This is a genomic window from Nocardia sp. NPDC051990 (genome assembly GCF_040680755.1).
GTDB lineage: Bacteria > Actinomycetota > Actinomycetes > Mycobacteriales > Mycobacteriaceae > Nocardia.
The window spans coordinates 115,344-171,048 of the sequence record NZ_JBFAXH010000003.1 but is presented as its reverse complement, the minus strand read 5'-3'; the positions used below and the strand labels follow the sequence as shown (position 1 = coordinate 171,048).

The 55,705-nt window shown below is 64.8% G+C and carries 61 protein-coding genes and 3 pseudogenes (2 of these 64 only partly in view); 40 read left to right on the top strand and 24 right to left on the bottom strand.

Translation table 11 applies throughout. From position 1 onward, the window contains the following. On the bottom strand, positions 1-398 hold the 5' portion of the coding sequence (locus AB0L63_RS07445; RefSeq protein ID WP_364496060.1) for an SDR family oxidoreductase. Its footprint begins 628 nt before the window's first position; only the first 398 of its 1,026 coding nucleotides appear in the window; its start codon is at positions 396-398; its stop codon lies off the left edge, out of view. Between the two features lie 69 nt (positions 399-467). Continuing rightward, complete coding sequence (locus AB0L63_RS07440) at positions 468-1,271, bottom strand: enoyl-CoA hydratase (RefSeq protein WP_364496058.1); 804 nt, start codon at positions 1,269-1,271, stop codon at positions 468-470. Between the two features lie 130 nt (positions 1,272-1,401). Here AB0L63_RS07440 and AB0L63_RS07435 point away from each other — a divergent pair, with 130 nt between their 5' ends. Further along, on the top strand, positions 1,402-2,679 hold the full coding sequence (locus AB0L63_RS07435) for a TetR family transcriptional regulator (RefSeq protein ID WP_364496055.1): 1,278 nt from the start codon (positions 1,402-1,404) through the stop codon (positions 2,677-2,679). 516 nt (positions 2,680-3,195) lie between these two features. Here the strand turns inward: AB0L63_RS07435 and AB0L63_RS07430 are convergent. Continuing rightward, complete coding sequence (locus AB0L63_RS07430) at positions 3,196-4,722, bottom strand: aldehyde dehydrogenase family protein (RefSeq protein WP_364496052.1); 1,527 nt, start codon at positions 4,720-4,722, stop codon at positions 3,196-3,198. Positions 4,723-5,120: 398 nt separating this feature from the next. On the opposite strand from AB0L63_RS07430, the gene AB0L63_RS07425 reads away from it, so the two are divergent. The 3 genes from AB0L63_RS07425 (at position 5,121) to AB0L63_RS07415 (ending at position 7,931) form a co-directional block, all read left to right on the top strand. Further along, entirely contained in the window at positions 5,121-6,128 is a 1,008-nt protein-coding gene (locus tag AB0L63_RS07425) for an ATP-binding cassette domain-containing protein (protein ID WP_364496049.1), read from the top strand. A 184-nt stretch (positions 6,129-6,312) separates the two neighbouring features. Then, positions 6,313-7,080, top strand: a complete 768-nt coding sequence (locus AB0L63_RS07420) for an ABC transporter permease (RefSeq protein ID WP_364496863.1) — start codon at positions 6,313-6,315, stop codon at positions 7,078-7,080. Continuing rightward, the gene (locus AB0L63_RS07415) at positions 7,077-7,931 is read left to right on the top strand and encodes an ABC transporter permease (protein WP_364496047.1); all 855 of its coding nucleotides are present in this window, start codon (positions 7,077-7,079) and stop codon (positions 7,929-7,931) included. The genes AB0L63_RS07420 and AB0L63_RS07415 overlap by 4 nt, the downstream gene beginning before the upstream one ends. 4 nt (positions 7,932-7,935) lie before the next feature. On the opposite strand, the gene AB0L63_RS07410 is transcribed toward AB0L63_RS07415, so the two are convergent. Together AB0L63_RS07410 and AB0L63_RS07405 are read right to left on the bottom strand one after the other, a co-directional pair. Beyond that, on the bottom strand, positions 7,936-9,138 hold the full coding sequence (locus tag AB0L63_RS07410) for a lycopene cyclase family protein (RefSeq protein WP_364496044.1): 1,203 nt from the start codon (positions 9,136-9,138) through the stop codon (positions 7,936-7,938). A gap of 39 nt (positions 9,139-9,177) precedes the next feature. Next, entirely contained in the window at positions 9,178-9,654 is a 477-nt protein-coding gene (locus tag AB0L63_RS07405) for a hotdog fold domain-containing protein (RefSeq protein WP_364496042.1), read from the bottom strand. A gap of 647 nt (positions 9,655-10,301) precedes the next feature. On the opposite strand from AB0L63_RS07405, the gene rpsJ reads away from it, so the two are divergent. The 13 genes from rpsJ to AB0L63_RS07340 all read left to right on the top strand — a co-directional run bounded on the left by rpsJ (position 10,302) and on the right by AB0L63_RS07340 (position 17,415). After that, complete coding sequence (gene rpsJ, locus AB0L63_RS07400) at positions 10,302-10,607, top strand: 30S ribosomal protein S10 (protein WP_003938093.1); 306 nt, start codon at positions 10,302-10,304, stop codon at positions 10,605-10,607. 14 nt (positions 10,608-10,621) lie between these two features. Further along, entirely contained in the window at positions 10,622-11,287 is a 666-nt protein-coding gene (rplC, locus tag AB0L63_RS07395; RefSeq protein ID WP_364496039.1) for a 50S ribosomal protein L3, read from the top strand. Continuing rightward, positions 11,284-11,973, top strand: a complete 690-nt coding sequence (gene rplD, locus AB0L63_RS07390; RefSeq protein ID WP_364496036.1) for a 50S ribosomal protein L4 — start codon at positions 11,284-11,286, stop codon at positions 11,971-11,973. The genes rplC and rplD overlap by 4 nt, the downstream gene beginning before the upstream one ends. After that, a complete protein-coding gene (gene rplW, locus AB0L63_RS07385; RefSeq protein ID WP_040686547.1) occupies positions 11,970-12,275 on the top strand; it encodes a 50S ribosomal protein L23 in 306 nt (101 codons plus the stop codon). Before rplD ends, rplW begins: the two co-directional genes overlap by 4 nt. Before the next feature lie 33 nt (positions 12,276-12,308). Beyond that, positions 12,309-13,145, top strand: a complete 837-nt coding sequence (gene rplB, locus AB0L63_RS07380; protein ID WP_364496033.1) for a 50S ribosomal protein L2 — start codon at positions 12,309-12,311, stop codon at positions 13,143-13,145. A 15-nt stretch (positions 13,146-13,160) separates the two neighbouring features. Beyond that, positions 13,161-13,442, top strand: a complete 282-nt coding sequence (gene rpsS, locus AB0L63_RS07375; protein WP_040686549.1) for a 30S ribosomal protein S19 — start codon at positions 13,161-13,163, stop codon at positions 13,440-13,442. After that, positions 13,439-13,852, top strand: a complete 414-nt coding sequence (gene rplV / locus AB0L63_RS07370; RefSeq protein ID WP_364496030.1) for a 50S ribosomal protein L22 — start codon at positions 13,439-13,441, stop codon at positions 13,850-13,852. The genes rpsS and rplV overlap by 4 nt, the downstream gene beginning before the upstream one ends. After that, positions 13,853-14,662, top strand: a complete 810-nt coding sequence (gene rpsC, locus AB0L63_RS07365) for a 30S ribosomal protein S3 (protein WP_364496027.1) — start codon at positions 13,853-13,855, stop codon at positions 14,660-14,662. Between the two features lie 3 nt (positions 14,663-14,665). Further along, on the top strand, positions 14,666-15,082 hold the full coding sequence (gene rplP / locus AB0L63_RS07360) for a 50S ribosomal protein L16 (RefSeq protein WP_040704375.1): 417 nt from the start codon (positions 14,666-14,668) through the stop codon (positions 15,080-15,082). After that, a complete protein-coding gene (gene rpmC, locus AB0L63_RS07355) occupies positions 15,082-15,321 on the top strand; it encodes a 50S ribosomal protein L29 (RefSeq protein WP_040686552.1) in 240 nt (79 codons plus the stop codon). Before rplP ends, rpmC begins: the two co-directional genes overlap by 1 nt. Next, positions 15,318-15,599: a 30S ribosomal protein S17 gene (gene rpsQ / locus AB0L63_RS07350; protein WP_040686553.1), complete on the top strand. Its 282-nt coding sequence runs from the start codon at positions 15,318-15,320 to the stop codon at positions 15,597-15,599. Before rpmC ends, rpsQ begins: the two co-directional genes overlap by 4 nt. An 85-nt stretch (positions 15,600-15,684) precedes the next feature. Next, on the top strand, positions 15,685-15,885 hold the full coding sequence (locus AB0L63_RS07345; RefSeq protein ID WP_364496024.1) for a hypothetical protein: 201 nt from the start codon (positions 15,685-15,687) through the stop codon (positions 15,883-15,885). 348 nt (positions 15,886-16,233) lie between these two features. Next, complete coding sequence (locus AB0L63_RS07340) at positions 16,234-17,415, top strand: MFS transporter (RefSeq protein ID WP_364496021.1); 1,182 nt, start codon at positions 16,234-16,236, stop codon at positions 17,413-17,415. Positions 17,416-17,729: 314 nt separating this feature from the next. On the opposite strand, the gene AB0L63_RS07335 is transcribed toward AB0L63_RS07340, so the two are convergent. The 6 genes from AB0L63_RS07335 to AB0L63_RS07310 form a co-directional block, all read right to left on the bottom strand. After that, positions 17,730-18,161: a phosphotransferase gene (locus AB0L63_RS07335; protein WP_364496018.1), complete on the bottom strand. Its 432-nt coding sequence runs from the start codon at positions 18,159-18,161 to the stop codon at positions 17,730-17,732. Between the two features lie 304 nt (positions 18,162-18,465). Next, the gene (locus AB0L63_RS07330; protein ID WP_364496016.1) at positions 18,466-21,300 is read right to left on the bottom strand and encodes a hypothetical protein; all 2,835 of its coding nucleotides are present in this window, start codon (positions 21,298-21,300) and stop codon (positions 18,466-18,468) included. A gap of 169 nt (positions 21,301-21,469) precedes the next feature. After that, positions 21,470-22,213 (bottom strand): CPBP family intramembrane glutamic endopeptidase, encoded by a 744-nt coding sequence (locus AB0L63_RS07325; RefSeq protein WP_364496013.1) that lies wholly within the window; start codon positions 22,211-22,213, stop codon positions 21,470-21,472. A 59-nt stretch (positions 22,214-22,272) separates the two neighbouring features. Next, the gene (locus tag AB0L63_RS07320) at positions 22,273-23,241 is read right to left on the bottom strand and encodes an RluA family pseudouridine synthase (RefSeq protein ID WP_364496010.1); all 969 of its coding nucleotides are present in this window, start codon (positions 23,239-23,241) and stop codon (positions 22,273-22,275) included. Positions 23,242-23,287: 46 nt separating this feature from the next. Continuing rightward, entirely contained in the window at positions 23,288-23,740 is a 453-nt protein-coding gene (locus tag AB0L63_RS07315) for a TIGR03667 family PPOX class F420-dependent oxidoreductase (protein WP_364496007.1), read from the bottom strand. 138 nt (positions 23,741-23,878) lie between these two features. After that, positions 23,879-24,580, bottom strand: coding sequence for a siderophore-interacting protein (locus AB0L63_RS07310; RefSeq protein WP_364496005.1), 702 nt, complete (start codon positions 24,578-24,580; stop codon positions 23,879-23,881). A 113-nt stretch (positions 24,581-24,693) separates the two neighbouring features. Between AB0L63_RS07310 and AB0L63_RS07305 the strand changes: the two are divergent. Next, a pseudogene (locus AB0L63_RS07305) lies at positions 24,694-24,855 on the top strand (lysine 6-monooxygenase); the annotation flags it as partial. Positions 24,856-24,952: 97 nt separating this feature from the next. On the opposite strand, the pseudogene AB0L63_RS07300 reads toward AB0L63_RS07305, so the two are convergent. Next, positions 24,953-25,206, bottom strand: a pseudogene (locus AB0L63_RS07300) (lysine 6-monooxygenase); the annotation flags it as partial. Between the two features lie 377 nt (positions 25,207-25,583). Here AB0L63_RS07300 and AB0L63_RS07295 point away from each other — a divergent pair. Together AB0L63_RS07295 and AB0L63_RS07290 are read left to right on the top strand one after the other, a co-directional pair. Then, a complete protein-coding gene (locus tag AB0L63_RS07295) occupies positions 25,584-25,736 on the top strand; it encodes a hypothetical protein (RefSeq protein ID WP_364496002.1) in 153 nt (50 codons plus the stop codon). Positions 25,737-25,940: 204 nt separating this feature from the next. Next, positions 25,941-27,710: an MFS transporter gene (locus tag AB0L63_RS07290; protein WP_364495999.1), complete on the top strand. Its 1,770-nt coding sequence runs from the start codon at positions 25,941-25,943 to the stop codon at positions 27,708-27,710. 143 nt (positions 27,711-27,853) lie between these two features. On the opposite strand, the gene AB0L63_RS07285 is transcribed toward AB0L63_RS07290, so the two are convergent. Continuing rightward, the gene (locus tag AB0L63_RS07285) at positions 27,854-28,837 is read right to left on the bottom strand and encodes an ABC transporter substrate-binding protein (RefSeq protein ID WP_364495996.1); all 984 of its coding nucleotides are present in this window, start codon (positions 28,835-28,837) and stop codon (positions 27,854-27,856) included. A 272-nt stretch (positions 28,838-29,109) separates the two neighbouring features. Here AB0L63_RS07285 and AB0L63_RS07280 point away from each other — a divergent pair, with 272 nt between their 5' ends. Then, the gene (locus AB0L63_RS07280) at positions 29,110-29,472 is read left to right on the top strand and encodes a hypothetical protein (protein WP_364495993.1); all 363 of its coding nucleotides are present in this window, start codon (positions 29,110-29,112) and stop codon (positions 29,470-29,472) included. 176 nt (positions 29,473-29,648) lie between these two features. After that, a complete protein-coding gene (locus AB0L63_RS07275) occupies positions 29,649-30,230 on the top strand; it encodes a Uma2 family endonuclease (RefSeq protein ID WP_364495990.1) in 582 nt (193 codons plus the stop codon). A gap of 41 nt (positions 30,231-30,271) precedes the next feature. Here the strand turns inward: AB0L63_RS07275 and AB0L63_RS07270 are convergent, their stop codons facing one another. Next, a complete protein-coding gene (locus tag AB0L63_RS07270) occupies positions 30,272-32,308 on the bottom strand; it encodes a M13 family metallopeptidase (RefSeq protein ID WP_364495987.1) in 2,037 nt (678 codons plus the stop codon). A gap of 97 nt (positions 32,309-32,405) precedes the next feature. Next, complete coding sequence (locus AB0L63_RS07265; protein ID WP_364495984.1) at positions 32,406-34,451, bottom strand: M13 family metallopeptidase; 2,046 nt, start codon at positions 34,449-34,451, stop codon at positions 32,406-32,408. Between the two features lie 343 nt (positions 34,452-34,794). Between AB0L63_RS07265 and rplN the strand changes: the two genes are divergently transcribed. Genes rplN through AB0L63_RS07245 form a run of 4 tightly spaced genes read left to right on the top strand, consistent with a single transcriptional unit; the run spans position 34,795 to position 36,237 of the window. Further along, entirely contained in the window at positions 34,795-35,163 is a 369-nt protein-coding gene (gene rplN, locus AB0L63_RS07260; RefSeq protein ID WP_040686591.1) for a 50S ribosomal protein L14, read from the top strand. Between the two features lies 1 nt (position 35,164). Beyond that, on the top strand, positions 35,165-35,482 hold the full coding sequence (gene rplX, locus AB0L63_RS07255; protein WP_062983172.1) for a 50S ribosomal protein L24: 318 nt from the start codon (positions 35,165-35,167) through the stop codon (positions 35,480-35,482). Position 35,483: 1 nt separating this feature from the next. Continuing rightward, positions 35,484-36,047 (top strand): 50S ribosomal protein L5, encoded by a 564-nt coding sequence (gene rplE / locus AB0L63_RS07250; RefSeq protein WP_040731426.1) that lies wholly within the window; start codon positions 35,484-35,486, stop codon positions 36,045-36,047. A 4-nt stretch (positions 36,048-36,051) separates the two neighbouring features. Then, complete coding sequence (locus tag AB0L63_RS07245) at positions 36,052-36,237, top strand: type Z 30S ribosomal protein S14 (RefSeq protein WP_062983162.1); 186 nt, start codon at positions 36,052-36,054, stop codon at positions 36,235-36,237. A 97-nt stretch (positions 36,238-36,334) separates the two neighbouring features. Here the strand turns inward: AB0L63_RS07245 and AB0L63_RS07240 are convergent, their stop codons facing one another. Beyond that, a complete protein-coding gene (locus AB0L63_RS07240; RefSeq protein WP_364495980.1) occupies positions 36,335-36,988 on the bottom strand; it encodes a Uma2 family endonuclease in 654 nt (217 codons plus the stop codon). Between the two features lie 510 nt (positions 36,989-37,498). On the opposite strand from AB0L63_RS07240, the gene rpsH reads away from it, so the two are divergent. The 9 genes from rpsH (at position 37,499) to map (ending at position 42,983) form a co-directional block, all read left to right on the top strand. Continuing rightward, entirely contained in the window at positions 37,499-37,897 is a 399-nt protein-coding gene (rpsH, locus tag AB0L63_RS07235) for a 30S ribosomal protein S8 (protein WP_364495977.1), read from the top strand. A gap of 14 nt (positions 37,898-37,911) precedes the next feature. After that, on the top strand, positions 37,912-38,451 hold the full coding sequence (gene rplF / locus AB0L63_RS07230) for a 50S ribosomal protein L6 (RefSeq protein ID WP_364495974.1): 540 nt from the start codon (positions 37,912-37,914) through the stop codon (positions 38,449-38,451). A 2-nt stretch (positions 38,452-38,453) separates the two neighbouring features. Beyond that, positions 38,454-38,861, top strand: coding sequence for a 50S ribosomal protein L18 (rplR, locus tag AB0L63_RS07225; protein ID WP_062983146.1), 408 nt, complete (start codon positions 38,454-38,456; stop codon positions 38,859-38,861). 31 nt (positions 38,862-38,892) lie between these two features. Next, complete coding sequence (gene rpsE, locus AB0L63_RS07220) at positions 38,893-39,555, top strand: 30S ribosomal protein S5 (RefSeq protein WP_063046902.1); 663 nt, start codon at positions 38,893-38,895, stop codon at positions 39,553-39,555. After that, positions 39,555-39,734, top strand: a complete 180-nt coding sequence (gene rpmD / locus AB0L63_RS07215; RefSeq protein WP_364495971.1) for a 50S ribosomal protein L30 — start codon at positions 39,555-39,557, stop codon at positions 39,732-39,734. The genes rpsE and rpmD overlap by 1 nt, the downstream gene beginning before the upstream one ends. A gap of 1 nt (position 39,735) precedes the next feature. Continuing rightward, positions 39,736-40,179, top strand: coding sequence for a 50S ribosomal protein L15 (rplO, locus tag AB0L63_RS07210; RefSeq protein ID WP_364495969.1), 444 nt, complete (start codon positions 39,736-39,738; stop codon positions 40,177-40,179). A gap of 135 nt (positions 40,180-40,314) precedes the next feature. Next, the gene (gene secY, locus AB0L63_RS07205; protein WP_364495966.1) at positions 40,315-41,637 is read left to right on the top strand and encodes a preprotein translocase subunit SecY; all 1,323 of its coding nucleotides are present in this window, start codon (positions 40,315-40,317) and stop codon (positions 41,635-41,637) included. Next, entirely contained in the window at positions 41,634-42,179 is a 546-nt protein-coding gene (locus AB0L63_RS07200) for an adenylate kinase (RefSeq protein WP_364495963.1), read from the top strand. The genes secY and AB0L63_RS07200 overlap by 4 nt, the downstream gene beginning before the upstream one ends. Positions 42,180-42,185: 6 nt before the next feature. Then, entirely contained in the window at positions 42,186-42,983 is a 798-nt protein-coding gene (gene map / locus AB0L63_RS07195) for a type I methionyl aminopeptidase (RefSeq protein WP_364495961.1), read from the top strand. Positions 42,984-43,413: 430 nt separating this feature from the next. Here the strand turns inward: map and AB0L63_RS07190 are convergent, their stop codons facing one another. From AB0L63_RS07190 to AB0L63_RS07180, 3 genes are all read right to left on the bottom strand, one after another. Beyond that, positions 43,414-44,916: a hypothetical protein gene (locus tag AB0L63_RS07190; RefSeq protein ID WP_364495958.1), complete on the bottom strand. Its 1,503-nt coding sequence runs from the start codon at positions 44,914-44,916 to the stop codon at positions 43,414-43,416. Positions 44,917-45,170: 254 nt separating this feature from the next. After that, positions 45,171-45,602: a D-aminoacyl-tRNA deacylase gene (gene dtd, locus AB0L63_RS07185; protein WP_364495955.1), complete on the bottom strand. Its 432-nt coding sequence runs from the start codon at positions 45,600-45,602 to the stop codon at positions 45,171-45,173. Positions 45,603-45,657: 55 nt separating this feature from the next. Further along, positions 45,658-47,304 (bottom strand): hypothetical protein, encoded by a 1,647-nt coding sequence (locus tag AB0L63_RS07180; protein ID WP_364495952.1) that lies wholly within the window; start codon positions 47,302-47,304, stop codon positions 45,658-45,660. A gap of 461 nt (positions 47,305-47,765) precedes the next feature. Between AB0L63_RS07180 and AB0L63_RS07175 the strand changes: the two are divergent. The 3 genes and pseudogenes from AB0L63_RS07175 to AB0L63_RS07165 all read left to right on the top strand — a co-directional run. Next, positions 47,766-48,077, top strand: a pseudogene (locus tag AB0L63_RS07175) (Scr1 family TA system antitoxin-like transcriptional regulator); the annotation flags it as partial. A gap of 393 nt (positions 48,078-48,470) precedes the next feature. Continuing rightward, positions 48,471-49,253 carry a cupin-like domain-containing protein gene (locus AB0L63_RS07170; RefSeq protein WP_364495949.1) on the top strand — a complete coding sequence of 261 codons (783 nt, stop codon included), beginning with the start codon at positions 48,471-48,473 and terminating at the stop codon, positions 49,251-49,253. 25 nt (positions 49,254-49,278) lie between these two features. Continuing rightward, positions 49,279-49,791, top strand: a complete 513-nt coding sequence (locus tag AB0L63_RS07165) for a hypothetical protein (RefSeq protein ID WP_364495946.1) — start codon at positions 49,279-49,281, stop codon at positions 49,789-49,791. Positions 49,792-49,833: 42 nt separating this feature from the next. Here AB0L63_RS07165 and AB0L63_RS07160 read toward each other — a convergent pair whose 3' ends face one another. From AB0L63_RS07160 to AB0L63_RS07150, 3 genes are read right to left on the bottom strand one after another with little or no spacing between them, the layout of a single operon-like run. Beyond that, on the bottom strand, positions 49,834-50,088 hold the full coding sequence (locus tag AB0L63_RS07160; RefSeq protein WP_364495943.1) for a hypothetical protein: 255 nt from the start codon (positions 50,086-50,088) through the stop codon (positions 49,834-49,836). Positions 50,089-50,106: 18 nt separating this feature from the next. Continuing rightward, entirely contained in the window at positions 50,107-50,445 is a 339-nt protein-coding gene (locus AB0L63_RS07155; protein ID WP_364495940.1) for a hypothetical protein, read from the bottom strand. After that, positions 50,445-50,831, bottom strand: coding sequence for a hypothetical protein (locus tag AB0L63_RS07150; protein ID WP_364495937.1), 387 nt, complete (start codon positions 50,829-50,831; stop codon positions 50,445-50,447). The genes AB0L63_RS07155 and AB0L63_RS07150 overlap by 1 nt, the downstream gene beginning before the upstream one ends. Before the next feature lie 236 nt (positions 50,832-51,067). On the opposite strand from AB0L63_RS07150, the gene AB0L63_RS07145 reads away from it, so the two are divergent. After that, complete coding sequence (locus AB0L63_RS07145; RefSeq protein ID WP_364495934.1) at positions 51,068-52,285, top strand: helix-turn-helix domain-containing protein; 1,218 nt, start codon at positions 51,068-51,070, stop codon at positions 52,283-52,285. On the opposite strand, the gene AB0L63_RS07140 is transcribed toward AB0L63_RS07145, so the two are convergent. Continuing rightward, positions 52,282-52,947, bottom strand: coding sequence for a response regulator transcription factor (locus AB0L63_RS07140; protein ID WP_364495931.1), 666 nt, complete (start codon positions 52,945-52,947; stop codon positions 52,282-52,284). The genes AB0L63_RS07145 and AB0L63_RS07140 overlap by 4 nt on opposite strands. Positions 52,948-53,038: 91 nt before the next feature. Continuing rightward, positions 53,039-54,355: an MFS transporter gene (locus AB0L63_RS07135; RefSeq protein ID WP_364495928.1), complete on the bottom strand. Its 1,317-nt coding sequence runs from the start codon at positions 54,353-54,355 to the stop codon at positions 53,039-53,041. Between the two features lie 341 nt (positions 54,356-54,696). Between AB0L63_RS07135 and AB0L63_RS07130 the strand changes: the two genes are divergently transcribed. Then, on the top strand, positions 54,697-55,705 hold the 5' portion of the coding sequence (locus AB0L63_RS07130; protein ID WP_364495926.1) for a hypothetical protein. Its footprint extends 302 nt past the window's final position; the window shows 1,009 of its 1,311 coding nt (coding positions 1-1,009); its start codon is at positions 54,697-54,699; its stop codon lies off the right edge, out of view.

The window sequence follows — 55,705 nt, the reverse complement described above, 5'->3', positions numbered from 1 at the left end:
TCCTCGGTGAACAGGCCCTCGAAGCCGCCCGCCACATCCACCGTCGAGACATGATGCAGCAGTTCGGCTTTCAACTCCTGCGCGGCATCGATGACATTGCGGGTGCCGCCGCCCCGCACGGTGAGGTCATAACTGGACCCCAGATGGAAGACATGGTCGATCGAGCCCCGATGCTCGGCGAGCCAGTTCCGATCGATACCTAGTTCGGGCGCGCCGAGATCCCCGTGCACCGGCCGCACCCGATCCCCGCCCATCCACTCCCGGGCACAGCAGGTGTACCGATCCGCCGAACGCACCCCCGGCCGGACCAGCACGTGAATATCCCCGTCCCGTTTCAGCAGCTCGGGAATAAGAAATCGACCGATAAACCCAGTTGCTCCGGTAACCAGGTAAGCCATAGCCGATCAACATAGTCGCTTGTGCGGGCGCGCCTGTGGTCGGGATCACGCTCCGCCCTCGCGACCCGATCAGTCCGCGAAGACCGGCTTACGCTTGGTGAGCATCGCGGTGGCGCCCTCGAAGAAATCGGGGGATTGCAGGAGTTCGCTCTGGCCCGTCTTTTCGGCGGCGAGTGCGGAATCCAGTGCCGTGAGGGTGGCGGCGTTGAGTGCCTGCTTGGTCAGTTCGAGGGCGCGGCGCGGGCCCGCGGCTATCTTGGTGGCCGCGGCCTCGACCTTGGCGTCGAGTTCGTCCTCCGCGACAACGGCGGTGAACAGTCCGGCCGCCTTGGCCGCGGGCGCTGGAAGTCGCTCGCCGAGCAGCGCCATTTCGGCGGCCAGCGGTCGCCCGGCCGCGGCGGCGACCATGGCAGCCGCCCCACCGTCGGGCATCAGGCCGATATTGATGAATGCGAGTAGTAGGTAGGAATCCTCGGCGGCATAGACCAGATCGGCGGCCAGTGCGATGCCGACACCAACGCCGGCGGCCGCGCCCTTGACCCGGGCGATGACCGGAATCGGCGCGTCCACAATGGCTTTCACGAGTCGGTTGGCCGCGTCCATCACCATGTCCGAGGTGATGCCGCGCTGCCCCTCGGCGGCGGATGCGGCAAGATCGGCGCCGGTGCAGAAGTCGCCGCCCTCGCCGGTCAGTACGATCACTCGCACCGAGCGATCCTCGGCGGCGGCGAGGAAGGTGTCACCGAGGGCGACCATCGTGTCGTAGTCGATGGCGTTCTTGCGCTTGGGGTTGGTGAGGGTGACCCTGAGCACCTTGCCGTCGTGGACGGCACTGAAACCCGCGGGTGTGGTCGCGGAATCGGGGTTGGCCATGTGGTGCTCCTGGTCTGGGGTTCAGCGGGGCATTCCCATGAATGATGGTTAACTTTGCGAATTGTGGTTAACTTAAGATGATTTGTCCGGCGCTGTCAACCAGAGGCGCCGTCCCAGAATGGAGAGCTACATGGTCGCGGATCGCAGCGAGGTCGGCATCGCCGGCGATCGCCTGCGGGGCGCTCGAAACGACACTGCTGCCGCGCGGTCCGACGCGGGCGGGAGCGGTACCGGAGCGGAGCCGGCCCAGTCGGTGCGGCGCCGCCCGAAGGATCGCAAGGTCCAGATCATCCGGGCCGCCGCGCGCGCGTTCAGCGAACGCGGGTATTACCCGGTCGGTGTCGACGAGATCGCCGCGGAGGTCGGTATCTCGGGACCCGCGCTGTATCGCCACTTCGCGAACAAGTACGCGCTGCTGGTCGCGGCCGCCGAAGAAGGTGCACTGCACCTGCTGAAAGTCGCGCAGGCCGCGGACAATCCGAAGCTGGAGCCGGAAGCCAGGCTCGACGCCCTGATCAAGGCGATCAGCGAACACACCATCGATATCCGGCGCGAGGCCGGGCTGTACCGCTGGGAGCGGCGCTACCTGGAAGCCGACGACCGCGCCCGGATCAGGAAGGTCTACGACGCGCTCAACGCGACGCTGGCCGAACCGATCGCGCAGCTGCGTCCCACCGCGCCACCCGCGGACGTGGCAATGCTCGCCGCCGGGGTGCTCAGCGCCATCGCCGGCATCTCCTCGCACCGCACCGCACTCGCCACCGCCCGGCTGCTGCCGCTGCTGCGCGAGATGAGCTGGTCGATCCTGCGCGCCGAACTGCCGCCCGCACCAACCGAACCCCAGCCAGGACCGGTCACCCGCGGCCTGCCGGTCACCTCCAAACGCGAACAACTGCTCACCGAGGCGATCCGGATCTTCGGTCGCAAGGGCTATCACGAGGCCAGTATCGAGGAAATCGGCGCGGCCGTCGGCATCAATGCCTCCAGCGTCTACCGATACTTCACCAGCAAGGCCGACCTACTCGCCGCCGCCTTTTTCCGCACCGGCGACCGGGTGGCCATCGCGATCACCGAGGCGCTCGCCGAGGCCACCAGCCGTCCCGACGCGGTCCGGCGCATCGCCTACCGCCAGGCCCGGCTCACCTTCGCCATGCCGGAGATCATGCCGGTCTACTACGCCGAATTCAGCAATCTGCCGCAGGCCGAACAGCACAAGCTGCGCGCCATCCAGCGCCAGAACGTGCTGGAGTGGGCCAATCTGCTCGATGGTGATCCGGTGGAGGCGCGCTTCCGCGTGCACGCCGCCATCGCGCAGGTGATCGACGTGGGCCGATTGACCAAATTCGACCCCCGCCCCGAACAACTGGCCCGAGTCTGCGCCCTGATGGAGGCCGTGCTCTGTGTTTGATCGCGGCGCCTGCGGCGCCGCGCGTTCGCGGCCCCCTGCTGTCTCGCGACTGACCCTTTCGAGCGACCTGCAAGCAGTCGCCAGCGGCGCCGTCGAGACTCGCGACTACGTCGCATGCGCTTCGACGACTCGGCTGTGTTCGATGGCCGCGCCTACGGCGCGGACGCGAGACGGGCCGCGAACTCCTCGCTCGTAGGACTCGCGCAGTGGTGGTCGCTAAGGGCGGGTCGTTCGGCGCCTGATGCGCACGGGCCGAGCGGTGAGCTCGGTGCTTGTGGCGAATGTGTTTCGACGACTCGGGTGTGGGACGGCTGCGAACTCGTCGCTTGTCGGACTTGCTTCGTGGTAGTCGGTGATGGTGGGTCGTTCGGCAGTAGATGCGCGCTCGCGGGATGGTCGCGTCCCGCGCGTGTGGCGCATGCGCTTTGGCGGCTCGGACGCGAGCGGGCCCGCGAACGTCGCTCGTAAGACTCGCGCTGTTTGTGGGTGCGGATAGCGTGATCCGCGCACTGGGGGTCAGCTCAAGCGACCGTGTCGCATTCGGAAGATGGCTTTGGCGGTGCGCAGATGTCGTGGATGCCGGTCGAAGGTGGACAGATTCACCGGCGCCCGGTACCGCTTGCGCGCGATCGCCAGCGTCCGGCTGAACTCGCGCAGTCCCTGGTCGCCGTGGTGGTGTCCCTGCCCGTATTCGCCCACCCCGCCGAACGGCAGCGCCGGAATTCCGGCGTAGGTGGTCGAGGAATTGATGGTCACGACACCGACCCGCAGTTGCTCGGCGAAGGATTCGATACCGTGCACATCCCGGGTGAACACCGATACCGCGACGCCATTGCCGACCGCGTTGATCCGCTGCGCTGCCTCGTCCATATTCGCGACCCTGTTGACGATCAACAGCGGCCCGATGCCCTCGCCGGTGATCGCGAGGCTCTCCTCCGGTACCTCGGCCAAGACGATCGGTTCGATATACGGATCGCGAATCGAATCCATGCCGCCGACTACTGCGCGCCCGCCCCTGGCCAGTGCGTCGCGCACCTGCTTGCGCACCACATCGACTTGCGATTCCAGAATCATCGGACCATAGGACGCGCGCTTATCCGCGCCCGGCCGCAGCCGCCGCGCCTGATCGATCACCAGTTCCAGGAATCGGTCGTATACGGAGTTGGCGACATAGGCCCGCTGGATGCCGGTGGAGTTCTGACCCGCATTGGCCATCGCGCCGAATACCGCGGCCTCGGCGGCCTCGTCGAGTTTGGCATCGACGTGAACCACCATGGTGCCCTTGCCGTTTCGCTCAACTACCACCGGCGTCAAGGTCTGCGCGCACAGCGTGATCACCTCGCGCGAGCCCGCATCCGAACCGGCATAGGCGATTTTGTCCACCTTGGCGCGACACAGCGCAGCGGTGGTGGCGTGATCGCCGGTAACAACCTGCAGCACAGGCTGATTCGGCGCCAGCTTGTTCCAGCTGTCGGCCAGCCAGACCCCGACGCCGGTGGTGAGCTCATCGGGTTTGAACACCACGGCATTGCCCGCGGCCATCGCGTAGGCGATCGAGCCCATCGGGGTGAACACCGGGTTGTTCCACGGTCCGAGCACACCGACCACGCCGAGCGGCAGATAGCCCACGGAGGCATGCTGATTTCGGGTCAGCCAGGTGGAGCCGAGCTTGCGCCGATCCAGCACGCGCGTGGCGTTGCGGGCCGCCCAATCCAGACTCTCGACGGCGTGCATCACCTCGATTGCCGCGTCCGCCGCGGGTTTTCCGGTTTCCTCGGACAGGATTTCCGTCAATTCGCCTGCGCGCTTGGCGATGCTGTGTTTCCAGTCCAGTAGCCAGCGTTTGCGGGCGCTGAATCCCAGTTCCGCCCACCACTTTTCGGCGGAACGCGCGGCGCGCACGATGCGGTTGATTTCGCTGGAGCCCATCACGGCATAGTTGCCGACGATTTCGCCGGTGCGCGGGTCATAGGACGTGAGCACGTTCGGTCGGCCCGATCCTCCCGGATGCGTTGCCAGCCTTGGCTGCGCGGTCTCGGCCATGGTCACCTCTCGCAGGGTCGATCCGCCGCAGACCGCTGAACGCTTGGCGAAGCAGCTGCCGCAAACGAGTGAGTGCAGGTTCCCCCGTCTAGCAGACTATGGTCGCCGCGACGGCCCGACAAGGTGTCACTGTCGCCCCTACGCTGCCCTTCGAGGGTCGCCACCAGCGATGTTCTCGGGTCCGGTGGATCGGCGGAAAGAAATGTGAGTAAGGACACAGTTGGGGCGCTGGCCGGTGGGTACAGCGCGCTCGGCCCTGCCGGGATGCTCCGGCCGGTAACATCACGCCTGGCGGCAGGGATCACTAACCGGGACATATTCATGCGCGCACTTCGGCGACCCAGATCGTCGCCGTGCCAGCCCCGCGAACGCCGCCGATCAGACACAGTGGAGAGTTGATGCCGAGCTTGAACCAAGCGGATTCGCACACCAGCGAGCCGCCACCCATCGATGGTGGTGACGCCGCGGTCGTGGTTGCCGATGTCCGAAAGTCATTCGGCGATGTGCACGCGCTGCAGGGCATCAGCTTCCGCGCCGAGCGGGCGAGCGTGCTCGGCATCCTCGGGCCCAACGGCGCGGGCAAGACCACCATGGTCAAGGTGCTGTCCACCTTGCTGCGGCCGGACTCCGGCACCGCCGTGGTCGCCGGTCACGATGTGCGGAAGGATCCGGCGGGTGTACGCCGCTCGATCATGATGACCGGCCAGTACGCCGCGCTGGACGAGAACCTCTCCGGCCGGGAGAACCTGGAATTGTTCGGCCGGCTGATGGGCCTGGGCAAAGCTGCCGCCCGCAAGCGCGCCGACACCCTGCTCGAGGAATTCGATCTGGTGAGCGCGGGCCGTCGCGCGGTGCGCCACTATTCCGGCGGTATGCGTCGTCGGGTCGATATCGCCTGCGGTCTGGTGGTGCGCCCGGAGGTGGTGTTCCTCGACGAGCCGACCACCGGTCTGGATCCGCGCAGCCGCCAGGGTGTGTGGGATCTGGTGACCGCGCTGAAGAATCAGGGCATCACGGTGCTGCTCACCACGCAGTATCTCGAGGAAGCCGATGTGCTCAGCGACAACATCATCGTCATCGATAGGGGCACGGTGATCGCCGAGGGCACCGCCGACGAGCTCAAGGAGAAGACCGGCGGCAGCTACTGCGAGGTGGTGCCGCTGGATCCGACCCAGCTCGGCAAGGCCGCCATCGCACTCGGTGATCTGGTGCCCGCCGCCGTACTCGCCGATATGAACGGCGGCGACCGGCTCTCGATTCCGGCACCCGACGGCGCGGCCACGCTGTCGGAGGCATTGCGCAGGCTCGACGCCGCCAGTGTCCAATTGGCCGATATCGCGCTGCGCAGGCCATCGCTCGATGATGTATTCCTCTCCATCACCGGCCATTCGGGCGGCCACGCGTGAGCGAGCGAACCATCAATACAGCGCGCATCGCGCACGACGGAGCCGAGCGCCAGCGAGGTGTAGTCGTGAGCGAGCGAACCAGCAATACCGGACTCGAGGTCGCGACGGAGCCGAGTACCAGCGAGGCGCAGTCGTGACTTCTGCAACTGTTGAGCAGGCCGATACGGCGCTGCTCTTCGCCGAGCTGCCTACCGCCAGACTGTCGTACTTCGCGCAGTGGCGGGCGCTGGCCGGACGCATTGTGCGGACCATGGCCGTCAAGGGCGAACTGATCATCGCGATGGTCACTCCGCTGGTGTTCACGCTCGGTTTCTATCTGCCGCTGCGGTATGTCATGAAGTTCCAGGGCATCGACTACGCCCAGTTCGTCATGCCGATCATCGTGCTGCAGACCATGGCGTTCACGATGATGTCGAATGCGCAACTGTCCGCATACGAGGCGCTGACCGGTCTGAGCACTCGGCTACAGACGATGCCGATCGGCGCGCTGGTGCCATTGAGCGCGCGCATCGGCGCGGGCCTGGTGCGTTCGCTGACGGCGTTGACCGCGGCGATCATCTTCGGCTACATGATCGGCTTCCGGTTCGTCGCCGGACTCGGTCAGGCTGTGCTGTTCTGTGTGTTCTCGATCGCGGTCGGTACGGTGCTCGCACTCGGCGCCGACGCGCTCGGCAGCATGACCAAGAGTCCGGAATCGCTGAGTCAGGCATTGACGTTGCCCACCTTGATCTTCGGCATGCTGTCCTGCGGATTCGTCCCGGAAAGCAGCTTTCCGATGTGGATCCGGCCGTTCGTGCGCAATCAGCCGATCTCCCAGTTCTCCTTCGCGATGCGCGATATGACCCAAGACGGGGTGAGCTGGGATGTGCTGTGGGTGCCGCTGACCTGGTTGGGCGGTATGGCGGTCGTCTTCACTCCGTTGGCGATCTGGGCGAGTGTGAGGCGGTCATGAGTTCTGTCGAGACCTTGGAGCGCACCGAGGTGGAAGAATTCGCCCCGCTGCCACGGGTGGCCACGCGGTCCGAACGCGCGCTGTCGACCTGGATCGCGCACAGTCTGATCCAGTGCAAGCGGCTGCTGCTGGTATGGGCACGCGATCCCGCGACCACCATCCAGACACTGTTCTATCCGGCGCTGACGCTTTTCATGTTCCGCGTCGTGCTCGGCAATTCGATCACCGCGGCCACCGGTAAACCGAGCATCTACGGACAGGTCGCGCTGATCACGTTGGTCGCGGCAATGTCTGGTGCGGTGGTCAGCGCACTGGGCTTCAAGGGCGAGAAGTACACAGGACTGCTCGGTCGGTTCTGGACCATGCCGGTGCATCGGGCGGCCGGACTGACCGGCAGGCTGCTCGCCGAGGCGGTCCGCGTGCTGGTCACCACGCTGTTCGTGGTCGGGGTCGGCCTCGCTCTCGGCTTCCGCTTCGGGCAGGGGCCGCTGGCGGCCATCGGGATGATCGGCATTCCGGTGCTGTTCGGGGTCGGCTTCGCGGTGCTGGTCACGGCGCTGGCCACCATTACCGAGGGTGTCATGCTGGTGAGCATTATCGGCATCATCAATACCCTGCTGATGTTCTTCAATACCGGGTTCGTTCCCATCATCGCCTATCCGGTCTGGTTGCAAGACGTGGTCGCGAACCAACCGATGAGTTGCGCCATCGATGCGATGAAGGGACTGTCCTACGGCGGTGCCGTCGCCGAACCCCTGGGTAAGGCCGTCGCCTGGGTTCTCGGGCTCGTCGTCGTATTCGCCTACCCCGCGATCCGCGGTTACCAGCGCGCCGCCGAAACCGGCGCCTGACCGGTCAGCCGATCCGTCCCGCTTCGTGGTCGGCTGTGGCGAGGCCGAAACCGACCCAACGGTTTCGATTTGTCCAGCCGACCAGGTCGTAGCGCCAGCGGAACGGCCAGGTGCGCGCGACGGTATTGAACAGGACTGCACCGAGAGCGGCGTAGTCGTCGTGAGTGGAGAGCAGGGCCCGCTGGCCGCGGGGGGCGGCGCCGAAGAACGCGTCGAACATGGCGATGGACTGTTCGGTGGTGAGGCGGCCCATGCCCCACAGGCCGCGGATGCGCATCCAGTACACCAGTCGGGCCTGCCACGGCCAGAGTTCGGCGATGGGATCGCTGCCTGCCCGGAGGGCGGCGACGACCGTGTCGACCAAGGCCAGGGAGCCGGCCACGCTGTAGCCGGTGCACGGATGCATCATGCCGCCGCGGGAGCCGAACGGAATCGCCTGGGCAGTCCCCTTTTTCGGCGGTGACTGGTCCAGTGGGTAGTGCGCGGCCTCGGTCGGCTCGGTGCCGGTGAGCCGAATGCCATGTGCGGCAAGCCGGTTCAGTGTGCGCCTGCGCAACTCGTGCTGCGGCATACCGCCGCGCAGGCCGAGGCTGGTCTCCTCGAAGATCACCGTGCCGTCACCGAGCGGGACGGAATAGAGGAACGACGGCGGCGCATCGGGTCCGGCGCCGTTCTCCGGCCGCCAATCGAGCAGCAGTCCTTCGCCCTCGGACACCATGGGTGCGGCGGCTTCGGCATCGACGAAGATGCCGTGCGCGCTGGCCGCGCGGCGCTGTCCGAGCGTCGGTAGCCCGCGAGTATCGAAAACCGTTGCGGCCCTGAGGATCGTGGCGTCGGTGAGTTCGACCTCATTGGCCTCGACGCGAGTGGCCCGCCCGGCGACGATGGTGGCATCGTCGAGTGGCAACGCATCGCGCAGCGCGGTCTTCGAGAGCACGCAGTAGGGGCGGTCGATCCGATGTTCGGACTTCGTCCACACCGCTGGCCTCGGGATGCGCGCGGCAATGGTGCTCGGCGGCAGCCAGTCCGGCAGCTCATCGATCCAGCAGGAGAACGTGGGTGGCCAGAGCCGGTCCGGTCGCGGATCGACAGCGGCGACGCGGAATCCGGCCCGCATCGCGCGATGCGCCAGCGCCCGCCCGGTCGGGCCGAGTCCGACCACGCAGAGGTCGAACTCTCGGCCCGCCCTGTCGCTCATATTCCGCATTCAATCCGCTCCGATCGCGCCACCGCAACAACGACGCACCTACTTGGGGCTGACCCAGGTGGTGATATCGGCGTGCACGACCTCGAGGCCGTGCTTGTCGTAGATGGCGACCGGGATTACGAGCTCTTGCCCCTCAGTGCTCTGCGTGAAGTCGGGCACCTCGGCCAGTTTCGCGATCGCGCGCAGACCGGTCTCGGCCTTGGCCAGGTACTGCACATTCATCGCCTTGGGAATCCAGCGGTGGGTGTCGGGCACCGTGGCCTCGCTCAGCATGCCCATGGCCACCTCGGCCAGGTTGCAGGCCGCGATCGCGTGGAAGGTGCCCAGGTGGTTGTGGATGCCGAACCACTTCGGCGAGGTCACCTCGCATAGTCCTGGCTCCAACCGCACGACGCTCGGCAGCACCGTCCCGAAGTAGGGCACCCGGGCCACCATGCCCAGCGAGAACAGGGTGTGCCCCAGTCTGTTGTCCGGCAGCTTGTTCCAGATGCGATTGGTCGTGGTCGGTTTCGTCATACCCGTATCTTACTCGGAAGTAAGTTCGGGCGGTGGCAGCTGCCCGTCGGTGTGTATCAGCCTCCTGGTCGGTGCCTGCCGCCCGGCGGGTACTGTCCATGATCATCCGCGACCAGTTGGTCTCGGCGCGCCCGGGATTCACGCCCTGACCTGCCGAGAAAGAGTTGGTAGGGGGCGGATTTGAAGTCGCCAACGCGGTCGGGCATACTGTTCGGGTTGCCTTGCACCAGGTCATGCCGTTCGGCGGTTGTGGCGGGTGGCGAGGCGAGCAATACCCAATCGCGTACCTCGCTGGACTTCCAGCGTGGGTGCGTCCGGGACGACATTCCGGGCCAGGTGAAGTTCGAACCAGGGCCGAGGAATGAGCGGCTGCGTTGAATTCCGATCGAAGATCGGCGCGACACGCCCGACCGCGTGGACCGGAGAACCATGACAGATGAACAGCGGCGAGGATCGGGCCTGCCCGATCGCGGTCTCACTGTGTTGGATCTGCCCGAGCGGGGCCTTGCGTGATTACGCAGGCTGCCTCCTCCGGGTCTGACCCACTCGGGCTGGGACGTCTTCGTGTGTTCGGGCTGTGCAATTGAAGGTGGTGCGGAACCCGGCTTCCGAACCACGAACGATAAGCGGAGAAAAGGACACTTAGCGTGGCGGGACAGAAGATCCGCATCAGGCTCAAGGCCTATGACCACGAAGCGATCGACGCGTCCGCGCGCAAGATCGTGGAGACGGTGACCCGCACCGGGGCCCGTGTGGTCGGGCCGGTGCCGTTGCCGACCGAAAAGAACGTGTACTGCGTCATCCGTTCGCCGCACAAGTACAAGGACTCGCGCGAGCACTTCGAGATGCGGACGCATAAGCGGCTGATCGACATCCTCGACCCGACGCCGAAGACGGTTGATGCCCTCATGCGCATCGATCTCCCGGCCAGCGTCGACGTCAACATTCAGTGACGGGGACTCGAATCATGACTGATAACAAGAACAGGCCCGCGGCGGGCATCCTGGGCACCAAGCTCGGCATGACCCAGGTGTTCGACGACAACAACCGCGTCGTCCCCGTGACCGTCATCAAGGCCGGACCGAACGTCGTTACCCAGATCCGCACCGTGGAGCGCGACGGCTACAGCGCCGTCCAGGTCGCTTTCGGCGGCATCGACCCGCGCAAGGTGAACAAGCCGGTCTCCGGCCAGTTCGCCAAGGCCGGTGTCACCCCGCGCCGCCACGTCGTCGAGATCCGGGTCGCGGATGCCTCCACCTTCGAGGTCGGCCAGGAGATCAACGCCGACGTCTTCGAAGAGGGCACCTACGTCGACGTCACCGGCACCAGCAAGGGCAAGGGCTTCGCCGGCACCATGAAGCGCCACGGCTTCCGTGGTCAAGGCGCTTCGCACGGTGCCCAGGCAGTGCACCGTCGCCCGGGTTCCATCGGTGGTTGCGCCACCCCCGGCCGCGTGTTCAAGGGCATGCGCATGTCGGGTCGCATGGGTAACGACCGCGTCACCACGCAGAACCTTTCGGTTCACAAGGTGGACACCGAGAACGGCCTGCTGCTGATCAAGGGCGCGATCCCGGGTCGCAAGGGCGGCGTCGTGATCGTCAAGAGCGCAGTGAAGGGTGGTGCGCACGCATGACCAGCCCCGCAGTCGATACGGAGAAGAAGACCGTGAATCTCACTCTCCCGGTCAAGGAACTCGGCGGCAAGACCAACGGCACCGTCGAGCTCCCCGCGGAGATCTTCGATGTCACCGCGAACATCTCGCTGATGCACCAGGTCGTCGTCGCGCAGCTCGCCGCCGCACGCCAGGGCACGCACGCGACCAAGACGCGTGGCGAGGTCTCCGGTGGTGGCAAGAAGCCGTACCGCCAGAAGGGCACCGGCCGCGCCCGTCAGGGTTCGACCCGCGCGCCGCAGTTCACCGGCGGTGGCACCGTGCACGGTCCGCAGCCGCGTGACTACAGTCAGCGCACCCCCAAGAAGATGATCCGCGCCGCGCTGCGTGGCGCCCTCTCGGATCGTGCGCGCAACGAGCGCATCCACGTGATCACCGAACTGGTCTCGGGGCAGGCCCCGTCGACCAAGACCGCGAAGTCCTTCCTGTCCGAGCTGTCGGACCGGAAGAAGTTCCTGCTCGTCCTGGGACGCGAGGACATCGCGGGCTGGAAGAGCGTGCAGAACCTGGAGTTCGTGCACCCGATCGCGCCGGATCAGCTCAACACCTACGACGTGCTGGAAAGCGACGAAGTGGTGTTCAGTGTCGAGGCCTTGAACGCCTTCGTGCACGGCCCCGCCGAATCCGCACAGGAGGAGAGCAAGTGACCACGATCGCCGACCCCCGCGACATTCTGCTGGCGCCGGTCATCTCGGAGAAGTCCTACGGACTGATCGAGGAAGGTACCTACACCTTCATCGTGCACCCGGATTCCAACAAGACGCAGATCAAGATTGCCGTCGAGAAGGTCTTCGGTGTGAAGGTGACCAGCGTCAACACCGCCAACCGTCAGGGCAAGCGCAAGCGGACCCGCTTCGGTTACGGCAAGCGCAAGGACACCAAGCGCGCGCTCGTGACCATCTCGGCCGACAGCAAGCCCATCGAGATCTTCGGAGGCCCGGTCGCGTAAGCGCCTGGGATTCCAGAAAGCAGAGAAGAACTCATGGCAATCCGTAAGTACAAGCCGACTACGCCGGGCCGTCGTGGCTCCAGCGTCTCGGACTTCGCTGAGATCACTCGGTCGACCCCCGAGAAGTCGCTGATCCGCCCGCTGCACAGCAAGGGTGGCCGCAACGCGCACGGTCGCATCACCACCCGTCACCGCGGTGGCGGCCACAAGCGCGCCTACCGTCTGATCGACTTCCGTCGGCTGGACAAGGACGGCGTCCCGGCCAAGGTCGCGCACATCGAGTACGACCCGAACCGCACCGCCAACATCGCGCTGCTGCACTACGTGGACGGCGAGAAGCGCTACATCATCGCCCCTAAGGGCGTGGTGCAGGGCACCCCGATCGAGTCCGGCCCCACCGCCGACATCAAGCCGGGTAACAACCTGCCGCTGCGCAATATCCCGACCGGTACCACGATCCACAATGTGGAGCTGCGTCCGGGCGGTGGCGCCAAGCTGGCCCGTGCCGCCGGCATGAGCATCCAGCTGCTCGGTAAGGAAGGCCCCTACGCCACGCTGCGTATGCCCTCCGGTGAGATCCGTCGTGTCGACGTGCGCTGCCGCGCCACCGTCGGCGAGGTCGGCAACGCCGAACAGTCGAACATCAACTGGGGTAAGGCCGGCCGCATGCGCTGGAAGGGGCGTCGCCCCACGGTCCGTGGTGTCGTCATGAACCCGGTCGACCACCCGCATGGTGGTGGTGAAGGCAAGACCTCCGGTGGTCGCCACCCGGTCTCGCCGTGGGGTCAGCCGGAAGGCCGCACCCGCAAGCCCAACCGTCCGAGCGACAAGCTCATCGTCCGCCGTCGCAAGACCGGCAAGAAGCGCTGAAGGAGGAGGTAAGAAATGCCACGCAGCCTCAAGAAGGGCCCGTTCGTCGACGACCACCTCCTCGCGAAGGTGGACGTACAGAACGAAAAGGGCAGCAAGCAGGTCATCAAGACCTGGTCCCGTCGTTCGACCATCATCCCCGATTTCATCGGTCACACCTTCGCCGTCCACGACGGCCGCAAGCATGTGCCGGTGTTCGTTTCGGAGTCCATGGTCGGCCACAAGCTGGGTGAGTTCGCGCCCACCAGGACGTTCAAGAGCCACGTCAAGGAAGACCGGAAGAGCAAGCGGCGATGAGCGAATCAAACACAGTGACGGTTCAGAACCCGACTGCGCGCGCGACCGCCAAGCACGTTCGCGTGACCCCGATGAAGGCCCGTCGTGTCGTGGACCTGGTCCGCGGCAAGCGGGTCGAGGACGCCCTTGCGATCCTGAAGTTCGCGCCGCAGGCCGCGAGCGAGCCGGTTGCCAAGGTCGTGGCCAGCGCCGCGGCGAACGCCGAGAACAACCTCGGTCTGAACCCGTCGACCCTGGTCATCTCGACCGCCTACGTCGACGAAGGCGCGACCATGAAGCGGTTCCAGCCGCGTGCCCAGGGCCGTGCGTTCCGGATTCGTAAGCGCACCAGCCACATCACCATCGAGGTCGAGAGCGTGCCCACCGCCGGTGGATCCACTCGTAACCGCCGGAAGGGAGGGGCAAAGTAAATGGGACAGAAGATCAATCCCCATGGCTTCCGCCTCGGTATCACCACCGACTGGAAGTCGCGTTGGTACGCGGACAAGCAGTACGCGGACTACGTGAAGGAAGACGTCGCCATCCGCAAGCTCCTGGCCACCGGCATGGAGCGGGCAGGCATCTCCAAGGTGGAGATCGAGCGCACCCGTGACCGGGTTCGCGTCGACATCCACACCGCGCGTCCAGGCATCGTCATCGGTCGCCGCGGCGCCGAGGCCGATCGCATCCGCGCCGAGCTGGAGAAGCTCACCGGTAAGCAGGTGCAGCTGAACATTCTCGAGGTCAAGAACCCGGAGTCGGATGCCCAGCTCGTCGCCCAGGGTGTGGCCGAGCAGCTGTCCAACCGGGTGGCGTTCCGTCGCGCGATGCGCAAGGCCATTCAGTCGGCCATGCGTTCGCCGAACGTCAAGGGCATCCGGGTGCAGTGCTCGGGCCGCCTCGGTGGCGCCGAAATGTCGCGCTCGGAGTTCTACCGTGAGGGTCGCGTCCCGCTGCACACGCTGCGTGCGGATATCGACTACGGCCTCTACGAGGCCAAGACCACCTTCGGTCGCATCGGCGTGAAGGTCTGGATCTACAAGGGCGACATCGTCGGTGGCAAGCGTGAGGTCACGGCCGCGGCCGCGCCCTCGGCCGGTGACCGCCGCGAGCGCCGGGAGCGGCCGAGCCGCCCGCGTCGGTCCGGTTCCGCAGGCACCACCGCGACCAGCACCGAGGCCGGGCGGGCAGGCGCTGCTACCGCGGTTGCCGACGCCCCGGCAGAAAAACAGGAGGGCTGACGCATGTTGATGCCACGGAAGGTCAAGCACCGGAAGCAGCATCACCCGGGCCGCAGCGGCATGGCCAAGGGCGGCACTTCGGTCGCGTTCGGTGAATTCGGCATCCAGGCTCTCGAGCCCGCCTACGTCACCAACCGGCAGATCGAGTCCGCGCGTATCGCGATGACCCGCCACATCAAGCGTGGCGGCAAGATCTGGATCAACATCTACCCGGATCGCCCGCTCACCAAGAAGCCGGCCGAAACCCGCATGGGTTCCGGTAAGGGTTCGCCGGAGTGGTGGGTCGCGAACGTCAAGCCCGGACGCGTGATGTTCGAAATGAGTTACCCCAACGAGGAGACCGCTCGTGAGGCCCTGCGCCGCGCGATGCACAAGCTCCCCATGAAGTGCAGGATCGTGACCAGGGAGGAGCAGTTCTGATGGCTACCGGTACACCGGCCGCAGAGCTCCGCGAGCTCAACGAAGAGGAGCTCGTCGCCCGCCTGCGCGAGTCGAAGGAAGAGCTGTTCAATCTGCGCTTCCAGATGGCGACGGGTCAGTTGGACAACAACCGTCGCCTGCGCGTCGTGCGTCACGAGATCGCGCGCATCTACACGGTCATGCGCGAGCGTGAGCTCGGCCTGGCCTCGGCACCCGCTGGTAAGGGAGATGCGGCATGAGTGAAGAGAAAGTGACCCCCGAGGTCAAGCGCGGTACCCGTAAGGTCCGCATCGGTTACGTGGTCTCGGACAAGATGAACAAGACCATCGTGGTCGAGCTGGAAGACCGCACGCGGCACAAGCTCTACGGCAAGATCATTCGCTCCACTACCAAGGTGAAGGCGCATGACGAGAACGAGATCGCCGGTGTCGGCGACCGCGTCCAGCTGATGGAGACCCGCCCGCTGTCGGCCACCAAGCACTGGCGGCTGGTAGAGGTCCTGGAGAAGGCCAAGTAAGCCTTTTCTCCGGCGCTCGTGCAAAGGCCCGCTTCCCATTTGGGAAGCGGGCCTTTGACGTCCCTGCGCAGCCGTCGAGCACCACGTGATTTTCACGTATCGGCATGAGATCGCTCATGACGTCCTTGTCGATCTGTGGGATCGTGGCACCGGCGTGCTCAGCACTCAGGTTCTTCAGGAGTTCTACAACGTCGCGACCTGCAAATTGAATCCGGCGATGAGTCCTGCCAAGGCCCGTCGCATCATCGCGTCCTACGCCGAATGGTGCACCATCCATGACCGTTAATGCCTCATTCCTCGAAGAGACGCGCGCAGTGTCGTGGTGGAATGTGCTCAGAAGCTGCGGTCCAATCCCGCGCGAAATACCCACTGTCGGAGGATCTTCAGCACGGCCGGAGGTTCGCGGGGCTGGAGGCGCGGAATCCATTCGTCGACAGGTCGGGCCAGTAGAACCGGCGGATCCGAAGCCATCGGGCCTGTTACCTTCCATGCTCTCAGCTGCCGTCGACCTTGGGTGGGGATCGCTTGGCGAATAGTTGAAGGCTGCTTGTTGATTGGGTGCAGGGCGCGCTGGGGACGAATCATCGGATTAATCGGTGGCGTGGGGGTGGGTTGGCATGAGACGCTCGGTTGAGTGCGGTCCTATCGGGAGGTGCTGGCGAACTCGGCGGTGCGCAATGTGCTGCTGCTGGGGGTGTTGGTTCGAATTCCGTTCTTCGCCGGGTCGGTATTGCTCGCACTGCATGTGGTGCAGACCCTGCACGGGTCGTATGGGCAGGCCGGTGCGCTGAGTTCGATTGTCACGCTGTGTGTTGCGGCGAGTGGGCCGTGGCGTGGGCGGATGCTGGATCGGTTCGGATTGCGGCGCACGATTCTGCCCTCGATCGTGGTCGGGGCGGTGTGCTGGTCGATCGCGCCGTTTGTCGGGTATACGGCACTGTTGGTGCTCGCGGCGGTCGCCGGGCTCTTCGACATTCCGATCTTCACGGTGGTGCGGCAGGCCGTGATCGCGGCGACCTCCGAGCAGACGCGCCAACCGGCGCTGGCACTGGAATCGGTGTCGGTGGAGATGGCCTTCATGGTCGGGCCGGTGCTCGGCATCGCCGCCGCGACCGCATGGTCGACGACGCTGACCCTGTTCGGGATGCAGATGGCGCTGGTGCTGGCGGGCGTCTTCGTGTGGGTGCGCAATCCGCCGCTGCGCTCTGACAAGGCCGAGGTCGCGACGGTGCGGCGGCGTGAATGGTTCCGGCTCGAGTTCATTGCGCTGTGTCTCGGCGCGAGTGTGGCGATCGCGGTGCTCGCGGGTTCGGAACTGACCTTCGTCTCCGCCATGCGCGAGTTCGGTGCGCAGCGGTGGCTCGGTGTGGTCATGGCGGTGTGGGGTTTCGGTTCGCTGGTCGGCGGGCTCGTCTACGGGGCGCTGCACCGATCCATTTCGACGTATGTGCTGCTCGCCGGACTCGGCGCCGTCACCATTCCGATGTGCTTCGCCGTCGGTCCGCTCTCGCTCGGCTTTACCGGGCTCATCGCCGGAGCGCTCTGTGCGCCAACACTCGTCGCATCCGTCGCCCAGTTGAGCCGGATCGTTCCCGAAGGCGGGCGCGGCGAGGCGATCGGTTGGCACGGCGCCGCGATGACACTCGGCAATGGCATCGGCACTTCCCTCTGCGGTGTCGCCATCGACGCCGGTGGATTCCCGGCCGGTTTCGCGGCCGCCTCGGCACTGGGGCTCGGACTCGGAATCGGGCTGGCATCGCTGGTCACAGTGGTACAGCGCATCGACCGAGTAGGGCAGCAAGCCGGGGCACGCTGAAATCGCTCGACCACCGTCTTGCGTTATCTACTTGTAGTGATTCCCGACGGACGACGCCGAGCCGGCTCGGGGCGACCGGAAGCAGCAGATCACTTCACCGCAGCGGACCGAATCGGGGTCCGCTGTTGGGGAATCATGAACGTGGCTTCGCATCCACCCGCCGATGCCGGCACCGCTTCGGAGGTGGCCGCGAGCACTACCGATAAGAGCGCATCGGATATGCGGGATGTGCTACTCAAAGTCGATCCCGGCGGTGCGCGCAGACAGCGTTTCGTCGGGGTGTCGAGCATGGCTGTTGGTGTAGGACTGCGGGCTTATTCCGCGCTTCCTGCCAATTCCTCGTACAACCCTTCCAGTGCAGTGTGGTCGTCCTCGGTACCGATGTGCGGAGCAGCGAACCAGCGCGCGTACTCGGCGATCTCGGAAAGCCGCCAGTCCAGCGCGAACAGCTCCACCATCGCGAGGTCGGGGCGCAACAGGCCGGTTCCCGCAGCGAGCAGATCTGCGTAGTCCCGTTCGGGCGGTGCGAGAGCCAGCGACTCCCAATCGACCAACATCAACCCGTCGGCGGTCATGACCTGATTGTCGTTGTGCGGCTCGCCGTGTGTCGGCACCCATGAGTCCCGTCGGGAGAATGCTACTTCCGCCAGTTCCAGGTAGCGGTCAGTCCAACGCTTGATCGCATCATCGTGTGCGGCAAGGGCGAGCCGTGCCTGCTCTGCCAGTGGTGCGCGCCGAACCCCCACGGCAGATAGCTGATATCGGCAATCTCGGGCAGCCAGTGCGTAGCGACCGCACGTGCGATCGCCTCGTCACTGATGAAGGAAGGACGGGAGAGCACAAGATCGAATTCTAGGAAGCACGCACACCCACAAGCATGGGGTTTTCGCTGGTCGGCCGAGCGCTGGTCAGACATGCCCGCCCGACGGCGGTGTGACGGCACGATCGCACGTTCGGCGTATTCGGCAAGAGCCTCGGCGCCCTGGCGAGGTAGTCACTGGGTATACGTGAGCGCGGGAGCACCGAGGCCGGGCTGGCGACGGCGGTGGTTCAGCTGCTGATGGCGTAGGGGCGGCGGACTCGCCTGGCGAACTCCAGGACTTGGGCGATCGCGGTGCGGGACAGGCCGACTTCCGCGCCGATGCTGGTGGGTGTCCACGATTGATCGGCGAGCATGAGGATTTCGGCGAGCTGTTCGACGGGGATGACCGAAAGGCCGCGACCTGCGATCGCGCGGGCGACCGACCACACCTCGATATCATCGCTCCCGGACCCGACATTCTCGGTCAGCAGATTCTCGGCCGAAAGTGATTGCACGACGTCGCTGATCACCTCGCTGGTGGTGCGACGAGCCGCGTCATCCGAAACGAGCTGCCTGACCTCGGCGTCCGCGGTCTGGTCCTCGGGATCGGTCGCGGAGTCGTCCGTGCGCGAAGTAGGGCGAACATCCATTGCTCGCGTGATGCGTTCCGCCGGGGTCGCGGAACCCTGGTCGGTGCGCTGGGTTTCATCGGGTGCGCCTGTGCGCGTGACGGTTTCGAGATGAGTGCCGGATTTCGCCAGGGAGGAAGCATCGCCTGGTGGGCTTGTGCGTGTGGAATTCTCGGCACGAGTGCTGGGCTTCGCTGGGGTGGGAGCGCCCGCCGGTGCGCTTGCGTGCGTGTGGGTTTCGGCACCGGTGCTGGAATTCCCGGGGTGGGAAGCGTCAGCGCCCGTGCCCGCCGCGGACGCGTCGCGAGATGCCGTGGCGCGATTCGGGTCGGCCTCTGCACGGTCCGAGGTCGCGTCGACGGTGTCGTAGCCTGCTTCGACGGCCGCGGCATCGAAGATACTCAGCTGCGACTGCGCTACAATGGTCCGCGATTCTGCCTCTCCCACAACAGAAGTCGTGCGCGCACCGCGAGCTGAAGCGATCGTTGTGGCATCAGACTCGAAGCCGGAGCCAACGTGCTGGTCCGACGCGCTGGCCGCAGCCGCCGCAGCGGTCCGGAGATCGTCGCCGCTGACCGGAAGAGCTGTGCGATCGGCGGCCGCAGGCGCCATACGGACGGCCACGCCGCTGGTATCGGAAGTCGTGTGCTCGCGAGCGGAAGCAGCAGCCGCGGAGGCAATTCCGATGTCGGTGGCAGTTGTGCGCCCGTCACGGGTGTTGGCGGCGTTCGGTGTACCTGTCGGGGCCTGGTGGCCGGTGGCAGCGAAGGTTGCACGCGCGTCGGCCGCGGACTGGCTGCCGAACCCAGCGGCGGCGAAAGTCGAGCGTTCTTCGGCGGCGATTGCCGCTGCGGTCTGAGGCTCGAAGCCGGCGGTGGCTACAGTCGAAGGCTCGTCGGGGGTGTCGGCGGCCGGTGTATCTGTCCGGGTCTCGTGGCCGGTGGCGGCGATGGCTGTGCGCTCGTCGGCTGCGGTCTGGCGGGTGAATCCGGCGGTGACGGTTGTGTGCTCGTCGTGGGTGTTGGCGGTGCTCGGCGCTGCCGTCTGGGACTCGCGGCCGGTGGTGGCGAAAGTGGTCTGCTCATCGGCAGCGGTCTGGGGGGCGAACTCGGTTGCGGCAGTGGGGGTGTGCTCGATGAGGGCACGCGCTGATGCCGTCGGGGACTCGATGCGGGTGGTGGCATGGGGTGCGCTCGCGCTGACGCTCGCAGCGGTGTCGGTTGCTACCCGGTGGTCGAGGTTGGGGACGTGAAATGCGTTCTCGCCGAGTGGTTTTGCAGTGGCTGACGACGTATCGGCAGGCAACGTGTCATTGGCGGTGTCGGTGAATGTCCGCGCGGTGTCATGGAGCGATTCCGATGCACGCACGGCGTGGTCCGGCTGGTAGTCGTCGCTCGGGATCGGTTGGGTGCGGCGGCCGTTGGTCGAGCGGGTGCTGTGGGCGTATACGAGGGTTTCTGTGCAATCGAGGCGTGCGACGGGGACCGGGTCGGGTTGGGCTGCGCGCATCGCCGCCTCGGCGACATGGGCGTCCACCTCGACCGGGAAGCGGACGCCGGCTTGGTCGAGGAGGGGATCGAAACCCTTGGCGGCGAGTAGTTCTCGGCGGTCGGTGGGATCATCGGCGCGGAAGGTATCGATGGGCGCGCCGCGTTCGGTGGTGACCCGATGCCGGGGCGGCAGGTCGGGTTCGTCCTCGACCAGTGGAACACCGTCGATGAGCATGGCGTAGCGCGCGGAAACCCAGGCATGCAACCAGATCACGACGCCGACCATGACGGGGGCGATCGCGTATTCGGCCGCCTGGCCGAAGGAGCCGGCGGCCAGGTGCGGGCCCGTGTTGAGTGCGACGGTCGTGCCGAGCAGCGCGGTCTCGAAGAAGACGACCTTGCCCCGATCGAGTTCGCGGCCCCAGCGGGCGGCCGTCGTCGCGGCCACCATGATGGTGATGATCGGGATCGAGATCATCGCCTCGATCCCATAGCTCAACCAGTACAGCGGATCCGCCATATTCCCGCTGGGCGCCAGGTTGTGTTGCACATTCACCCCGGCCCACACCATGCCGAGCACCACGACGGCGATCAGCGCACGCGAGGACCATTCGGCCCGGCGGTACAACTGGGCGAGGCGCGCGTCCTGATTCGAGACCCGCCGCCGCGCCGCCAGTGCGCGCCGATGCCAGCGCGCGTCCGCGTCGTCGGCGCGCTGGATGGCGGCCGTGGTCCGTCGATTGCGCTTCTCCGCCGCGATCTCGTCCTGGACGGCCCGCTTCCGCTGTCCCCTGCGCTGCTTGCGAACCCATTGCGCGAATTCACGTTCCGCATCGATCTCGGCATCCGATAATGCCTGTATCAGCGCCGCGTCATCCTGCAGCGGCAACCGACCCCGCGCGTTCGCGACCCGCTCGGCCAATGCGGCGATCTCGGACCTATCGGTCGACTGTTTGTCGCGCATCGCGAGCCTTCCCTGGAGCAGGTGTCATACCGACGCAGACCTACATGCTCGAACATATGTGTGATCGCACCGAGATTAAACCGCGACCCGCCCGAGGTCAATGCTCCGCACCCCGAAAACTCGAACAAATGCGCGAATCGCAAGCTACCCGGCTTGCGCGGAATTCGGGTCAGGTCAGGGTGGTGTGCCAGACGATGGCGGCGGCCAATGCGCCCGCGCCGTTGACCGACCAATGCAGCGCGATGGGGGCCAGGAGACTGCCGCTACGGCGGCGCAGCCAGGTGAAGACGACGCCCGCGGCGCCGGTGGCGACGACGGCGAGCAGGACGCCGATGATCTGGCCGACCGGACCGCCGCCGAAAAAGCCGGTCAGGCCGCGGTTGCTGGTGGTCAGGCCGAGGGAGGACGCGATATGCCAGAGGCCGAAGAGCAGCGAGCCCGCCGCGAAGACGCCGCGGGCGCCGTAGACGCGGTCGAGCGTGCCGTGCAGGACGCCGCGGAAGGCCAGCTCTTCCGGAATCGCGGTCTGCAACGGGATGACGATCATCGATGCGATGAGTGCGCCGGAGATGGTGGCGTAGCGGTCGGCGAGGAAGAACGGCCGGGTGATCGGCAGCAGCGCCCCGATCGCGACCACGGCGAGCACCAGGCCGACCGCACCGAGCGCATAGAGTGTGCCGCGCTGCCAGTGCCGCGGTGAGAGCCCGAGTTCGGACCAGCCGAGTCCGCGTCGGCGCATGAGCGCGAGCAGGACGAGGGCGGCGGCCGGAACGGTGAGGATGCTCGCCCATGCGGTGGTGAAGTGGGCGATCAGATTCGTGCCAGCCAGGACGATCACCACAACGGCCACGTCGAGATAGGCGTGCAGTTTGTGGCGGGGCGGTGCCGCTTCGTCGAGGTCCTGGTGAAGCACTCGGCCCAGTGTAGTTATCCCCGCGACTGTCGCAGCGGGGTCGGCTTCGGGGTTCTGCGTCATCCACATGGTCGTACCGTCCCGCCATCGGGGTGGATGCCGCCCCGCCACCTGTGTGGATCCGCCCATGCCTGCAGCGTCCGGGCACTATCGAACCGGCGCGGCCGGCCGCTGACCGGATCGGTGAATTCGAGTGACGAAGCAAGCAATTGCAATGGCCGAGTGAAATCATCTACAGATTTGTCGGTGAGCACCGGATAGAAGTCATCGCCGAGGATCGGAATGCCGAGCCCGTTCATATGGAGCCGTAGTTGATGGGTGCGTCCGGTCAGTGGCCGCAGCCGATAGCGACCCAGTCCGTCGCGCTGCTCGACCAATTCGATCCAGGTCTCCGCATTGGGCTCACCCGCCACCTCCTGTGCGGCGAGCACCTGTTTTTCCTTGATGATCCGGCTGCGCACCGTGCGCGGCAGTGTGAGCTCCGGATCGAAGGGGGCGATGGCCTCGTACTCTTTGCGCACCGTGCGCTTGTGGAACATCGTCTGATACGCCCCGCGCCGGGCCGGGTTGATGACGAAAAGCACCAGCCCCGCGGTGACGCGGTCGAGCCGGTGCGCGGGAATCAGATCGGGTAGGTCGAGTTCGCGACGTAGCCGAACCAACGCCGTTTGCAGGATGTGCTGGCCGCGCGGGATCGTGGCCAGGAAATGCGGCTTGTCCACCACGAGCAGATCGTCGTCGCGGTAGACGATCGGGATATCGAACGGCACCACGGTCTCATCGGGTAGATCGCGATGGAACCAGACCGCGCCGCCCGGCACATAAGGCGCGTCCGGCGCGATCGGACCGGATAGGTCGACGATTGCGCCCGCGTCCAGCAATTCATCGATCCGCGCGGCGGTAACGCGAGGCAGCCGTGCCACCAGATGGTCCCGAATGGTCGCCCAATCGCCCTGCTCCGGTAGGCGGAGCCGGGCCGGATCCAAGCCATGCCGCTTGGGCAACGGCGGCTGCTGCCTCCTTCTCATTACCGATGACCCTAGTCGGCGGCGAATCCCCAGCTCACGGCCGGGCTCAGAATCCGCGCAGCCGATCCGGGGTGATGCGCACCGCGACCGAATAGTCGGCGTGGAACTGCTCCTCGGTCATCGACAGCGAGGCGAGTCCTTCGGTGTATTTCGCGGTGAACTCGGCGACTTCCGCCGGTGTCGGCCCGGCTTCATCGATCCGCGCGGTGCCGGTGAGAACCACCACATCGCCGCCGGTCGCGGTGCTGTTGAGATGTAGCGAAACCCGTGGATTACGGGCGATATTGCGCAACTTCGGCTTATCGGCCTGGCTGAAGATCAGGAATTCACCGTCGCGCCATTGGAACCACACCGGATTCGGCTGTGGTGTCCCGCTGCCGCCGACGGTGGTCAGCCAAATGACATGCTCGCGTTCCAGGCGGTCAGCGACCCTGGCACCGAATGCGGTGCCGGTGTCGACGACGGGCGTGGCGGAGCGCTCGGATTCGGTGGTCGTCATTGCTGTGCCAACGTCGACACTCGATCGACGATTCCCCGTCGGCGCAGTTGCACTGTGGACGGTTACGGCTCGGGCATTCGTCCAGTACCACCTCTGTCCAGCGCGGCGGCGACAGCCAACAGTCCTCCCTGAGGAGGCCTACTTCCAATACGCACGGGATTTGATGGCGCTTTTCGGCAGCCCGTGCGTGGTCCTGAGTGCCTGGACGATCGAGCGCGTGGTGTGGCCGTCGCACGCGACCCAGGCGAAAGCGTCCTTCGGGCACGTCATTTCATTGGCTTGTTCGCGCAGCAGTCGGCCGTTGTCGATCCGCTGCACCCATTTCACCTGGTGGTGCGGCTTATTGCGGACCGGGAGACCGGTGTCGGATTCGTATTGCCATTCCAGCCAGACCCGGGCCGGGACATCGTCGATGGCGTCGAGCAGCGAATTGACGGCGGGCAGCGATGCGGTGTCGCCGAAGATGACGAACTCGCTCGGGAGCGGATCGGGCAGGTGGAAGTCCGAGCCGAGCACCGACGCATCGATCTGGTCTCCGACGGCCGCCTTTTGCGCCCACATCGAGGCGGGCCCATGGTGTACCGCGAATTCGATCGAGAATTGGTTCGCGTCCGGATCGGGATCGACCAGCGTGTAGCCCCGTTGGTGCTCGCGCTCACCATTCGGAATCCACAGCCGCACCCATTGCGTCGGATGCACCGGATGATCGGCGAGTAGTCCGCCCGCATCGAATCCGAGCCGCATGTACGTATCGCTGATGTACTCGGTCGAGGTCACCGTGAGCCGGTAATCCTCGGCGCGCCAGGCCTTCAGCATCAACCCTTCGAAACCTCTACCCATGCGAATTAGGTTAGCCTAAGCACTCTGTTTCAACCTAAGGTAAGCCTATGCAAAGCTGATAATAGGAAGTTAGGTTACCCTTGGTACCGCCTCAGATCGATCGCAGGAGAACCGTGGACACACTATTGGTGGTCGGAGCCGGGCCGAAAGCCCTTGCGGTGGCGGCAAAAGCGCATGTCCTGCGGAAATTGGGGTTGGCAGCGCCGCGGGTGATCGTGGTCGAGGCGCATGCCGTCGGCGGCAATTGGCTGCCGAGCGGCGGCTGGACCGACGGGCAGCAATTTGGGCGGTCGCGACACTGCTGTTTCGAGCGCCCCGCAAGCAGTCGCCAGCGGCGGCACCGGTCACCGAAACCAGCCAGCCGTCGGCCGCCGCGGCGACCGAATCCACTGTCCCGAGGACCAATTCGAGATCGATCGCGCGCGCCACCCACTGCAGATATTTGGCCCAGCCATGCGGCGGGCTCGGGCGGCCGCGATCGATCCATTCGGCATAGGTGCCGTGTTCGACCAGGAACGAGGTCCAGCTGTAGGCCATCATCGCCTCGTCGATGGCCCGGTTGCGCCCGCGCGCCAAGTCGAGTGGTACGGGAACCCGATGTCCTTCTCCGGACTGGTACCGAGCCGGGGAATACCTCATCATCGCCGAACTCGTGGCGGCGGTCGACGAGGCGGTGGCGGCAGGCGTGACCACGACCATCGGTGACACCTTCGGTGCGGCAGTCGAGGCGAACAGCGATGACGGCCAGCCCGATACAGCACAACCAGCAGAACCTGATCAGCACCGACATGCCGCGATGAGCGTATCCGGCCTCAGCTCGGACGCGCTGGCCGCATCGGGCGCGGCATGGAAGCAGTCGCAATGAGGGGCGACTCCTTCCGAGCCGTTGGCCCGATGCGGGGCGATGCGATGACCGTGGGCCGAAAGGTGTTGCGATGACTGTGGATCGGAGTCGTCCGGCCGACATCGAGGATGTACTCGCGGCCCGCTACAGGAGGGGCTGTTGTCGTTGGCGCGGTTGGCCGCCGACGGAGTTGATCTGTACACGATGCAGTTCGTCATCGATATCGGCGGTCCGATCGACGTGCCGATGCTGCGCCGCCCCCGAGGCGATGCTGGAGCGGCACGCCAACCTGCGGGCCGCGTTCTGGGATAAGGATCTACCCGAGCGTCATCGCCACCCCGCTACTGCAGACCATCGCCTGGTCTGTGGGGCTCGCCCTGGTCTTCGGTGTCTTCGCGGTGCGCGGCTACCGCAAGGCCGCCGAGAGCTGAGAAGTCCACTGAATGAAACCATTAGTTGATAGTTGCATCAGCTAACTATATAGTTTCCTGAGGTAACAATCTGCAAGGGGCTGCCGTGACGATTCCATCCGCCGATCTCGATCTGGGTGATGTTCAGACCATTCGCCGTCGCCTGCGCTACGACCGGGATCACCCGCACTACAAGTGGATCGTCCTGACCAACACCACCCTCGGTGTGCTGCTCAGCGCGGTCAACGCCTCGATCGTGCTGATCTCGCTGCCCGCGATCTTCCGCGGTATCGGACTGAACCCGCTGGAAGCGGGCAATGTCGGCTACCTGCTGTGGATGCTCATGGGCTATCTGCTCGTCACCGCGGTGCTCGTGGTGATGTTCGGGCGGCTCGGCGACATCTTCGGCCGCGTCAAGATCTACAACCTCGGGTTCGCGGTGTTCGCGGTGACCTCGGTCGCGCTGTCCTTCGATCCGTTCCACGGTGGAACGGGTGCGGTGTGGATCATTGTCTGGCGCGTGCTGCAGGGTATCGGCGGCGCCATGCTGACGGCCAATTCGACGGCCATCCTGACCGACGCCTTCCCGGCCAAACAGCGTGGTACCGCACTCGGCATCAATATGGTCGCCGCGGTCGCGGGATCGTTTCTCGGTCTGATCATCGGCGGCGTGCTGTCCGAATGGGACTGGCGCGCGGTGTTCTGGGTCAGCGTGCCGATCGCCGTCATCGGCTCGATCTGGTCCTACCGCTCGTTGCACGAGGTGGGCACGCGCACCAAGGGCAAGATCGACTGGGCGGGCACCATTGCCTTCGGTCTCGGCCTCACCGCCCTGCTCACCGGCATCACCTACGGCATCCAGCCCTATGGCGGCCACCCCACCGGCTGGTCCAACCCCTGGGTGCTCGGCGCGGTGCTCGGCGGCATCGCCCTGCTCGCGGTGTTCTGCGTGGTGGAGACCAAGGTCGCCGAGCCGATGTTCCAGCTGTCGCTGTTCCGCAATCGCGCCTTCGGTCTCGGCAATTTCGCCAATCTGTTGGTTTCGATCGGCCGCGGCGGCATGCAGTTCATGCTGATCATCTGGCTGCAGGGCATCTGGTTGCCGCTGCACGGCTACGACTACGAATCGACGCCGCTGTGGGCCGGTATCTATCTGTTGCCGCTGACCGTGGGATTCCTTGCCGCCGGGCCGGTTTCGGGTTGGCTGTCGGACCGCTACGGATCGCGCCGGTTCACCACCGGTGGCGCCACGCTGGCCGGGCTCACCTTCCTGCTGCTGCTGGTCATCCCGGTCGACTTCAACTACTGGGTGTTCGCCGCGATCGTGCTGCTCAACGGCATCGGCTGCGGATTGTTCTTCTCGCCGAATACCGCCGCCATCATGTCGAGTGTGCCCGCGTCCCAGCGCGGCGCGGCCTCCGGTATGCGCGGCACCCTGTTCAACGGTGGCAATGCGCTGTCGATGGGAATCTTCTTCTCGCTCATGGTCGTCGGCCTGGCCGCCAGCCTGCCCTCGGCACTCGACAGCGGTCTGCGCGCCCAGGGCGTATCCGCGGGCGCCGCATCCCAACTCGCCGACCTGCCGCCGGTCGCGAGCTTGTTCGCCGCCTTCCTCGGTTACAACCCGATCCAGGAATTGCTCGGCCCCAGCGGCGAATTGGCCAAGCCGGGCGTCCATGCCGACACCCTCACCGGTCAGGAGTTCTTCCCGCATCTGCTCACCGGACCGTTCCATTCGGGTCTGATCGTGGTGTTCGTCTCGGCCGCCCTCATGATGTTCCTGGCCGCCGCGGCCGCGTACTTCGCGGGCGACAGGTACGTCGAGGAGGAACCGGCCGAACTCGCCGAGGCCGACGAACTCGTCGCGGCACGCTGAGTCACCGTTGATGCGTGACGCGCCCGGACTCTACTGGCTGGGCCATGAACTCGATGCCGGTCGTGCCCATGGTGGTGATCGTCGGATTCGTCGTGCCTGCTGGACCTGGGCCGCGGCATGGCCTCGAATCTCCGGTGGTCGAACTATTTCGCCGCGTTGGCGAAGGCTGGTTCGAGTTTGTGCAACAGGTAGGGCACCGACAGTGCGGTCGGCTGGCTGACGGCGCTGAACTCCTGCGCCGTGAGCAAGACCACCGCACCCTTGCGCACCGCGGGCAGATCGGCGTATCCGGGGAGCTGCCGGTACATGTCGTCCATACCGGGGGAGTAGCCCGCGAGCAGCAGATCGACGGTGAGCTCGTCGACCCGCTCCGGCGACAGCGCGAGCCGGCCCTGATTCGACGGTTGATCGGTGAGATTCTTCGGGATGGTCAGTCCTAGCTGGGTGAAGATCTTGCTCGACCCGTCGTTCGGATCGGTCAGCACCATCAGCTGTGCCGGGCTGGCCAACCAGGTGCTCGCGAAGGTCTTGCCCTTCAGTCCCGGATCGGCCTGGCCGATGGACTCCACCTTCTTGTCTACATCGGCGATCACACGCGTCGCATCGTCTGCTCTGTGCAGTACCTTGCCGAGCGTGGTCACAAGGTCCTGCCAGGGTTGGATCGATGCGGAGGTGAGTGCGGGCAGGGTGGGGGCGACCTTCGACAACTCGTCATAGGTCTTCTGGTCGGCCAGAAATCCGTCCACCAGAATCAGATCCGGCTCCAGCGCCGCGACCTGCTCGGCGATATTGCCCGTGGTATTCAATGCCTTGGCCGATTCGAGCGACTTCGGCTCCCACGCCGGGGTGCTGTTGGATACCGAGGCGACATTGTCGACATAGCCGACCGGGGTCACGCCGAGCGCCAGCGTCGAATCCAGCCACTGATTCCCCAGCGTGACAACCCTTTTCGGGGTGCGCAGTACCGTTGTCGTGCCGCGCGCGTGTGCGATGGTGACGGGCGCGCCACCATCGGATCCCGCGTCCTTGCTCGACGGCCCACAGGCGGCGATACCCAGCGTCAGCGCACCGGCCAGCACGGCAATCGCCGCCTGCTTCCAGCCGCGAGACGTCCGAACAGACTTCATGTCAGCCTCTCCTTCCTTGAGGAATTCCTCGACTTCGACTCCCTTCGATCCGCAAAAAAATAGGTCAGCCTAACCTGCATTGACCGCCGCGCCGCCTCGGCTTGTCGCTTGCTGTCACGTCATCTGTTATTAACCTATTGAACGTACCGCTATCTAGCGGTACGTTGAACGGTGTCGCTAAATGATCCTCTCGTCCGGGAGGCATCGACGTCGAATCCGTGAGCACGCGGGTCTTCGCACGACTGACGCATACCGAATTGAGGTTAGTTCCGATGAATCACAAGAGTTCCGCCGGACGCGTCCGGCCTATGATCGCCCGTATCGCCATCACCTCCGCACTGGCCCTGGCCCCGATCGCCGCGGTAGCGGGCCCGGCCCTCGCCGATACGACCGATGCCCAGGGCCCGGCCATCGTGCTGGTGGATCAGGCCGACGACATCCACGGCCATGGCGGCCGGGGCCACGGCGGCTGGGGCCACGGCGGCTGGGGCCACGGCGGCTGGGGTGGTTGGGATGGTTGGGATGGTTGGGATGGTTGGGGCCACCGTGGCGGGCCCGGTTACCCCGGCGGCTGGTTCGGCTACCCGAGCTGGCCCGGCTATTTCCCCATGCCCTCCACCGGCAGCGCCTTCTGACCCTGTCGCTAGGCGGCGAAAGTAATACCCTCGAAGCGCTTCCCGCATGGATAAGCCCGGCCATAGTGGCCGGGCTTATCCACATCCATCCGACGCCCCGCACCGCCGGAGAAGATCGCCGGTCGATCACTGCCGCAGACCTGGGCTCTCGACATGACGAATGGATAGGCTTCCTTATGACGATCGAGCCGGCCGGCCATCTGCCGCATGAGATGACCGAGGAGCAGTACCGTCTCCTGCCCGAGGACACGGCGCGCGAGATCGAGGTCGTCCACGGACATGTGATCGTCTGTGAGTCGCCGGTGCCAGAGCACAATCGTGTGGCGCGCAGGCTGGCCGGTGCCATGGAGCAGCTGCCGAGTACCGAGCCGTGCATTCGAGTCGAGACCTATATCGACGTAGTGCTCTGGCGAGTACCCAAATTCACGTTCCGGCGGCCGGACGTCACGGTTTATCGGTGTCTTCCGGAGCGGGGCGCAAAACCGGAGGCCGGTGATGCCCTGATCGTCATCGAGGTTTCTTCGCCGTCCACCGCCGCCGAGGATCTGCTCGACAAAAAGGCGCAATACGCCCGCGCAGGCATTCCGCTCTATCTGGTTATAGCTCTCGATACCAAATATGAGATCGAAGAGGTCCGTGAGTTCCGGCTCGACGCGCACGCCGCCGAATACCGCCTGCACCGGTTGCATCGCGACGGATTCGTGCAGCTCGAGCACGTCGTACTGGGGGAGATCAGTTTCGCTGACCTGGTTCGGTAACGAACCAGCCCGGCGTGGACCGGGCTGGTGCTAGGCAGGGTTCAGAGGGTGATGCGCCGGTTTTCCGGGAGGAAGAGTTTGTCGCCGTCCTTGACGGCGAAGGTGTTGTAGAACTGGGCGATATTGCGAACGATCTGGTTGCAGCGGAATTCGTTGGGGGCGTGGACGTCCTGGAGCAGGCTGATGGTGGACTCTTCGGTCTGCTTTTCGCGCCAGCTGCGGGCGTAGGAGAAGAACATCTGCTGGTAGTCGGGGTCCATACCCTCGCGCTTCGCGGCGATGCGGTAGGCCTCGACGGCGATTTGCAGGCCGCGCAGATCGGCGAGATTCTCGCCGACGGTGAGTGCGCCGTCGACGTGGTATTTGGGATCGAGGCCCTCGGGGACCAGCACATCGAATTGCTCGATCAGTTGTTTGGTCTTGGCCTCGAAGGCCGCCAAGTCCTCGGGTGTCCACCAGTCGCTGCGATTACCGCTGGCGTCGTATTTGCGACCCTGATCGTCGAAGCCGTGGCCGATCTCGTGGCCGATGGTCGCGCCGACCGCGCCGTAATTGACCGCGGTGGTCGCGTCCTTGTCGAAGAACGGCGGCTGCAGATACGCGGCGGGGAAGGTGATCTGGTTGCTGGTGCGTGAGTAGTAGGCATTGACGGTCTGCGGCGACATACCCCATTCGGACTTGTCGACCGGAGTGCCGAGCCGGTTGAACGCCTTCGTGGACTCGAAAGCGTTGACGGCGCGTAGGGATTCGACCAGCTTGCCCCGGGTGATCGTCAGTGCGGAATAGTCGTCCCACTTATCCGGATACCCGATCCTGGCTTCGATCTTGTCCAGCTTGATGATCGAGGCATCCCTGGTCGGCTTGGACATCCAGGTCGAATTGGTGAAGTTCTCCCGATAGGCGGCCATCAGATCGGCCACCATCGCGTTGGCTCGATCCTTGGCCGCCGGCGGAAAGTGCTTCTCGACATACAGTTTGCCGAGTTGGTCGCCGAGATTGTCATTGACGACGCCGACGCCGGACTTCCAGGTCTGCGGCCGCTCCTCCAACCCGCTGAGCACCTTGCCGACGAATTCGAACCGCGCGTCGCGGATCACCTTGGGCAGGAATCGGGCGAACTCCGCGACCACGTTGACCCGCAGGTACTCCCGCCACAGCGCGATATCGGTATCGGCCCACAGCTGCGCGGCCGCCGTCACGAACGACGGCTGCGCGACCACCATCTTGTCGAACAGCGAGCGCGGCCGATCGGTATTGCCCGCCAGCCACGCATCCCAATCGAATTGCGGTCCGAGCGCGACCACATCGTGCCAGCTCATCACGTTATAGGTGGCATCGGCATCGCGATTGCGCACGCTGTCCCAATGTGCTGCCGCGATCTTGGTCTCCAGATCGACCATGCGCTGCGCGATGCCCGCCGGATCGGCGAACCCAGCGCCCGCGGACATTTTCTCGAGATAGGTCTTGTAGCCGGCGAGCTGTTTGGCATATTCCGGCTTGCGGTAGTACTGCTCGCTCAGCGCGATACCGGACTGGCTGATGGTCGGGATATAGGCATTAGAGTCCTTGCGATCGATGCCGATCCCGATGGCGATCAGTCCGGCGATCGGCAGCTGCGCCATCACCTTGGCCAGATCCGTTTTGGTCGCCGCGCCATCGATCTTGGCGAACAGATCGGTCAGCGGTGACAGGCCGAGCGTTTCGAAGGCGGCCTCATCCAGCCGCGCGTCATAGAGATCGCGAATCTGCTGTGCCTCCGAGCCTGGCTTGGGATCCGTGATGCCCTCGATGATCTCGCGCAGCTGATCCAGCGTCCGGTCGCTCGCATCGGTGATCGCGCCGACCGCGGCCTTATCCGGCGGCAGCTGGTACTCCCGCAGCCACTTGCCGTTGACGTGCCGGTACAGATCGTCCTGCGGCCGGATCGCCGGGTCCGCGCCGCCCAGATCGACTCCGATGAGCTGCGCCGTCTGCGCATCCTTCGCGCAGGCGGTCAGGGCGACGGCCGCGGGCACCACCCCGAGCGCGACCAGGAAGGCACGACGGTCCAGCTGACCGGGACGACCGGTTGATGTCACGAGGGAATCCTCTCCCGATGCGGTCCCGCCGCATCCTCGTCAGGTGCGATAGTGCAGGTCCGAGGCTACCTGTCTGCGGCGTTGCCGGCCTGTCGGATCACAGCGAGACGCGCTGGTCTTCGGGCAGGTACAGCTTGTCGCTCGGCTCGACCGCGAACGTGGTGTAGAACTCGTCGATATTTCGCACCACCTGATTGACGCGAAACTCATTGGGTGCGTGCACGTCCATGGTGAGTCGCAATTCCCGCTGTTGCGTCGTCGACTTGTCCCGCCAGATGCGCGCCCAGGACAGGAAAATCGTCCGGTGGTCCGAATTGTCCCGGCCATCGCGTTTGTCGGCCATGCCGAGGGCGGCCAGGGCGATGCCGAGACCGCGCAGATCGGCGAGATTCTCCCCGACCGTAAGCGCACCGTCGACGTGATTGCTCGGATCCAGACCTGTCGGGACCAGCGTGTTGTACTGCTCGATCAACTGTTTGGTCTTGGTTTCGAATGCGGCGCGATCTTCCGGTGTCCACCAGTCGCGCAGATTGCCGTCGCCGTCGTAGCGCGAACCCTGATCGTCGAATCCGTGCCCTATCTCGTGCCCGATGACCGCCCCGATCGCGCCGTAATTGACCGCGACTTCGGCGTCGGAGTCGAAGAACGGCGGCTGCAGAATGGCTGCCGGAAAGGAAATCGAGTTGGCACTCGGGTCGTACATGGCGTTCACCAGCTGCGGCGGCATACCCCATTCGGACTTGTCGACTGGGGTACCGAGTCGCGCGAATTGGCGCTCGAGCTCGAAACTCTGGGCAGCGCGGACCGATTCGATCAGTTTGCCACGGGTGATGGTCAATCCGGAGTAGTCGATCCAGTGGTCCGGATAGCCGATCTTCGTGACGATCTTGTCGAGTTTGGCGATTGCGGCCTGCTTGGTCTGTGGTGACATCCAGGTCGATTCGGTGAAGTCGGCCCGATAGGCGGCCATCAGGTCGGCGACCATGGCCAGCGCCCGCTCCTTGGCCGCGGGCGGAAAGTGTTCGGCCACATAGAGTTTCCCGAGCTGCTGGCTGAGATTCGCGTTGAGGGTCGCGATACCTTCCTTCCACGGCTCCTGGCGTTCGCGCAATCCCTGCAATGTCTTGCCGACGAAATCGAATTCGGCATCGGCGATGGCCTTGGGCAGCAGCGATGCGAAGCGTTTGACCACCGCGATGCGCAGATACTCCCGCCAGGCCGCGATATCGACCTCGGCCCAGAGCTGTCCGGCCGCCGTTACGAACGACGGCTGGCCGACCACCACCCGGTCGAACAGTGCGCGTGGTCGGTCGGTGACACCGGCCAGCCAGGGCTCCCAGTCGAATTGCGGTGCGAGCGCGGTCAATTGGGCCCAGCTCAGCGGGTTGTAGGTGGCATCGGGATCGCGCAGCCGCACATCGGCCCAGAAAGCCGCGGCGATCCTGGTCTCCAAGTCGAATACGCGCTGGGCGGTGCCCGTGGGATCGGCGAAGCCCGCTCCGGCGGCGACGTGCTGCAAGTAGGTCCGATAGGCGGAGCATTGCCCGGAATATGCGGGCTTGCGGTAGTACTGCTCATTCATGTTGGGATCGATGCCGGACTGGTAAACGGTGCCGACGTATTCGCTGGAATTCTTCGGATCCGGCCCGACAGCCAATGCGATCAACCCGCCGATCGGCAGTCTGCCCATCACCCGGGCGAGATCCGCCTTATTCGCCGCGCCATCGATCGCGGCGAACAGATCGGCCAGCGGGGTGAGGCCGAGCCGCTCGATCTCGGCCTGATCCAGCCGCGCGTCGTAGAGATCGCGGATCTGCTGTTCGGCGGATCCGGCCCGCGGATCGCGGACGCCCTCCACGATCTCCCGCAACTGCAGTTCGACGCGATCACCGACCTCGTCGAAGGTGGTGAAGGACGGCTTGTCCGGCGGCAGTTGGTACTCGCGCAGCCAGCCACCGTTGACGTATCGGAACAGATCGTCCTGCGGCCGAACCGTCGGGTCCTGGCCCCGCATATCGACCCCGGTCAGTCGCACCGACCGCTCCTGCGAACAGGAGACGAGCGCGGTGGTGGCCGGAATCACACCGAGTGCGATGAGAAAGGTGCGACGACCGACCCGGATGGAACGCGCGGACGAACTCAAAGGGACCCCTATTCGGAAAATGATGCGGAATGTGCAGTTCATCTGGTGGTCTTGCTGGTCCCGAGGGTAGTAACGGGACAGCCGGCGAGCACTTAGCCGCGCGGGTTTCACAGCGGAAGTTCAGCCTGCGACGGCGCGACCCGATTTGGGGCCGACCTGGGCATTCACCTACACTGAACCGGTTATCTGCGGGAGCTGTGCCCGCAATCCGGCCGCGAACCCCCAGTGGTTGATCCATCCGATCGAGAAAACCGCTGGCAGGCGCGCGTTCGGATGGTGACACGACCATGCCCGTCGGGTCGGCAATCCGGCGTGCGTATACATCCAGGTCAAGGAGGCTGAAGTGATTCAGCAGGAGTCGCGACTGCGCGTCGCCGACAACACGGGTGCGAAGGAGATCCTCTGCATCCGCGTTCTCGGTGGTTCGTCGCGTCGCTATGCCGGCATCGGCGACATCATCGTCGCCACTGTCAAGGACGCTGTCCCCGGCGGCAATGTCAAGAAGGGCGAGGTCGTCAAGGCCGTCGTCGTGCGCACCGTCAAGGAGCGTCGTCGCCCGGACGGTTCGTACATCAAGTTCGACGAGAACGCGGCCGTGCTGATCAAGGCGGACAACGACCCGCGTGGCACTCGTATCTTCGGCCCGGTCGGCCGCGAGCTGCGCGAGAAGAAGTTCATGAAGATCGTTTCGCTGGCCCCGGAGGTGCTCTGACATGAAGGTGCACAAGGGCGACACCGTGCTCGTCATCTCGGGTAAGGACAAGGGTGCCAAGGGCAAGGTCATCCAGGCCTACCCGAAGGAGAACCGGGTCCTCGTCGAGGGCGTGAACCGGATCAAGAAGCACGTTGCCAACTCCACCAACCAGCGTGGTGCCTCGTCGGGCGGCATCGTGACCCAGGAAGCTCCCATCCACGTGTCCAACGTGATGGTCGTCGACTCCGACGGCAAGCCGACCCGCGTCGGCTACCGGACGGACGAGGAGAGCGGCAAGCGGGTCCGGATCTCCCGTAAGAACGGGAAGGACATCTGACATGACCACCTCTGAGCAGACTCAGCCCCGCCTGAAGGCGCGCTACCGCGCCGAGATCAAGGACGCGCTGAACAGCGAGTTCAACTACGCCAACGTGATGCAGATCCCGGGCGTGGTCAAGGTCGTCGTGAACATGGGTGTCGGTGACGCCGCGCGCGACGCCAAGCTCATCAACGGCGCGGTCCGCGATCTGGAACTGATCACCGGTCAGAAGCCCGAGATCCGCAAGGCCACCAAGTCGATCGCGCAGTTCAAGCTGCGTGAGGGCATGCCGATCGGCGCGAAGGTCACCCTGCGTGGCGACCGTATGTGGGAGTTCCTGGACCGCCTGGTCTCCATCGCGCTGCCCCGTATCCGCGACTTCCGCGGTCTGTCGCCGAAGCAGTTCGACGGCAATGGCAACTACACGTTCGGCCTGAGCGAGCAGTCGATGTTCCACGAGATCGACGTGGACTCCATCGACCGTCCGCGCGGTATGGACATCACCGTGGTGACCACCGCGACCAATAACGAAGAAGGCCGTGCCCTGCTCAAGCACCTCGGCTTCCCGTTCAAGGAGAACTGAGCACATGGCTAAGAAAGCACTGGTCAACAAGGCCAACAGCAAGCCGAAGTTCGCCGTTCGCGCCTACACCCGCTGCCAGCGTTGCGGTCGCCCGCACGCGGTGTACCGCAAGTTCGGCCTGTGCCGCGTGTGCCTGCGCGAAATGGCGCACCGCGGCGAGCTCCCGGGCGTGCACAAGAGCTCCTGGTGAGCTTGCGCTCTTTGTGAGCGCATCCGCACGAAACTGAACAAGGGCACGGCCTCCGCTGAGGCCGTGCCCTTGCGCGTTTCAATTGCGTTGGGGAAGTTCAGAATTCGAGTTCGGACCAGGGGATGTGGATAGGGAATGGGAACTTCGAGGTGATTGCGTCGGAGTCCTTCGGCGTCCACGAGCCGGTCAGTAGGTAGTTGGCGGGGTGGAGCGGGTGTACACCGGCGGGGAGCTGGCCGTGCGTAGTCTCCAGCGCATAGGCGTGCACCACCGCGATTGCGCTCTTCTCACGTTCCAGAGTGACTTCCCAGTACCACGGGATACCGGCTCGCGCGTAACGCGCTTTCTTGGCTTCCATGTCGGTCTGCGTATTCGACGGCGAGAGGACTTCTCCGACTAAGAGCACGTCCTCAGCGCGGACATCCTGGTAGGGCTTCGGCAGGCAGCGGTGAACCAGAAAGTCTGGTGTCACGAAGTCGGATTTGCCTGTGCGACGAAGGAACACGTTGGTCTCGGTGTGAACCCGCCAGCACCGTTCCGGCCCGCCCGCCATATCCGCGCGAGCGCAACGACGAAGCCCGCTCCACAGGAGATTCGTGAACTCCTGATGTTCCGCAGGCCCGCGACGCAGCCAGACGACGCGCCCATCCCATAGCTCGATCTGCCCGGCGATCTCCTCGGGCAACTGCTCGAGCTCCTCCCAAGTCATGTACTCAGGGAGGTTAGGTTGTTCGACGTGCGGCACCGTCATGACCGAATCCTAATCTCGCCCGACAACCGCTCAGGGGCTGTCGCATACTTCCGCTTTCGGGGTACGGCATTTCGCGCGGTGAGTCGGTCTGCGAGGTGTGCGCGAGCTCGGCCGATCCCTGGCTCGCCCTCGACCATAACCACGAATCCCTGACCGGCAGCCGCGCGCTGTCGGGTGCCACCGGACTCGCTACTCCGGCATCACGACCACGAACGCGGTCGCGCGGAATCCGCACGCGGGTGAGTGTAAGGGCCGGACCCCGGATTTTGTCCTGGTAGCGACCTTGCCTACACTAGACCGGTTGCTTGGGCACCTCTGTGTCCGCGTGTCCTTGATGTGATGCCGCATCGACGTGTGGACGGCCCTCGCACCGAGAGCTCATACGAGAACTCAATCCGGTCGGCAAGCGTCGGCCGGACCGCCGAATTGCTGTAGGCCCACGGCTGGCGTGCCTATTGGGGTGCCGGTGTTGCATGGGAACCGCAGCGAGAAAGGTGTCAAGGTCGAACCATGACCATGACTGATCCGATCGCAGACTTCCTGACGCGTCTGCGCAACGCCAACTCGGCGTACCACGATCAGGTGAAGGCTCCGCACTCGAAGCTCAAGGCGAATATCGCCGAGATCCTCAAGCGCGAGGGTTACATCGCCGACTACCGGACCGAGGACGCGACCGTGGGCAAGACCCTCATCGTCGACCTCAAGTACGGCCCCAGCCGTGAGCGCAGCCTGCAGGGCCTGCGTCGCGTGTCGAAGCCGGGTCTGCGTGTGTACGCGAAGTCCACCAACCTGCCCAAGGTCCTGGGCGGCCTCGGCGTGGCGATCATCTCCACGTCGACCGGTCTGCTCACCGATCGTCAGGCGGCCAAGCAGGGCGTGGGCGGCGAAGTCCTCGCCTACGTCTGGTAAGGGAGGTAGGACACATGTCGCGTATTGGTAAGAAGCCCGTCGCCATTCCTGCCGGTGTCGAGGTCAGCATCGACGGCCAGAACGTGTCGGTGAAGGGTCCCAAGGGCACCCTGACCCACGTCGTCGCCGAGCCGATCACCGTCACCAAGGGTGAGGACGGCCAGCTCGAGGTTGCCCGCCCGGACGACCAGCGCCAGAACCGCTCGCTGCACGGCCTGACCCGCACCCTGGTCGCCAACATGATCGAGGGTGTCACCAAGGGCTACGAGAAGAAGATGGAAATCTTCGGCGTCGGTTACCGTGTCGCGGCCAAGGGCTCGAACCTGGAGTTCGCCCTCGGCTACTCGCACCCGGTGCCGATCGAGGCCCCGGAGGGCATCACCTTCGCGGTGGAATCGCCCACCAAGTTCTCCGTGTCCGGAATCGACAAGCAGAAGGTCGGCCAGATCTCCGCTGTCATCCACGGACTGCGTAAGCCCGATCCTTACAAGGGCAAGGGCATCCGCTACGCCGGCGAGGTCGTTCGCCGCAAGGTCGGAAAGACGGGTAAGTGATCATGGCGCAAACCGAAAATCAGAAGGCCAAGCGCATTCCGCGTGGCAAGGACGTGTCGACGACGCGTCGTCTGTCGAAGACCCGCCGTCACTTCCGTCTGCGCAAGAAGGTCGTCGGCACCACCGAGCGTCCGCGTCTGGTGGTCAACCGCTCCTCGCGTCATCTGCACGCACAGCTCATCGACGACTCGCTCGGCAAGACCATTGCCGCCGCGTCCTCGATCGAGGCCGATGTGCGCGCGCTGGACGGCGACAAGTCGGCCAAGGGCAAGAAGGTCGGTCAGCTGATCGCCGAGCGTGCCAAGGCCGCTGGCATCGAGGCTGTCGTGTTCGACCGTGGTGGCCACGACTACCACGGCCGCATCGCGGCGCTGGCCGATGCCGCTCGCGAAGGTGGGTTGAAGTTCTGATGACTGCAAACATTTACGGAAGGAACGTCTGATGCCGGGACGTCAGAGGCGTGACGGCGGCAACGGACCCGCCGGACAGCAGAATGGTGCCGCCGGTGGCGGCGACAGCCGCGACGGCCGCGGCGGTGGCCGGGATCGGCGCGGCGGTGGTGACCGTCGTGACCAGCAGGCCGACAAGAACCAGCTCGAGCGCGTCGTCGCGATCAACCGTGTCTCCAAGGTCGTGAAGGGTGGTCGTCGCTTCAGCTTCACCGCCCTGGTGATCGTCGGTGACGGCAACGGTCTGGTCGGCGTCGGCTATGGCAAGGCCAAGGAAGTTCCCGCGGCCATCCAGAAGGGCGTCGAGGAGGCTCGCAAGGGCTTCTTCCGCGTTCCGATGATTGGCTCGACCATCACTCACCCGGTGCAGGGTGAGGCGGCGGCCGGTGTGGTCATGCTGCGTCCGGCCTCGCCCGGTACCGGTGTGATCGCCGGTGGTGCGGCGCGTGCGGTGCTGGAATGCGCTGGTATCCATGACATTCTGGCGAAGTCGCTCGGTAGCGACAACGCCATCAACGTCGTGCACGCGACCGTTGCGGCGCTCAAGATGCTGCAGCGTCCGGAAGAGGTCGCGGCGCGCCGTGGCCTGCCGCTCGAGGATGTCGCTCCGGCGGGCATGCTGCGTGCGCGCGCTCAAGCAGCAGGAGGTCGGTAATGGCAGATCTCAAGGTAACCCAGATCAAGTCGTCGATTGGCGCCAAATCGAACCAGCGGGAGAGCCTTCGCACGCTCGGCCTGCGCAAGATCCGCCAGACCGTGGTTCGGGAGGACACCCCGCAGAACCGTGGGCTGATCAACGTCGTGCGCCACCTCGTAACCGTTGAGGAGGTCTGACATGACCATCAAGTTGCATCACCTGCGTCCGGCTCCCGGCGCCAAGACCGACAAGACCCGCGTGGGTCGCGGTGAGGGCTCCAAGGGCAAGACCGCGGGCCGCGGTACCAAGGGCACCAAGGCTCGCAAGAACGTCCCGGCTGCCTTCGAGGGTGGGCAGATGCCGATTCACATGCGGCTGCCCAAGCTCAAGGGCTTCACGAACCCGTTCCGGGTGGAATACCAGGTCGTGAACGTCGGCTCGATCGCCAAGCTGTTCCCCGAGGGCGGCGCGGTCGGCAAGGCCGAGCTGGTGGCCGCCGGCGCGGTTCGCAAGAACCAGCTGGTGAAGGTGCTCGGCGATGGCGAGATCGGCGTCGCGGTCCAGGTGACCGTCGACAAGGTGACCGGCGCCGCCAAGGAGAAGATCACCGCGGCCGGTGGCACTGTCACCGAGCTGGGCTGACGGTACTCTGCAGATAAGTGGCACCGGACGAGTGAAGACCGCGTCCGGTGCCACTGTTAGAGTTCAATTTGCCAAGCCTCGTCATGGGTTTTCTATATCCGTGGCATGACCATATGTCGTTCGCCAGGAGGATCTGTGCTTTCCGCCTTCGTATCGGCCTTCCGGACTCCGGACTTACGGCGGAAGATTCTCTTCACGCTGGGGTTGATCGCGCTGTACCGCTTGGGTGCGTCGCTGCCATCCCCCGGTGTCGATTACAAGAGCGTGCAGGAATGCATCAACCTGGTTTCCGGCGGTGATTCCGCCGGTATCTATCAGCTGATCAACCTGTTCTCCGGTGGTGCGCTGCTGCAGTTGTCGGTCTTCGCGATCGGCATCATGCCCTACATCACCGCGAGCATCATTATCCAGCTGCTCACCGTCGTCATCCCGCGCTTCGAAGAACTGCGCAAAGAAGGCCAATCCGGCCAGAACAAGATGACGCAGTACACCAGGTACCTCTCGATCGCACTGGCGATCCTGCAGTCCACCGGTTTGGTCGCGCTCGCGGCCCGCGGTCAGCTGCTGCAGGGCTGCCAGAAGGACATCCTGGCCGACACCAGCATCTTCGGCATGGTCATCATCGTGCTGGTGATGACCGCCGGTGCGGCCCTGGTCATGTGGTTCGGCGAGCAGATCACCGAGCGCGGTATCGGCAACGGCATGTCGCTGCTGATCTTCGCCGGTATCGCGGCCCGAATCCCGTCCGAGGGCAAGGCCATCCTGGACAACCGCGGCGGCCTGGTCTTCGGCTTGGTCTGTGTCGCCGCGCTGGCCATCATCACCGCGGTCATCTTCGTCGAGCAGGGCCAGCGTCGGATTCCGGTGCAGTACGCCAAGCGCGTGGTCGGCCGCAAGATGTACGGCGGATCCTCGACCTACCTGCCGCTGAAGGTCAACCAGGCCGGTGTCATCCCGGTGATCTTCGCATCGTCGCTGCTGTATCTGCCGAATCTGGTTGCGCAGCTGACGTCCTCGCGGAACAACCCCAACCCCAGTTGGTGGCAGGAGATCATCCAGAAATATCTGGTGAACCCGGGCAACCCGGTATACATCGCGATCTACTTCAGTCTGATCGTGTTCTTCACCTACTTCTATGTCGCGATCACCTTCAACCCGGAGGAACGCGCTGACGAGATGAAGAAGTTCGGTGGTTTCATTCCCGGATATCGCCCCGGCAAGCCAACCGCCGACTACCTCAACTTCGTATTGAGCCGCATTACCCTCCCCGGCTCGATCTACCTCGGTCTCGTGGCCGTCCTCCCGAATCTGTTCCTCGATATCGGCGCCTCCGGTGGCAACCAGAACCTTCCGTTCGGTGGCACCGCGGTGCTGATCATGGTGAGCGTCGGCTTGGACACCGTGAAGCAGATCGAAAGCCAGCTGATGAATCGAAATTACGAAGGGTTCCTCAAGTGAGACTTGTACTGCTCGGACCGCCGGGTGCCGGCAAGGGCACCCAGGCCGATCTCCTGTCGGACAAGCTGGGCGTCCCGCACATCTCCACCGGGGACCTGTTCCGCACCAATATCTCCGCCCAGACGCCGCTGGGTCGAGAGGCGCAGAAGTACATCGACGCGGGCGATCTGGTGCCGAGCGATGTGACGAACCGCATGGTCGAGGCTCGGGTCGCCGAGCCGGATGCCGCGAACGGCTTCGTGCTGGATGGCTACCCGCGCACGGTCGATCAGGCCGATGCGCTGGAGAAGATCCTCGCGGATATGGATAAGAAGCTCGACGCGGTGCTCTGCTTCGTCGTGCCCGAGGAGACCGTAGTCGGCCGGATGATGGCGCGCGGTCGCGCCGACGACAACGAGGACGTGATCCGCAACCGGCTCCGGGTGTACCGCGAGGAGACCGCGCCGCTGCTCGAGCATTACGACGGTCTGGTCGTCTCGGTCGACGGTGTCGGTGAGATCGACGAGGTCAACGCACGCGCGCTGCGCGCACTGGGACACTGAGGCCGGATGGTCTTCAACCGCAAGAAGAAAGTCGTGCCGTTCCGGACGGCAGGTGAGCTGGATGCGATGGCGGCGGCCGGCGCGATTGTCGGTCGCGCGCTCGTCGCGGTGCGCGCGGCGGCCAAGCCCGGTGTTTCCACCCTCGAGTTGGACGAGATCGCCGAGCAGGTGATCCGCGATGCGGGCGCCGTGCCATCGTTCAAGGGGTATCACGGCTTTCCCGGTTCGATTTGCTCGTCGGTGAACGACCGTGTGGTGCACGGGATTCCGACATCGTCGGAGCTCTTGGCCGAAGGTGATCTGGTCTCGATCGACTGTGGCGCGATTCTCGAAGGCTGGCACGGTGACTCGGCCTGGACCTTCGGTGTCGGCCCGATCATCGAGGCCGATCAGCTGCTCAGCGATGCCACCAAGATGTCGATGGAGGCGGGTATCGCGGCCATGCTGCCCGGTAGCCGACTGACCGATATCTCGCACGCCATCGAGATGGGTACGCGCGCGGCCGAAAAGGAACACGGCCGGTCCTATGGCATCGTCGACGGTTACGGCGGGCACGCCATCGGCCGCGAGATGCATATGGATCCGTTTCTGGCCAACGAGGGTGCGCCGGGCAAGGGACCGAAACTCGTGGTCGGATCGGTGCTCGCGATCGAGCCGATGTTGACGTTGGGAACTACGCAGACGAAGGTGCTCGACGATGACTGGACCGTGGTGACGCTGGACGGTAGTCGGGCCGCGCACTGGGAACATTCGGTTGCGGTTACCGAGGACGGGCCGCGGATTCTTACGGTACGGCCGGAGTAGATCGGTACCGACCAATGCTGGGTACCTGGCCTCGGTTGGCGCCGCACGTTTCTCGGGCGCCGTTACGCTTCCGGCGCCGCAACTTTGAGCGGTATCGGACGGCACCATACGTATGTCGGCGCCATACGTTTGTCGGCACCGAATAGTCGCCAGCGCGAACGCATTTCGCATTCGTCAGGTCCCGAGTCCGGGTGGATGACACCTTGGTACGAGTCGTGGATCGGCGTCCCTATCCGACTCCGAGCTCGGTGGCGTCGCGCAGAGAAGCCGAACCTACGGCGTCGGCGCGATCCTGCTCGATCTCGACGACGCGACTCGACTCATCGGCACACTCCGCGAACCTCTACGCCGACAGCTCATCGGGTGGAACTGTCGGCACCGGGATCTCTGGTGGCCGTTCTCGACTTGCACAGGGAGTCGGGCTAGTCCGTCAGCTCGTGCTCGACTTGCGGAAGAACAGGACATTATCGCCGTAGTCCGCGAGCGGAATGGCCTGTGCCGCTTGCCGAATGCCGCTCGACGGCAGCTGGGTGAGTTTGGCGAACATATCGGTATTGCCGAAGGCGGCACGGACCTGGGTTTCGGACGCGTAGTCCGCGCCGTAGTCGGCCAGCGCCGCGAAGTCCAATGGCGCCAATGGCGTATCGAGCGGGGCTTGTCCGCTCGGGCGGCCCAATGCGGCGTATTGGGTCGCCACGCCGTTCTCGTAACGGCACAGCTCGTAGGACATCTTTTCGTTCGCGGTAACGCTGATCACCTGCCAGCGCGCGGAAAGATGCTGTGCCAGTGGGTGTTTGCCGATCGCTGCGATCTCCCATTTCAGGCTCATGACAACAACGGAGCCGCCGTACGGCTGTTCGATCAGCACCACGTCGTCGCCGAGAGATTCGGCCGGATTCAATTCGGGATCGAAGGTATGCCAGTGGGTTTCGTGTGCGCCGCGGACCGCTGAGCGACCGACCTGGCTTGCGTTGTCGGCGTCGTAGGCCGCGATGATCGCGGCGCGGACCTGGGCGACGGCGTCGGGTGCGCTGCAGCGCACACTCAATGCACCGAAGGTCGCACCGATCTCCACCGGCCGGGACGGGGGATCGGGTAGGGCACCCGCGGCCAGCGGCTTCAAGCCGACCAGTGCCAGCTTCCAGTTGATCTCCTCGATCGTGGCGAGATCGCCGGAGGTTTGGTACAGAATCTGCTGCTGCGTCAGATGGCCCGCGCGCTGCAAGGTCCGGGTTTCGAGTTTGGTGAGCGCGGTGAAGGTCTTATTCGTGAGATCGATGTCCTCGATGCGGGTTTCGCGCAGTCGTGCCGTCATCTCCGGCGAGGTCAGCGCGGCATACCGCTCGCGATACATCGCCACGGCCTGTTTGCGCTGGCGGCCGACCATCAGCGTGCGCAACAGCATATTCAGGCTGGCGAGATACTTTCCGGCCTGATCCGGATTCGCTGCGAACAGCGCGCTCCGGATGCGCACGGCATCCTCGCTGGCGGCGACGGCGGCCTTGGGGTCGAGGCGGCACAACCAGACGCCACATTTCGACAGCCCGTCCGCGCATACCGCGGCCACCTGTGGATGGCTCCGCGACACCTGGCGATAGGTATGACAGGCATTGCGGATAGTGCTCGCCGCGAGCTCCCGGTGGCCGATGTGCCGGGTCGCCTGCTCGAAGACGCGTAGCGCATCCTGGACTTCGCCCGCGAACTCGGCCGAGACGCGACCGGCGGCGAGCCAGTGCAGCCGGATGCCGACGGACTCCTGCGATGGCGCGAGCGCCTCGGCCGTCCGGTCCCGGCCGGGGCCGGATTTGGTGGCGACCAGGCCCTTGGCGAGGTTGCACAGCGACGTGGCCAAACGCAATTCGTTCTCGACCGTCCGGTCGATGGCTGCCCGGCGATCCTCGGCTACCCGACGCTCGAGTGCACTCAGATCCATGGCGACCTCAACTCCCGCTTCACCTTCCGCGCGTGCGGTCGTCGAGCGGCCGCATTCTGCACCAGGCGAGTTTGCCATAGAAACGACCGCAATGAGCAGGCAGGCCACCGACGACCGCGCCCGCCGCGATCGGCCGGTTGACAGCTGTCCCGACCGAACTCCCGGACGCCGTCGCCGTTCCGCGCGGATCGCCGAGGTAGCTGGGTAGACCGGCGGTGCGCGAAGTTTGTCAGGGTGGTTGCGCTCGGTCGCGTTCAGCCCTCGAGCAGCAGTGTCACCGGACCGTCGTTGACCAGTTCGACATGCATATGCGCGCCGAACCGTCCGGTGGCGACGGTTGCGCCGAGCTCGCGCAGTGCCTGCGCGAAGGTCTCGACCAGTGGTTCGGCGGCCGAGCCGTGCGCGGCGGCGGACCAGGACGGCCGCCGCCCCTTCGCGGTATCGGCGTAGAGGGTGAACTGGCTGACTACGAGAATGGGTGCATGCAGATCCGCTGCGGCGCGTTCCCCCTCGAGGATGCGCAACCGCCACACCTTGTCCGCCAGGGCCTTCGCGGTGGATTCGGTGTCGGCATGCGTCACGCCGACCAGGGTGACCAGGCCCTGCGGATTCGGTTCGATCCGGCCCACGGTCTGTCCGTCGACGGTCACCTTCGCGGCGGATACGCGCTGCACCAGTACTCGCATGCTTCGATCCTCGCACCCGGGGATTTGCGGGCCCTCGGTGCACGGCCGGACTGACTCAGGTCTCGTTCGGGTCGTCGGTTGTTTCGGCTTCGGTGATCGGGAGGGCCTCTTCGGTGTGTGCTGAGGCCAGGTCGCGTAGGATTGCCGGATCGATCGCGAGGTCTGTGCGGTCCGTCGACGGGATCGGCGTATCAGGAACTGCCAGAAAGGAATCGAATAGGGCGAGTAAGTCGGAAGCGAGATCGGAATCGGTGGACGACAGTTCGTCCTGCAGGATTTCCAGTCCGAACGCGGCCTCGATGCCGGGCGAGGTGGGATCGACCCGCCGCCATTGCACCGCGACCGTCCACGAGGGGTCGCCGCAGGCCCACGCCCAGATGACATCGCGAACGACCTTGTGCCGCCGGGTGTATACGCGGAAATGTTCCGACGCGGATCCGGCCCGATGCTCGATTTCGTAGACCTGCTCGTGGCGGCGCGTTCGGATGTAGGTGTCATCCGCGCGTGCGACGACCAGGAACGGGTCATCCGGGTCGGCGGCGGCGACCACGAAGTCCTCGAGCAGTGCGCGGGTGAGGTAGGGCAGTGACCGGCCGTCACCAACGGTCACGCGGACCTCGACGTGCCCGTGGGGGTCGTAGAGGTGGCCCGTCTCCACGTCGAGCACGGCGAGGTCGCGGTTCTTGGTGAGTTTCAGTACGGCGAGCAGATGCCGGCCCCGGTTCGGGCCCCAGGTTTGCAGTACGGCGCCGCGCGAATCCGCCACGGCCGCAACGAATCCGACAACGCTACCGTTGCGATTGATTTCCGCGATAAGGTCGTCGACGGCGGGTGCGGCCGCACTGTTGTCCGGGGTGGTGCACATCAGTCGGTACTGCTCCAGCGCGTCGAGCGCGTTGTCGACCGCACCGGCGGGCAGCACCGCGAACTCGCAGGTCACCGCCAAGCTGGTCAGTAGCGCCTCGAGTTCCGGGGTCGGGCGCACCTCGACATTGTGATCGGGATCGCTTTCGGTAATGGCGCCCAGGCCGATCTCCCCGTCCCGCCACCAGTAGACGGCCGGGCTGATGGGCCGCGGTTCACTGCGATAGGTGTTGGCGGCCACCTTGCCCAGCAGAATCATCGCCGTCAGCGCATTCGGCCCGATAATCGGGTGCGCGTAGACATTGCCCTCGTGGGAGACGACGAAAAGCGCTCCGTGCGTACCGATTACCGGATAGTCGCCGAGCCACTTCGAGTGGGCACTCGCCGAGTCCGAGCCGCTCAGAATGGCGAAGTGCGCATCGTTGTAGTTCCGCCATTCGAGTTCGAGGCGGCCGGCGGAGCGGGTGTTCGCCTCGGCCACCTCGAAGAGCTCGGTGGTGTCGATCTGCCACCGATCGATCTGGTCGATAGTGACGGCCTCGGCGGTGAGAAGTTGCTCGATCACCACCACCTGAATGATTCCCGGTGCGATATAGCGCCCGACGGTCTCGATACCCGCGATGATGTCCGACGATGCAAACCGTGCCCTGAGAAGTCCACGCACCGTGGCGAATTCATCGGCATCGAGCGGATCGCGGTAATCGAGTTCCACTTGCGCCAAGAGCGTTTCGATATGATCCGCTATAAGCGCGGGCCACTGATCGAACGGCTGCTCGCCCAGCCTGCGGCGCAGATTGGACAGCCACAGAAAATGCGGTCCGTCCCCGCGCGGCCCCATCAACCGCAGCTCATCGGGTTCAGTTGCCCGGCATGAATACCCCATACGCTCCGCCGCCGCGGTTACCAGTGAAATCAGCGGGTCCGAAGGTTGATCGGCCACGATGTCTCCCCCCTGAAATCGGCATCGGACCAACACTAGATGAACCGAGTCGCGCGCATGTTGCCGTTGGTGGGAGTGATCGGCTGATGCGCGAGCGCAGGTGCCACCGTTGGGCACGCTCACGCCAGGTCAGCAGGATTCGTCCGCATCCCTGTCGATGAATTGGCGCGATGGGTGAACGGTGTTGATCTCGCACTCCTGTAGCACCTCGTCTGGTATCGCGCCGCCGAAGTGCTCGAGGTTGGTGTGATAGTGGCGTCCACATCCGCGCTTCGAACTACCTTCGGCAAGCCGCCCAACGGATTGTCGGGCATTTGCGCTGAAGGTCAAGGTCTTGGCGAGGTCGAGCTTCTACCGATTCCCATGACATCGATGAAGGAGTGTCGAAGCGGCTAGAACGCAAGCAGTTGCTGTACCCCTGGGATCAGCATTTTCGAATTGTCGTCGCGGAGCAGGCATTACACACCGGCACAGGGGCCGGTGACGTCATGGTCGGCCGATTGGATCGGCTGCTCGCGGCGATGGGGTTACCTCGACTGTCGTCCGGCGATGTCCCCATGAATGCGTATTGCCCTGCACCATCGATGAACTTCGTACTATACGACGATCGCATGGTCTTGGTGGAAGGCATCACGGCCGAGCTGGCAATTGCGCGCAACCGCGTGAAATAGCCATCTATGCCGTGCATTCGAGACCTTCGCGGGTCTGGCAGTCATTGCGGCGGCGGGGCCGTTGATTGGAACCGCGCTGGCCGAGCATCGAGGATCGACCTGCGATTGTAACGACAGGGCGTTGCGGTACTGTTCCCGTAGGTGGGAACTTCGGGGAATTGCCCACCGGCTCGCCGAGATAGTGTCGGCCCGCGGTGCGGTATGCTCGCGTCGAGCAACCAAAAGTCAAGGCACAGTATCAATTCTCCTAGAGGATTCGGAGATATGACTAAGGGTTACGATGAGAGGCCGGTTACGCTGGCCCCTATTTTCCTAGCCAGTTTCGTACTATGGGTCGGTCGGAGCGTTCGGGATGCGATGAGTCCGTCGAGGGGCGGGCGGCAAGGGCTGGTCGTGCCCGAGCGGGATTTCCAACTCGAGGCCGTCTTCGATGCGCAGACTCCGGTCGTATTCCGTGGTGTCGCAACAACTTGGCCGGTATTCGATGATTTTCAGCCGGAAGCGCTGCGCGAGAAATACGGCAGCCAGAAGGTAGCCGCGCTGACCAGTGCGACCAATGTGTTCACACAGGAGACATCGCCGGTCGAGGTGCTCGAATATCGCGATGTCATGGCGGCTGTTTTCGACGAGCCGAAGCCGGGCAAGAACTACTACTCGCGTGCCGCCGCCGACCCGCAGCCACTCGCCGATCAGCTGCCGTCGCGCGTCGGCAGCCGGCGGCAGAGTTCGGCGGCGAGCAGTGTGTGGATCGGCCAGCAGGGCAATCTGACACCGCTGCACAATGATCCGTGGCACGGCCTGCTGATTCAGCTACACGGCCGCAAGCGGGTCCGGCTGTTCCCGCCGAATGAGTACCACAATGTGTACGGCCGGATACCGATGAATGTGTCGGACCCCTACACCGGGCTCCCCGACGAGTTCGACCCGGATGTGCGCAGCTTCGAGAAGCTCGAGGAGGCGTCCTGCTATGACGTGGTCCTCGAGACCGGTGACATCCTCTATATCCCGATGTTCTGGTGGCACCAAGTCGAATCCGTAGATCCGGCGATCTCGTATGTCGCGCGCTACAACCCGAGCTACTTCGAGTTCATGAAGGCGGCCTTCTTCCCGATGGCGGTGCGTGGTGTGCTGCGCATTGTCGATGGCATCGTGGGCAGGTTCCGCAAGCGGAAGTGATCGGTCGTGTGGTGCGACGTGTTCGGTGGGCGTTGTAACTGGCCCGGCACTTGCCGTTCACGGCACGGACCGCTTCCGTGCCGGTACCAGCGATACCCACTCCGACTCCAACCGCGCCACCTCCGAAAACCGCACGGGCGCAGCCCAATCCACACCCCGCCGCCCCATCGCCGAACCCGTAGCAAGCACACAGACAGAACCAGCCCCCACCCGCGACCAATCCGACAGCAACGCCACCGTCCGCCCCAACAGCGACCCCATCGCCCAGCCGGACCGTGCCGACGCCGCGCGACAAGCGCGTGACAGCGACGGTGCCGTGCGCCCCGAGGGTGATGTCCCCGAGACCGACCGCGCCGTGCGTTCCGAGGCCCTCGACGAGGCGATGGCGATCGCAATGCAACGCGATGCCTTGTTGCGGGCGGGGGCGATTCCGGTGACCGATCGAGTCGGTGTGGTGCCGGGTGAGCCTGCGCGCGTATTCGTGGTCGGCTGGGGCGAGGCCACCTCCAACCGCCGCGCCCAAATCTTCACCCGCTGACCCAGGCATGCCGATCGAGCGCGAGTGCTTGCTCAGACTCGCTCAAATCGTTCCTTGTGAATGTTCTTGCGGGACACGGAGTTCGGACCAATACGCGTGGCGTATCGCATCCCACAACCGGTCGAGTTTCGGGAACCGCTCGCGCATCTGAACCAGGTCCGGGGCAGTGGCCGAGTCAGTGGTAGACATCACCGTAGTTGATTCAAATATGTTGCTCACCAGCATTATTCGAATGCGTTGGTCATCGAGCCGCCAGATCGCCTGCCAGCCGTCCATCTCGGTCTGATGTTCGCTCATCCCGGACTCCCGGATCGCCTACACGTCATCGCTGTCAACACCTGTACTTGGGACCGGTAGCCCCAACTCGGCAAGTTTGTCCAGCACCTCACGTAAAGTTTGCGCCGTCGGCCCGCCCTCCGCGCATACCTCGCGCTCCAGTACTGGGAACTCGAGCCCCCGCGCCGCGGCCCGCTCACGCGGTGTCAACGATTGCGGTGCCAGCCGACCCGCACCGATCAATGTGTAATACGCCGCCGCCTTCCACACGCACAGCCCGATCCGACAGGCGCGGTGCACGCGCATCTGCTCATGCGCCAACTCGACATCGGCATCCGCGCAAACCCTCGGTGGCGTAACGATCGTGCCCTCGCGCATCACGCCGCTCCTGCTTGTGCGGAGGCCGGGCGCGCAACCCTTGCCCATGTCGTTGCGGGACAAACGGTTTCGAGATCGAAGTGCTCACACACCCGCGCTGGCTGATCATCGACCTGAGCGAGGTCGTAGACAACAATCGCAGCCACATCGAGCCCGGCCGCGATACCAAGGGCATAACCGATCGGATCGTGAGCATCCTGTGGGGGCCGCACCGTGTACGCATACTGGTAGCCCAGCAACCGCGCTTGCCGCTGCACAGCTTCCGCATGCCGAGGCGCGTCCAATCCCGACACCTCGCCCCGCACGAAACCGATCGCCTTCGGCTTACCGCTGTCATTTGGAGACGTTTCTCCTTCCATCGCTTGGATTTTCGTCACTGCGGGCAACTGTGCGGAATGTGCGACGGGGCTGTTAACTCGACACACCCGTAGTTCGGTAACAGCTGCGGTGCGGGGCAGTGTGATCGTTGAAGCGTTCAGAGTCATCGGCTCGGTCCTGTTCGTCGTACCTCGATGAGGATTGGTTTCGTCATTCCTGGTATGCATCAACCCTGGACCTGGGACGATGCGGAGCGCAGAGCAGAAAGACGCAGGTTTGAGCGAGTTTTAGCGAGGGGGCGGCGGTGACCACGCGGTGGACCGGTGAAACTGTTCGAGCGCTACGGAGGGCGTTGCGCATGAGCCAGCGTGATTTCGCCCGGCTGATCGACGCTGGGCAGCGGACGGTCTCCGGTTGGGAGCGCGGGGAATCCAGTGTCAATGCCGCAGCGCAGCTTGCGCTCGACGCGCTTCGGGCAACACTGGACCCTGTGGCGCGGGCGCGCTTCGAAGTGCTGGCGGAGGAGACCGATGTGGACCGCAGACAATTCCTCATGACAACGGCAGTGCTGGCCGCGACCGCCGGAACAGCCCGGCCGACGGTAACCCCGGCAGCTATTGATCACCTTCGGACAACCGTTCATGCGGGAATGCTGTTGGACGATTCGCTCGGATCCGACGCCGCGAAGCCCCTGGTAGATGCGATGGCACGCACCTGCCTGACTCTGCTGCCCGACTGCCCCGAATTGCTGAAACCACAACTGTCGCAATTGACCGCCGAAGCTGTGGCCTCCTCGGCCTGGGCCGCATGGGATCAGCGGGAGGTGAAGTTGGCCGACGCATTGTTCGCGCAGGCGTTTCAGCACGCCGAGGATGCGGGCGATACAGACGTCCAAGCCGGAATCTTGGTGCATCGCACCGATCTCGCCGTGTGGACCCGCCGCTACGCCGACGCGGCCGACTACGCCGACGCAGCATTGGACATCAAGGTCCGTGATCGCAGAATGGCGGACTACCGGGCGCTGCGATCCGCACAGGCATTCGCGCACGCCAATCGGCGTCAAGACGCCCGACGGCAGTTGGAAGCGGTTTCTGGAGAACACATTACGGAGACAACGCCGGACGATTCGTACGCGTATTGGATGGCGGGCTGGGTAACCAGCGACGTCACCGGCTCTGTTCTGGAAGCGACGGGTGATCGGCGCAGTGCCGTGGAATCGGTCGAGGAATCGCTACAGTTCATCCCCGAACACGCAACACGCCACCGAGCGTTGACGCTGCTGCGCCTCTGCCGAATCGCCGCGCCCCTCGATCTCGACCGATCCGTGGCCGCCGCGAAACAAGCGGTAGCATTTTCGCGCACGAACACCTCACCGAGAGTATGCGAGAAGTACACCGAAACGCGGCGCCTGTTAGAGCCCTGGAATGACACCTGCGCCGTCCGCGAACTGGACGCCTTCACCGCAGGTGCCGTGGAGTTCGAGCAGCGCTTCCAGCAGCGGCACGGTTCGGTGCAGACCTAGGATCCGTCGCTGCGCCACTGATAGCCGAAGCCGCGGACGGTGGTGATCAAACCGGGCCGGTCGAGTTTCGCGCGCAATCCGGTCATATGCACATCGAGCGCCCGCGATACCGAGGCCGACGAGTCGCCCCAGATGCGGTCCATCAGCTCTTGCCGGCTGACGACGGTATCGGGTCGCTCCGCCAGGATGCGAACGAGCTGGAATTCCTTGTGCGTGAGCATGATCGGCACTCCGGCAACCTCGACCTGGCGAGCGATCAGATCCACCCGAACATCGTGGGAAACAACCACTTCCACGGGCGCGGTATGGATAACGACGCGACGGTTGACTGTCTCCAGCCGGGCTATCAGCTCCCCGATGCGCGGCGGTTTCACCAGATAGTCATCCGCGCCGGCGCGCAGCGCGAGTACTACGGTGCGCTCACCGGCCCGTGCGGTGAGAATCAGCACCGGTATCAAGCTGACCTCACGCAGTCGCCGCAACACCTCCAACCCGTCCATATCCGGTAGTCCGAGATCGAGGATCACCGCGTCGTAGTCGCGGTGCGTGCGTAGTAGGTCGGCACCGCGGCGCGTGCGGTCGACGAGATAGCCCCGAGCGGTGAGCGCGGCCTGCAACGCTTCACCGACTCCGTCATCGTCTTCCACCAGCACAAGCCGCACGCGCTGATCCTTGCAAAGCGAAGCTGTGACGCGCAGGCGTTTGCGAATAGCCAGGCGCCCCTGAACCTTTCGAGCGATCTGCAAGCTGTCGCTAGCGGTCGGCGACTTCGGCGTTGGCGTCGGCCTCCGCCTCGATCGCGGAGTTCTTCGAGGTCTCCCGCATGAAGTAGTAGATCGTCAACGAGATCGCGATACAGATCGCGACATACCAGAAATACAGCGATTCGTGATTCGCCTTCTTCAGCGCCAGCGCGATGGTCTCCGCGGTGCCGCCGAAGATCGCGACGGTCAGCGCGTACGGCAGACCGACACCGAGCGCCCGAATCCGGGTCGGGAAGAGTTCGGCCTTCACGATGGCATTGATCGAGGTGTAGCCGGTGATGATCACCAGAGCCAGCATCATCAGTCCGAATGCGCCGATCGGATTGCGGGTGTGCGCGAGCACCGTCATGATCGGCACGGTCAGCACGGTTCCGGCGATGCCGAAGAAGATGAGCAGTGTGCGTCGGCCGATGCGGTCGGACAGCGCCCCGGCCAGCGGCTGCAGCACCACGAACACCAGCAACGCGATGAAATTGATCCAGGCCGCAGTCGGCTTGGCGATATGTGCGGTATTGATCATGAACTTCTGCATATAGGTCGTGTACGTATAGAACGCGACAGTGCCGCCGAGGGTGAGTCCGCAAACGATCAGACATTCGCGGGGGTATTGCAGCAGAACCCGCAGCGATCCGCGCGCCGGACGATCCGATTCGGCCTGGAATTGTTCGGATTCGTCCATGCTGCGGCGCAACCACATGATCAACAGCGCACCGCCCGCGCCGATGAGAAACGGAATGCGCCAGCCCCAGTTGTGCATCTGCGCGTCGCTGAGAATGTTCTGTAGGACGATCTGCACACCGAGCGCGACCAACTGGCCGGCCACCAGCGTGACGTACTGGAAACTGGAGTAGAACCCGCGCTTACCCGGCGAGGCGACCTCGGACAAATACGTTGCGCTGGTGGCGTATTCGCCGCCGAGCGAGAGTCCCTGCAGCAGTCGCGCCAGCACCAGCAGGGCGGGTGCGGCGAGGCCGATCGTCTGATATCCGGGCGTCGCGGCGATCATCAGCGAACCCGCGGCCATGACGGTCACCGAGAGGGTCAGCGCGGCGCGGCGTCCGAAGCGGTCGGCATAGCGGCCGAGCATCCAGCCGCCGATCGGGCGCATCAGGAAGCCGACCGCGAATACCGCAGCCGAATTGAGCAGCTGTGCGGTGGAATCGCCCTTGGGGAAGAAGCTCTGCGCGAAGTACACGCTGAATGCCGCGTAGACATACCAGTCGTACCACTCGGCGAGATTGCCGAGCGAGCCACGCAGCACGTTGGCGACGACCCTGCGCTCGCCGGTGAGTTGTGTCGTAGACATTGTGAATCTCCTTCTGGCGCCGCACTTACCGCCGTAAAGGCGACTGTGATGCCAGTCACAAGATATTGCCAGGGGTTCCGCTGATGTTCTAACCGTCCCTTAGGAAAGGTTCGAACCGAATTCAGCGCTGGATAATTCGGCTGTCGCAGTCGTAGATGCCCTGGTCGGAGACAGGTTCGAAGTCTTAACAATCCCTTTAGCTTGTCACCATCGGTAACCGGATGCGCGGGTCGATCCGCATGCCACCATCGGAGTGGACATCGATGGTGACTACGTGCCCAGCACTCGAAATAGCAGCACGCGATCGGTGAGTCGATTGCGTTGGAACAGGAACGAGAGCAATGACTCGAGCACCGCGTGGCAATTCCGTGAGGGGTGATGGTCGGGCGACGGATGGGCGCGACGGGCAGATCGGCGGCACGGCTACCGTCGTCGCCGACCACGGCCGGTACGTCGACACGTTGGTTTCGCGCATCGCCAGGGAGTTGGGCGAACGCGGACCACTCGGTTGGCAGCGTCTGAACGCCGTATTCGCGCTGACCGTGACCGTCGAGTCGGCGTGTGTCGAGTTCACCGGTGCGCATCGGCAGGTACGTCTGGAAGTGCCGGAGTCGGTGGTCGCGCTGGTCCGGCAGTATCGTGCCGCGATTGCCGCGTCCGGCGCCGAGCCGTGGTGGCGACTGTTGTTGCAGGCCAACGCATATGGTGACGTCGAGGTCGACTATGACTACGGCGACGAGCCGTTCCCCGCCGATCAACTCTTCCGTCCGGAGGCGTATCGCGCCGATGTGGCGGCGTATCCGCGGCCGCGACTGCCGGTGTGGTTGGGGGCCTATATGGGGCATCGTGACCGACAGTGTCGCCGCCCGCGCCGTGCGGTGGCCGCCGCCCTCGTCGATCGGGCGCACGGGGTGAGCGCGCGGCCGGTGGATCCAGAACTGCCGTCGTTCCCGCGGTTGTGGGCCCGCTGGGCGGTGATTTCCGCGGCGCACGTTGCCATTTCGTCCGACCGTGGGCCACGCGTCGTGGCGTCGAACGGCTGGTTCGAGAGCGGCGGGAACGGCAGTAGCGGCTCCACGCTGTACGTCGTGCCGGGCGGGCGAGCCGTGCTTTCGGGCGGAGTTTGGGATGCACCGGCTTTGAACGCGGCCTATAACGGCGGCGTCGATCTGCCGAACCTCTATGCGGGAGCACCGGATTGGGTGAGCAATGCGGTGCTGAGTCCGCGCGCGGCTGTCGGCTTGCTCTCGTTCTGCTTCTGGTGGGATGGCAGGCAGTGGTACTGCGGGGAGTCGCCTTCGGTGCAGCAGTGCGGTGTGGCGATACCGGAAATCTGGGGGCCGCATACTG

Coding starts and splice junctions, on each gene's coding strand:
- AB0L63_RS07160 (WP_364495943.1), bottom strand. CDS start 50,088: ATGAGCGAACATCAGACCGAGATGGACGGCTGGCAGGCGATCTGGCGG.
- AB0L63_RS07410 (WP_364496044.1), bottom strand. CDS start 9,138: ATGCGGAATATGAGCGACAGGGCGGGCCGAGAGTTCGACCTCTGCGTG.
- rplV (WP_364496030.1), top strand. CDS start 13,439: ATGAGCGAATCAAACACAGTGACGGTTCAGAACCCGACTGCGCGCGCG.
- rplX (WP_062983172.1), top strand. CDS start 35,165: ATGAAGGTGCACAAGGGCGACACCGTGCTCGTCATCTCGGGTAAGGAC.
- AB0L63_RS07180 (WP_364495952.1), bottom strand. CDS start 47,304: ATGGGGCCGCGCGGGGACGGACCGCATTTTCTGTGGCTGTCCAATCTG.
- rplO (WP_364495969.1), top strand. CDS start 39,736: ATGACCATCAAGTTGCATCACCTGCGTCCGGCTCCCGGCGCCAAGACC.
- rpmC (WP_040686552.1), top strand. CDS start 15,082: ATGGCTACCGGTACACCGGCCGCAGAGCTCCGCGAGCTCAACGAAGAG.
- rpsQ (WP_040686553.1), top strand. CDS start 15,318: ATGAGTGAAGAGAAAGTGACCCCCGAGGTCAAGCGCGGTACCCGTAAG.
- AB0L63_RS07275 (WP_364495990.1), top strand. CDS start 29,649: ATGACGATCGAGCCGGCCGGCCATCTGCCGCATGAGATGACCGAGGAG.
- AB0L63_RS07315 (WP_364496007.1), bottom strand. CDS start 23,740: ATGACGACCACCGAATCCGAGCGCTCCGCCACGCCCGTCGTCGACACC.
- AB0L63_RS07190 (WP_364495958.1), bottom strand. CDS start 44,916: ATGGATCTGAGTGCACTCGAGCGTCGGGTAGCCGAGGATCGCCGGGCA.
- AB0L63_RS07280 (WP_364495993.1), top strand. CDS start 29,110: ATGAATCACAAGAGTTCCGCCGGACGCGTCCGGCCTATGATCGCCCGT.
- AB0L63_RS07240 (WP_364495980.1), bottom strand. CDS start 36,988: ATGACGGTGCCGCACGTCGAACAACCTAACCTCCCTGAGTACATGACT.
- rplB (WP_364496033.1), top strand. CDS start 12,309: ATGGCAATCCGTAAGTACAAGCCGACTACGCCGGGCCGTCGTGGCTCC.
- rplD (WP_364496036.1), top strand. CDS start 11,284: ATGACCAGCCCCGCAGTCGATACGGAGAAGAAGACCGTGAATCTCACT.
- rplR (WP_062983146.1), top strand. CDS start 38,454: ATGGCGCAAACCGAAAATCAGAAGGCCAAGCGCATTCCGCGTGGCAAG.
- rpsE (WP_063046902.1), top strand. CDS start 38,893: ATGCCGGGACGTCAGAGGCGTGACGGCGGCAACGGACCCGCCGGACAG.
- AB0L63_RS07320 (WP_364496010.1), bottom strand. CDS start 23,241: ATGAGAAGGAGGCAGCAGCCGCCGTTGCCCAAGCGGCATGGCTTGGAT.
- AB0L63_RS07405 (WP_364496042.1), bottom strand. CDS start 9,654: ATGACGAAACCGACCACGACCAATCGCATCTGGAACAAGCTGCCGGAC.
- rplC (WP_364496039.1), top strand. CDS start 10,622: ATGACTGATAACAAGAACAGGCCCGCGGCGGGCATCCTGGGCACCAAG.
- rplP (WP_040704375.1), top strand. CDS start 14,666: ATGTTGATGCCACGGAAGGTCAAGCACCGGAAGCAGCATCACCCGGGC.
- rpsS (WP_040686549.1), top strand. CDS start 13,161: ATGCCACGCAGCCTCAAGAAGGGCCCGTTCGTCGACGACCACCTCCTC.
- AB0L63_RS07425 (WP_364496049.1), top strand. CDS start 5,121: ATGCCGAGCTTGAACCAAGCGGATTCGCACACCAGCGAGCCGCCACCC.
- AB0L63_RS07440 (WP_364496058.1), bottom strand. CDS start 1,271: ATGGCCAACCCCGATTCCGCGACCACACCCGCGGGTTTCAGTGCCGTC.
- rplF (WP_364495974.1), top strand. CDS start 37,912: ATGTCGCGTATTGGTAAGAAGCCCGTCGCCATTCCTGCCGGTGTCGAG.
- map (WP_364495961.1), top strand. CDS start 42,186: ATGGTCTTCAACCGCAAGAAGAAAGTCGTGCCGTTCCGGACGGCAGGT.
- AB0L63_RS07285 (WP_364495996.1), bottom strand. CDS start 28,837: ATGAAGTCTGTTCGGACGTCTCGCGGCTGGAAGCAGGCGGCGATTGCC.
- AB0L63_RS07430 (WP_364496052.1), bottom strand. CDS start 4,722: ATGGCCGAGACCGCGCAGCCAAGGCTGGCAACGCATCCGGGAGGATCG.
- AB0L63_RS07155 (WP_364495940.1), bottom strand. CDS start 50,445: ATGCGCGAGGGCACGATCGTTACGCCACCGAGGGTTTGCGCGGATGCC.
- AB0L63_RS07310 (WP_364496005.1), bottom strand. CDS start 24,580: ATGGGTAGAGGTTTCGAAGGGTTGATGCTGAAGGCCTGGCGCGCCGAG.
- AB0L63_RS07245 (WP_062983162.1), top strand. CDS start 36,052: ATGGCTAAGAAAGCACTGGTCAACAAGGCCAACAGCAAGCCGAAGTTC.
- AB0L63_RS07435 (WP_364496055.1), top strand. CDS start 1,402: ATGGTCGCGGATCGCAGCGAGGTCGGCATCGCCGGCGATCGCCTGCGG.
- rpmD (WP_364495971.1), top strand. CDS start 39,555: ATGGCAGATCTCAAGGTAACCCAGATCAAGTCGTCGATTGGCGCCAAA.
- rplE (WP_040731426.1), top strand. CDS start 35,484: ATGACCACCTCTGAGCAGACTCAGCCCCGCCTGAAGGCGCGCTACCGC.
- AB0L63_RS07415 (WP_364496047.1), top strand. CDS start 7,077: ATGAGTTCTGTCGAGACCTTGGAGCGCACCGAGGTGGAAGAATTCGCC.
- AB0L63_RS07330 (WP_364496016.1), bottom strand. CDS start 21,300: ATGCGCGACAAACAGTCGACCGATAGGTCCGAGATCGCCGCATTGGCC.
- dtd (WP_364495955.1), bottom strand. CDS start 45,602: ATGCGAGTACTGGTGCAGCGCGTATCCGCCGCGAAGGTGACCGTCGAC.
- rpsC (WP_364496027.1), top strand. CDS start 13,853: ATGGGACAGAAGATCAATCCCCATGGCTTCCGCCTCGGTATCACCACC.
- AB0L63_RS07135 (WP_364495928.1), bottom strand. CDS start 54,355: ATGTCTACGACACAACTCACCGGCGAGCGCAGGGTCGTCGCCAACGTG.
- rpsH (WP_364495977.1), top strand. CDS start 37,499: ATGACCATGACTGATCCGATCGCAGACTTCCTGACGCGTCTGCGCAAC.